50 protein-coding genes and 2 pseudogenes (1 of these 52 running past the window's edge) are annotated in these 57,020 nt (G+C 71.0%); 25 read left to right on the top strand and 27 right to left on the bottom strand.

Features of this window, described 5'->3' with window-relative positions:
• Positions 1–494: part of a histidinol-phosphatase coding region (locus L6E10_RS37715; RefSeq protein WP_236224946.1), annotated on the top strand (this coding region is incomplete at its 5' end). 876 nt of the annotated region lie to the left of the window's left edge; the window shows 494 of its 1,370 annotated nt.
• On the opposite strand, the pseudogene L6E10_RS37710 reads toward L6E10_RS37715, so the two are convergent.
• Positions 461–1,319: pseudogene (locus L6E10_RS37710) on the bottom strand (helix-turn-helix transcriptional regulator). The gene L6E10_RS37715 and the pseudogene L6E10_RS37710 overlap by 34 nt on opposite strands.
• 134 nt (positions 1,320–1,453) lie before the next feature.
• Between L6E10_RS37710 and L6E10_RS37705 the strand changes: the two are divergent.
• Positions 1,454–2,404 carry an SDR family oxidoreductase gene (locus L6E10_RS37705; protein ID WP_236224945.1) on the top strand — a complete coding sequence of 317 codons (951 nt, stop codon included), beginning with the start codon at positions 1,454–1,456 and terminating at the stop codon, positions 2,402–2,404.
• Here the strand turns inward: L6E10_RS37705 and L6E10_RS37700 are convergent.
• Both L6E10_RS37700 and L6E10_RS37695 read right to left on the bottom strand, forming a co-directional pair.
• Complete coding sequence (locus L6E10_RS37700) at positions 2,370–2,978, bottom strand: alpha-ketoglutarate-dependent dioxygenase AlkB (RefSeq protein ID WP_236224944.1); 609 nt, start codon at positions 2,976–2,978, stop codon at positions 2,370–2,372. The genes L6E10_RS37705 and L6E10_RS37700 overlap by 35 nt on opposite strands.
• A gap of 38 nt (positions 2,979–3,016) precedes the next feature.
• Positions 3,017–3,556, bottom strand: coding sequence for a TetR/AcrR family transcriptional regulator (locus L6E10_RS37695; RefSeq protein WP_236224943.1), 540 nt, complete (start codon positions 3,554–3,556; stop codon positions 3,017–3,019).
• Positions 3,557–3,607: 51 nt separating this feature from the next.
• Between L6E10_RS37695 and L6E10_RS37690 the strand changes: the two genes are divergently transcribed.
• Positions 3,608–5,206: a long-chain fatty acid--CoA ligase gene (locus L6E10_RS37690; RefSeq protein WP_236224942.1), complete on the top strand. Its 1,599-nt coding sequence runs from the start codon at positions 3,608–3,610 to the stop codon at positions 5,204–5,206.
• Between the two features lie 49 nt (positions 5,207–5,255).
• Here the strand turns inward: L6E10_RS37690 and L6E10_RS37685 are convergent, their stop codons facing one another.
• Together L6E10_RS37685 and L6E10_RS37680 are read right to left on the bottom strand one after the other, a co-directional pair.
• Positions 5,256–6,026 (bottom strand): DUF2382 domain-containing protein, encoded by a 771-nt coding sequence (locus L6E10_RS37685; protein WP_236224941.1) that lies wholly within the window; start codon positions 6,024–6,026, stop codon positions 5,256–5,258.
• Between the two features lie 132 nt (positions 6,027–6,158).
• On the bottom strand, positions 6,159–6,884 hold the full coding sequence (locus tag L6E10_RS37680) for an SDR family oxidoreductase (protein ID WP_236224940.1): 726 nt from the start codon (positions 6,882–6,884) through the stop codon (positions 6,159–6,161).
• 76 nt (positions 6,885–6,960) lie between these two features.
• On the opposite strand from L6E10_RS37680, the gene L6E10_RS37675 reads away from it, so the two are divergent.
• A complete protein-coding gene (locus L6E10_RS37675; protein ID WP_236224939.1) occupies positions 6,961–7,839 on the top strand; it encodes a LysR family transcriptional regulator in 879 nt (292 codons plus the stop codon).
• On the opposite strand, the gene ilvD is transcribed toward L6E10_RS37675, so the two are convergent.
• The 4 genes from ilvD to L6E10_RS37655 all read right to left on the bottom strand — a co-directional run bounded on the left by ilvD (position 7,816) and on the right by L6E10_RS37655 (position 13,825).
• Positions 7,816–9,504, bottom strand: a complete 1,689-nt coding sequence (ilvD, locus tag L6E10_RS37670; protein ID WP_236224938.1) for a dihydroxy-acid dehydratase — start codon at positions 9,502–9,504, stop codon at positions 7,816–7,818. The genes L6E10_RS37675 and ilvD overlap by 24 nt on opposite strands.
• 19 nt (positions 9,505–9,523) lie before the next feature.
• The gene (locus L6E10_RS37665) at positions 9,524–10,705 is read right to left on the bottom strand and encodes an alginate lyase family protein (protein WP_236224937.1); all 1,182 of its coding nucleotides are present in this window, start codon (positions 10,703–10,705) and stop codon (positions 9,524–9,526) included.
• A 652-nt stretch (positions 10,706–11,357) separates the two neighbouring features.
• On the bottom strand, positions 11,358–12,827 hold the full coding sequence (locus tag L6E10_RS37660; RefSeq protein ID WP_374237602.1) for a DUF1996 domain-containing protein: 1,470 nt from the start codon (positions 12,825–12,827) through the stop codon (positions 11,358–11,360).
• A 92-nt stretch (positions 12,828–12,919) separates the two neighbouring features.
• Positions 12,920–13,825, bottom strand: coding sequence for a DUF4142 domain-containing protein (locus L6E10_RS37655; RefSeq protein WP_236224936.1), 906 nt, complete (start codon positions 13,823–13,825; stop codon positions 12,920–12,922).
• 137 nt (positions 13,826–13,962) lie between these two features.
• Here L6E10_RS37655 and L6E10_RS37650 point away from each other — a divergent pair, with 137 nt between their 5' ends.
• From L6E10_RS37650 to L6E10_RS37640, 3 genes are all read left to right on the top strand, one after another.
• Positions 13,963–14,724, top strand: coding sequence for an SGNH/GDSL hydrolase family protein (locus tag L6E10_RS37650; RefSeq protein WP_236224935.1), 762 nt, complete (start codon positions 13,963–13,965; stop codon positions 14,722–14,724).
• Positions 14,725–15,152: 428 nt separating this feature from the next.
• Positions 15,153–16,493: a cellulose binding domain-containing protein gene (locus L6E10_RS37645; protein ID WP_236224934.1), complete on the top strand. Its 1,341-nt coding sequence runs from the start codon at positions 15,153–15,155 to the stop codon at positions 16,491–16,493.
• 147 nt (positions 16,494–16,640) lie between these two features.
• Positions 16,641–17,681, top strand: coding sequence for an MFS transporter (locus L6E10_RS37640; protein WP_308102973.1), 1,041 nt, complete (start codon positions 16,641–16,643; stop codon positions 17,679–17,681).
• Between the two features lie 63 nt (positions 17,682–17,744).
• Here L6E10_RS37640 and L6E10_RS37635 read toward each other — a convergent pair.
• Positions 17,745–18,188 (bottom strand): annotated as a pseudogene (locus L6E10_RS37635) (DUF1152 domain-containing protein); the annotation flags it as partial.
• Between the two features lie 251 nt (positions 18,189–18,439).
• The gene (locus tag L6E10_RS37630; protein ID WP_236224932.1) at positions 18,440–19,135 is read right to left on the bottom strand and encodes an LLM class flavin-dependent oxidoreductase; all 696 of its coding nucleotides are present in this window, start codon (positions 19,133–19,135) and stop codon (positions 18,440–18,442) included.
• A gap of 134 nt (positions 19,136–19,269) precedes the next feature.
• On the opposite strand from L6E10_RS37630, the gene L6E10_RS37625 reads away from it, so the two are divergent.
• The 3 genes from L6E10_RS37625 (at position 19,270) to L6E10_RS37615 (ending at position 22,438) form a co-directional block, all read left to right on the top strand.
• Positions 19,270–20,124 (top strand): bile acid:sodium symporter family protein, encoded by an 855-nt coding sequence (locus L6E10_RS37625; protein ID WP_236224931.1) that lies wholly within the window; start codon positions 19,270–19,272, stop codon positions 20,122–20,124.
• A gap of 33 nt (positions 20,125–20,157) precedes the next feature.
• Positions 20,158–21,564 (top strand): carboxylesterase/lipase family protein, encoded by a 1,407-nt coding sequence (locus L6E10_RS37620; protein WP_236224930.1) that lies wholly within the window; start codon positions 20,158–20,160, stop codon positions 21,562–21,564.
• Positions 21,565–21,682: 118 nt separating this feature from the next.
• On the top strand, positions 21,683–22,438 hold the full coding sequence (locus L6E10_RS37615; RefSeq protein ID WP_236224929.1) for a lipopolysaccharide kinase InaA family protein: 756 nt from the start codon (positions 21,683–21,685) through the stop codon (positions 22,436–22,438).
• Here L6E10_RS37615 and L6E10_RS37610 read toward each other — a convergent pair.
• A complete protein-coding gene (locus tag L6E10_RS37610; protein WP_236224928.1) occupies positions 22,355–23,143 on the bottom strand; it encodes an ABC transporter permease in 789 nt (262 codons plus the stop codon). The two genes, L6E10_RS37615 and L6E10_RS37610, sit on opposite strands and share 84 nt — an antisense overlap.
• Positions 23,140–24,078 (bottom strand): ATP-binding cassette domain-containing protein, encoded by a 939-nt coding sequence (locus tag L6E10_RS37605; RefSeq protein WP_236224927.1) that lies wholly within the window; start codon positions 24,076–24,078, stop codon positions 23,140–23,142. Before L6E10_RS37605 ends, L6E10_RS37610 begins: the two co-directional genes overlap by 4 nt.
• 98 nt (positions 24,079–24,176) lie before the next feature.
• Here L6E10_RS37605 and L6E10_RS37600 point away from each other — a divergent pair, with 98 nt between their 5' ends.
• Both L6E10_RS37600 and L6E10_RS37595 read left to right on the top strand, forming a co-directional pair.
• Positions 24,177–24,926 (top strand): TetR/AcrR family transcriptional regulator, encoded by a 750-nt coding sequence (locus tag L6E10_RS37600; RefSeq protein WP_236224926.1) that lies wholly within the window; start codon positions 24,177–24,179, stop codon positions 24,924–24,926.
• Between the two features lie 206 nt (positions 24,927–25,132).
• Entirely contained in the window at positions 25,133–25,888 is a 756-nt protein-coding gene (locus L6E10_RS37595) for an anti-sigma factor (RefSeq protein ID WP_236224925.1), read from the top strand.
• 67 nt (positions 25,889–25,955) lie between these two features.
• Here L6E10_RS37595 and L6E10_RS37590 read toward each other — a convergent pair whose 3' ends face one another.
• The 4 genes from L6E10_RS37590 to L6E10_RS37575 are packed head-to-tail and all read right to left on the bottom strand — an operon-like array spanning position 25,956 to position 31,427.
• Positions 25,956–27,353, bottom strand: coding sequence for a nickel/cobalt transporter (locus tag L6E10_RS37590; RefSeq protein WP_236224924.1), 1,398 nt, complete (start codon positions 27,351–27,353; stop codon positions 25,956–25,958).
• Positions 27,350–28,642, bottom strand: a complete 1,293-nt coding sequence (locus L6E10_RS37585) for a lipopolysaccharide assembly protein LapB (protein ID WP_236224923.1) — start codon at positions 28,640–28,642, stop codon at positions 27,350–27,352. The genes L6E10_RS37590 and L6E10_RS37585 overlap by 4 nt, the downstream gene beginning before the upstream one ends.
• Positions 28,639–30,237 (bottom strand): DUF4331 domain-containing protein, encoded by a 1,599-nt coding sequence (locus L6E10_RS37580; protein ID WP_236224922.1) that lies wholly within the window; start codon positions 30,235–30,237, stop codon positions 28,639–28,641. Before L6E10_RS37580 ends, L6E10_RS37585 begins: the two co-directional genes overlap by 4 nt.
• A 23-nt stretch (positions 30,238–30,260) precedes the next feature.
• On the bottom strand, positions 30,261–31,427 hold the full coding sequence (locus L6E10_RS37575) for a histidinol-phosphate transaminase (protein WP_236224921.1): 1,167 nt from the start codon (positions 31,425–31,427) through the stop codon (positions 30,261–30,263).
• Positions 31,428–31,989: 562 nt separating this feature from the next.
• On the opposite strand from L6E10_RS37575, the gene L6E10_RS37570 reads away from it, so the two are divergent.
• Both L6E10_RS37570 and L6E10_RS37565 read left to right on the top strand, forming a co-directional pair.
• Positions 31,990–35,496, top strand: coding sequence for an ATP-binding protein (locus L6E10_RS37570; RefSeq protein WP_236224920.1), 3,507 nt, complete (start codon positions 31,990–31,992; stop codon positions 35,494–35,496).
• A gap of 34 nt (positions 35,497–35,530) precedes the next feature.
• Positions 35,531–38,011, top strand: coding sequence for a DNA topoisomerase (ATP-hydrolyzing) subunit A (locus L6E10_RS37565; RefSeq protein WP_236224919.1), 2,481 nt, complete (start codon positions 35,531–35,533; stop codon positions 38,009–38,011).
• Between the two features lie 45 nt (positions 38,012–38,056).
• On the opposite strand, the gene L6E10_RS37560 is transcribed toward L6E10_RS37565, so the two are convergent.
• From L6E10_RS37560 to L6E10_RS37550, 3 genes are read right to left on the bottom strand one after another with little or no spacing between them, the layout of a single operon-like run.
• The gene (locus tag L6E10_RS37560; protein WP_236224918.1) at positions 38,057–39,166 is read right to left on the bottom strand and encodes an alanine racemase; all 1,110 of its coding nucleotides are present in this window, start codon (positions 39,164–39,166) and stop codon (positions 38,057–38,059) included.
• Positions 39,163–40,095: an ornithine cyclodeaminase family protein gene (locus tag L6E10_RS37555; RefSeq protein WP_236224917.1), complete on the bottom strand. Its 933-nt coding sequence runs from the start codon at positions 40,093–40,095 to the stop codon at positions 39,163–39,165. Before L6E10_RS37555 ends, L6E10_RS37560 begins: the two co-directional genes overlap by 4 nt.
• Positions 40,092–40,757, bottom strand: a complete 666-nt coding sequence (locus L6E10_RS37550) for a transcriptional regulator (RefSeq protein ID WP_236224916.1) — start codon at positions 40,755–40,757, stop codon at positions 40,092–40,094. Before L6E10_RS37550 ends, L6E10_RS37555 begins: the two co-directional genes overlap by 4 nt.
• A 163-nt stretch (positions 40,758–40,920) precedes the next feature.
• On the opposite strand from L6E10_RS37550, the gene L6E10_RS37545 reads away from it, so the two are divergent.
• On the top strand, positions 40,921–41,490 hold the full coding sequence (locus tag L6E10_RS37545; protein ID WP_236224915.1) for a TetR/AcrR family transcriptional regulator: 570 nt from the start codon (positions 40,921–40,923) through the stop codon (positions 41,488–41,490).
• A gap of 42 nt (positions 41,491–41,532) precedes the next feature.
• Here the strand turns inward: L6E10_RS37545 and trpA are convergent, their stop codons facing one another.
• Genes trpA through trpM form a run of 3 tightly spaced genes read right to left on the bottom strand, consistent with a single transcriptional unit; the run spans position 41,533 to position 43,784 of the window.
• On the bottom strand, positions 41,533–42,336 hold the full coding sequence (gene trpA / locus L6E10_RS37540) for a tryptophan synthase subunit alpha (protein ID WP_236224914.1): 804 nt from the start codon (positions 42,334–42,336) through the stop codon (positions 41,533–41,535).
• Positions 42,333–43,559: a tryptophan synthase subunit beta gene (gene trpB / locus L6E10_RS37535; protein ID WP_236224913.1), complete on the bottom strand. Its 1,227-nt coding sequence runs from the start codon at positions 43,557–43,559 to the stop codon at positions 42,333–42,335. Before trpB ends, trpA begins: the two co-directional genes overlap by 4 nt.
• A gap of 60 nt (positions 43,560–43,619) precedes the next feature.
• The gene (gene trpM / locus L6E10_RS41345) at positions 43,620–43,784 is read right to left on the bottom strand and encodes a tryptophan biosynthesis modulator TrpM (RefSeq protein WP_373305937.1); all 165 of its coding nucleotides are present in this window, start codon (positions 43,782–43,784) and stop codon (positions 43,620–43,622) included.
• Positions 43,785–43,980: 196 nt separating this feature from the next.
• On the opposite strand from trpM, the gene L6E10_RS37530 reads away from it, so the two are divergent.
• The gene (locus L6E10_RS37530; RefSeq protein ID WP_236224912.1) at positions 43,981–44,544 is read left to right on the top strand and encodes a DUF308 domain-containing protein; all 564 of its coding nucleotides are present in this window, start codon (positions 43,981–43,983) and stop codon (positions 44,542–44,544) included.
• Between the two features lie 59 nt (positions 44,545–44,603).
• On the top strand, positions 44,604–44,999 hold the full coding sequence (locus L6E10_RS37525; protein WP_308102961.1) for a MerR family transcriptional regulator: 396 nt from the start codon (positions 44,604–44,606) through the stop codon (positions 44,997–44,999).
• A gap of 7 nt (positions 45,000–45,006) precedes the next feature.
• Here the strand turns inward: L6E10_RS37525 and L6E10_RS37520 are convergent, their stop codons facing one another.
• Together L6E10_RS37520 and L6E10_RS37515 are read right to left on the bottom strand one after the other, a co-directional pair.
• Positions 45,007–45,924: an NADP-dependent oxidoreductase gene (locus L6E10_RS37520; RefSeq protein WP_236224911.1), complete on the bottom strand. Its 918-nt coding sequence runs from the start codon at positions 45,922–45,924 to the stop codon at positions 45,007–45,009.
• Positions 45,925–46,014: 90 nt separating this feature from the next.
• On the bottom strand, positions 46,015–46,452 hold the full coding sequence (locus tag L6E10_RS37515) for an Lrp/AsnC family transcriptional regulator (RefSeq protein WP_236224910.1): 438 nt from the start codon (positions 46,450–46,452) through the stop codon (positions 46,015–46,017).
• 160 nt (positions 46,453–46,612) lie between these two features.
• Here L6E10_RS37515 and pdhA point away from each other — a divergent pair, with 160 nt between their 5' ends.
• The 5 genes from pdhA to L6E10_RS37490 all read left to right on the top strand — a co-directional run bounded on the left by pdhA (position 46,613) and on the right by L6E10_RS37490 (position 51,576).
• Complete coding sequence (gene pdhA, locus L6E10_RS37510) at positions 46,613–47,689, top strand: pyruvate dehydrogenase (acetyl-transferring) E1 component subunit alpha (protein WP_236225085.1); 1,077 nt, start codon at positions 46,613–46,615, stop codon at positions 47,687–47,689.
• Entirely contained in the window at positions 47,689–48,678 is a 990-nt protein-coding gene (locus L6E10_RS37505) for an alpha-ketoacid dehydrogenase subunit beta (RefSeq protein WP_236224909.1), read from the top strand. Before pdhA ends, L6E10_RS37505 begins: the two co-directional genes overlap by 1 nt.
• On the top strand, positions 48,675–49,937 hold the full coding sequence (locus L6E10_RS37500; protein WP_236224908.1) for a dihydrolipoamide acetyltransferase family protein: 1,263 nt from the start codon (positions 48,675–48,677) through the stop codon (positions 49,935–49,937). Before L6E10_RS37505 ends, L6E10_RS37500 begins: the two co-directional genes overlap by 4 nt.
• Positions 49,938–50,029: 92 nt before the next feature.
• Complete coding sequence (paaK, locus tag L6E10_RS37495) at positions 50,030–51,328, top strand: phenylacetate--CoA ligase PaaK (RefSeq protein WP_236224907.1); 1,299 nt, start codon at positions 50,030–50,032, stop codon at positions 51,326–51,328.
• A 77-nt stretch (positions 51,329–51,405) separates the two neighbouring features.
• Positions 51,406–51,576 carry a hypothetical protein gene (locus tag L6E10_RS37490; protein ID WP_236224906.1) on the top strand — a complete coding sequence of 57 codons (171 nt, stop codon included), beginning with the start codon at positions 51,406–51,408 and terminating at the stop codon, positions 51,574–51,576.
• Between the two features lie 126 nt (positions 51,577–51,702).
• Here the strand turns inward: L6E10_RS37490 and paaZ are convergent, their stop codons facing one another.
• Entirely contained in the window at positions 51,703–53,730 is a 2,028-nt protein-coding gene (paaZ, locus tag L6E10_RS37485) for a phenylacetic acid degradation bifunctional protein PaaZ (RefSeq protein ID WP_236224905.1), read from the bottom strand.
• Between the two features lie 107 nt (positions 53,731–53,837).
• On the opposite strand from paaZ, the gene L6E10_RS37480 reads away from it, so the two are divergent.
• Entirely contained in the window at positions 53,838–54,452 is a 615-nt protein-coding gene (locus L6E10_RS37480; RefSeq protein ID WP_236224904.1) for a TetR/AcrR family transcriptional regulator, read from the top strand.
• On the opposite strand, the gene L6E10_RS37475 is transcribed toward L6E10_RS37480, so the two are convergent.
• Positions 54,432–55,310, bottom strand: coding sequence for a DMT family transporter (locus tag L6E10_RS37475; protein WP_236224903.1), 879 nt, complete (start codon positions 55,308–55,310; stop codon positions 54,432–54,434). The two genes, L6E10_RS37480 and L6E10_RS37475, sit on opposite strands and share 21 nt — an antisense overlap.
• A 64-nt stretch (positions 55,311–55,374) precedes the next feature.
• Between L6E10_RS37475 and L6E10_RS37470 the strand changes: the two genes are divergently transcribed.
• Positions 55,375–55,965: a TetR/AcrR family transcriptional regulator gene (locus L6E10_RS37470; protein ID WP_236224902.1), complete on the top strand. Its 591-nt coding sequence runs from the start codon at positions 55,375–55,377 to the stop codon at positions 55,963–55,965.
• Positions 55,966–56,375: 410 nt separating this feature from the next.
• A complete protein-coding gene (locus tag L6E10_RS40585) occupies positions 56,376–56,972 on the top strand; it encodes a transglycosylase family protein (protein WP_275677292.1) in 597 nt (198 codons plus the stop codon).
• Positions 56,973–57,020 lie beyond the last annotated feature (48 nt).

Here is a 57,020-nt window from a genome sequence, read left to right as displayed (position 1 = left end):
TGAGGGGCCTGCAGGCCGGCAAGGTGCTGACGGTGCACGGCCGCCTGGTCGACGGTCTGCGGTTGCGCGTGCGCTCCCGCGACGACCTGCGCGGCGTGACGCTGGGCGGGCGGACGTTCGTGCGCCGCGGCGGTGACGTCGAGGTGACGATCGAGATCGACCGCACGACCTCGCCGAACTGGTCGGGCTCCGTCCCCGTGCTCGCCAAGGTCGACCTGATCTCCGGCCCGGTCACCGGCCCCTGCGCCGACCGGGACGTGTTCACGGCGCCGGAGACGGAGGTCGCGAAGACGTTCGAGGTGCCGCGCAAGGGCAGGATCCGGTTCACCCACACCTTCTCCGGCGTCGAGCGCTCGTTCTACCTGCGGCTGCGGGGCAGCGACGGCAAGCGCCTGACCTCCGCCGGTGACCCGGTGGTCGACGAGATCGCGAACTCCGACCCGTGGGAGGACCTCTGGTTCTACGCCAACCCGGTGTTCGTCGACGTCATCTGAGTGCCGACGACCGACAGCAGCCGGAGCTTCTCGTAGCTCTCGCTGCCCGGCGTGGCCGTGTAGACGAGCAGGAAGTGGTGCTGGTCGGGGTCGAGCAACGTCTGGCAGTGCAGTTCGAGCGCGCCGACGCTCGGGTGGACGTACCGCTTGACCTCGTGCGGGCGCAGGCCGATCTCCTGCCGGTCCCAGACGGTCCGGAACTCGTCGCTGGCGGCCAGCAGGAGGTCGGCGTAGTGCGCGGCGCGGGAACGGGGACCGCGTCGCGCCACGGCCTCGCGCAGTCCCGAGGCGAACATGCGGCCCAGGAACTCGTGGTCGGCGGGCTCGTACAGCGCCCGCGAGGCCGGGTCGCTGAACCACCGGAAGCCGAGGCTGCGCTCCGGGCCGGTGTAGGCGGTCGAGTCCCCGGTGAGTGCGACGCCGAGCGGGGTCTGCCGGAGGGTTTCACCCAGTTCGGTGACGACCTCGGCCGGGGTGTCGTGCAGGCGGTCGAAGATCCGCGCCAGGCCGGGGCTCACGTGGTCGCTGATGCCGCCGCGGTCCGGCGGGGTGTGGCCCGCGAGGCGGAACAGGTGGTCGCGCTCGTCGAGGGACAGGTGCAGGCCCTGCGCGATCGCCGCGATCATCTGCTCGGACGGGTGCGGGCCGCGTCCCCGCTCCAGCCGCGCAGTAGTCCGCCGACATGGTGCACCGCGCCGCGACCTCTTCGCGCCGCAACCCGCTGGTCCGGCGCCGCGGCCCGCGCGGCAGGCCGATGTCCTCCGGCTGCAGCGCCTCCCTGCGGTGCCGCAGGAACGTGGCCAGCCCGGCCCTGTCGATCGCCATGTGCGGCTCCTCTCCCCGGTCCTTTCCAACGCCACCGGGCCGCCGCAGCCACGGATCGTCAGGTCCTGGATGAGTTTCCGGGTGGTCGGCCACCGTGGAGGAACACCACGGTCGACGAACACGGGAGTGCGCTCATGGCCAGCAAGAACTTCGACGTCGAGGTCCCGGACCTGACCGGGAGGCGGGCGGTCGTCACCGGCGCCAGCGACGGCGTCGGCCTGGGGATCGCCGCACGGTTGGCGGCCGCCGGTGCCGAGGTCGTCATGCCCGTCCGCAACGAGCGCAAGGGCGCGGCGGCTGTGGCGGAGATCCGCCGGCGCACGCCCGGTGCCAGGGTCTCGGTGCGCGCCCTGGACCTGTCGTCGTTGCGGTCGGTCGCCGAGCTGGGCGCCGTCCTGCTGCGGGAGGGGGCGCCGATCCACGTCCTCGTGAACAACGCCGGCGTGATGACCCCGCCCGAACGGCAGACGACCGCGGACGGGTTCGAGCTGCAGTGGGGGACGAACCACCTGGGGCACTTCGCCCTGGTGCGGCACCTGCTGCCGTTGCTGAAGGCCGGACGGGCTCGGGTGACCTCGCAGGTCAGCATCGCCGCGAACCAGAACTCGATCAACTGGGACGACCTGAACTGGGAGCGGTCCTACAGCGGCGGCAAGGCCTGCAGCCAGTCGAAGATCGCCTGCGGCCTGGTCGGGCTGGAGCTCGCGCGGCGCAGCGCGGCCGGCGGGTGGGGGATCACCAGCAACTTCTCCCACCCCGGGGTGGCTCCCACGAGTCTGCTGGCCGCCCGTCCCGAGATCGGGCGGTCCGCGGACACGCCGGGAGTGCGGCTGATCCGGGCGCTGTCCTCGCGGGGCATCGTCGTCGGCACCGTCGAGACCGCCGCGCTGCCGGCTCTGCTCGCCGCCACCTCGCCCGTGGCCGGGACGTTCTACGGGCCCAGCGGGTTCGGGCACCTCGGCGGGCCGCCCGCCGAGCAGGAGCTCTACAGCCGCCTGAGGAGCGCCGACGAGGCCCGGCGCGTCTGGGAGGTGTCCGAGGAGATGGTCGCTAGCGGACTCCGTGCGGGCGGAACTGGACGCTGATCCGCGGCCCCACGACCTTCGACGTCTTCGGCACGGCGTGCTCCCAGGTGCGCTGGCACGAACCGCCCATCACCAGGAGGTCGCCGTGGCCCAGCGCGTACCTGTGCGTCTCGCCGCCTCCGCGCGGCCGCAGCAGCAGGGCGCGCGGCGTGCCGACGCTCAGGATGGCGACCATCGTGTCCTCGGTCTGCCCGCGCCCGATCGTGTCGCCGTGCCACGCCACGCTGTCCCGGCCGTCGCGGTAGTAGCAGAGGCCGGCGGTGGTGAACGGCTCGTGCAGCTCGGGCCGGTAGTGGGCGCTCAGCGCGTCGCGGGCCGTGGTGAGGACGTCGAACGGCAGTGTGCCGCTGTAGAAGCAGAGCAGGCGTGGCACTTCGACCACGGTGTCGTACATCTGGCGGCGCTCGGCGCGCCACGGCACCTCGGTGACCAGCCGGTCGAACAGCGCGTCGGCGCCCGAGAGCCAGCCCGGCTGCACGTCGATCCACGCGCCGTGGCCCAGTTCGGTGCGGCGCGGGGCGAGCGGGGCCAGGGCCGGCTCCGCCTCCAGGTCGAACAGTGATCCCTGGCGCATGGACCGCAGCATAATCGAACACGTGTTCTACTGCGAGGTCAGGGTTTCATCACGGCCCACACGGCGTCCGCGATGATCTCGCGGGCTTCGGCCAGGTCGAACACGCCCAGCAGGAAGCGGCGCACCGACTCGTGGGCCGGGCCCATCGCCACCGGCTCCAGCGCCCACGGGGGCACGGCGCGCAGCTCGCCGGACGCCGTGCGGTCGGCGAACCACGCCAGGACCGGCGCGAACTCCGCCATCTTCGCCGCCGGGTCGGCGTGGTCGGGAGCGGCGTAGAGGAAGCGGGCGCGGCTCGGGTTCGCGATGACCCAGTCGAGGTAGCTCAGCGCCAGCCCGCGCACGGCCGCCTCGGTGCCCGGCGCGTCCAGGGCGGGCAGCATCGAGGCCACGCAGCGCGCGTAGCTGTCGGCGTAGAGCTGCGCGAACACGCCCGCGCGGCTGCCGAAGTGGTGGTAGATGCTGCCGTTCGACATACCGGAGCGCTCGGTCAGCGCGGCGATCGTCACGGCCTCCAGGCCGCCTTCCTCGACGAGCTTCAGCGCTGAGTCGAGGAGAGACTGTCGTCGGTCGGCCACGAGGGTTAGAGTACCGCTCTGGAGCGACGCTCTAGACGAAGGTGGAAAGCAATGGCGCTGTCGATTCCCGGCCTGCTGCGCGAGCGTGTCGCGCGCACGCCCGACGCCGAGGCGATGCGGTACCGCGACGGCGGTGGCTGGGTCTCGCTGAGCTGGGCCGAGCTGCAGCACCGCGTCGCCGCGGAGGCGTTCGGCCTGGTGGACCGGGGACTGCGCAGAGGTGACCGCGTCGCGCTCATGGGCGGGACCAGCGTCGAGTGGATCGTCACCGACCTCGCCGTGCTGGCCGCGGGGGGCGCCACGACCACGATCTACCCGAACAGCACCGCGGAGGAGGTCGCGCACATCGTCGGCGACTCCGGCAGCCGGATCGTCGTCGTGGAGACCGACGAGCACGCCGCGTCGATGCCCGGCGGCGTCGAGGTGCTGCGGTTCGGCGCGATCCCGCGCGGTGAGGGCGACTACGACGCGTTGGTCGACGGGCTGTCGAAGGACGACCTGGCGACGTTGATCTACACCTCCGGCACGACCGGCACGCCCAAGGGCGTCGAGCTCACGCACGAGAACTGGCTGACGACCGCGGAAGCCATCGCGTCCCTGGGGATCCTCGAGGAATCCGACCTGCACTTCCTGTGGCTGCCGCTGTCGCACGCGTTCGGCAAGGTGCTGACGATGGCGATGATCGCCGCGGGCGTGCCGACGGCGGTCGACGGCAGCGTGGAGCGGATCGTCGACAACCTCGGGGAGCTGCGGCCGTCCATCGTGGCCGCCGCGCCGCGCATCTTCGAGAAGATCCACGGCCGGATCGTCGCGGGCGCGCGGGAGAAGGGCGGGCTCACCGAGAGGATCTTCCGGTGGGCCGACCGCGAGCACGGCCCGGTGACGCGCCGGCTCGCGGACCGGCTGGTGTACCGCAAGCTGCGCGACCGGGTCGGCGGGCGGATCCGCTACTTCGTGTCGGGCTCGGCCCCGCTCGCGCCCGAGATCGCGGGGTTCTTCGCCCGCGCCGGTATCACGATCCTGGAGGGCTACGGGCTCACCGAGTCGTCCGCGGCCACGTTCTTCAACCGGCCGGGCATGATCGCGATCGGCACGGTCGGGCCGCCGATCCCCGGCATGGAGGTCAAGATCGCCGAGGACGGCGAGGTCCTGCTGCGGGGCCCCGGCGTCATGCGCGGCTACCACAACCGGCCGGACGCGACCGCCGAGGCGCTGGTCGACGGCTGGCTGCACACCGGGGACATCGGCGAGCTCGACGACGCGGGGCGGTTGACGATCACCGACCGCAAGAAGGAGCTCATCAAGACCTCCAGCGGCAAGTACGTGGCGCCTGCCCGGATCGAGAGCATGATCAACGCTGCCTCGCCGTACATCAGCAACGTCGTCGTGCACGGCGATCGGCGCAAGTACTGCGTGGCGCTCGTGACGCTCGACCCGGACACCGCGAAGGGCCTCGCGAACGCCGAGGAAGAGGTCGGCGGCGCGATCGAGACCGTCAACGCCCAGCTCGCGCGGCACGAGACGATCAAGCGGTTCGCGGTGCTGGACAACGACTTCAGCGTCGAGGAGGGGTTGCTGACCGCCTCGCTGAAGCCTCGCCGCCGGGAGATCGAGAAGCGCTACCGGGACGTCCTCGACAGCCTGTACTAGCGAACCGCCCACCGGCGGAAGTGGTGGGCGGTTCGCTGGAGTGCTCCGGTCAGCGGCGGCCGCGCGACTCGTCGTCGCGCTCGACCTCGACGCGCTCCTTGCGGACCTCGCCCTTCACGTCCTTCTGCTCGGTGACGGCGTTCTTCTCCAGCCGGACCCGTTCGGTGGCCTCGGTGCGCTTCTGCACCACCGGCTCTTCGCGGTGCAGCGTCACCTCGGCCTGCTCGTCGGCGAACGCCCTGCCCGTGCCGCCCTGCGCCGGCTCGCGGACGACCCGGACCTCCTCGTGCGTCACCGGCACCGTCACGTTGCGCTCCTCGGTGACCGTGTGCTTGACCAGCCGCACCCGGCCCGACTCGACCCTGCGGGTGCCGACGTCGAGCTTCTCCTCCGACAGCGTGACCTCGGCCGCGTCACCGGTCCTGTCCCCGGCGGCGTGCCGCCCGTCGCGCCGGCCGGTGGCCCGGCGGTCGTCGAGCCGGTCGTGCTCGCCGGTCTTGGCCTGCGGGATCATCCCGTAGTGCCGGTAGAGCGCCTCCTGCTCCTCGTCGGACATGTGGTCCTCCGAGGTGTGCAGGCTGGGAGCGTCCTTCACCTGCTCCTTGCTGACGGGGACGGTGATCGCGCCGCCCGCGACGGTGCCCTGCTGGATCGGCACGAAGCTCTCCTTCATGCCGAACAGCCCGGTCTGGACCTCGGCCCACATGGGCTTGCCGGTGCCGTCCTCGAGCCACACCCGCTTGACCGAACCGATCTTCTCGCCCCTGTTGTCGATCACGTCGCAGTCGTACAGAGCCTCAACGTGCGTCTGATCGATCATCGCGTCGTCCCTCCAAGTTGGCTTTTCGGCTTGTGAACGCGAAGTACCCCGCTCGAACGTGCCGGCCGCGGGTGCCGTCCGACCGGGTGACCGCACGAGCGTGGCGTTTCAACCGGCCGGGGGACACCCCCCTCACCAGGGGACGACGCCCTCGTCGTCGAAGAAGCCGCCGCGCGGCCCGTCGTCGGGGAGGGTGGCGAGCCGGACCGCGACCGCCGCGCCCAGCTCGGGCGTGCGGTCGGGGAGGAAGCCGGTGAAGTCCGTGGCGACGTAACCGGGACAGCAGGCGTTGATGATGACGTTCGTGTCGGCCAGAACCCGCGCGTACTGGGCCGTGATGCTGTTCAGCATCGACTTCGACGGCGCGTACGCGGCCATGACCGGACCGGTCCGCAGCGTCAGCGAGCCCATGTTGCTCGACACGTTCACGATGCGGGGCGAGGTGGCCCGGCGGAGCAGGGGGAGCACCGCGTTGGTCACCCGCACGACGCCGAACACGTTCGTGTCGAGGACCGCGCGGACGACGTCGAGGTCGAGCGTCGCCGGGTCCTGCGCCCCGGCGTCCACCCGCCCGGCGATGCCCGCGTTGTTGACCAGCACGTCGAGCCGTCCGGTCGTCCGCTCGACGGTCCTCGCCGCAGCGGCGGCGCTCTCGTCGGAGGTGACGTCGAGCGCGACCCCGAACGCGTCGGCTCCGGCAGCCCGCAGGCGGTCGACGGCCTCCTCGCGCCTCACGTCGTCGCGGGCGCCCACGGCGACCGTGAAACCGGCCGCTCCGAGGCCCTGGGCGATGGCGAAACCGATTCCCTTGTTCGCGCCGGTGACCAGCGCGGTCTTCTTGTGGTTCACGGGATCCATGCTCGGCGGGCCGCGCACCGCTGTCCAAGATCGATTCAGTAAGGCCTGATACCCGCCGGGTATTAGGCTCGGGAGCGTGGACGACCTCGAGACCCGCGAGCTCCGGTACTTCGTCGCCGTCGCGGAGGAGCTCCACTTCGGACGCGCCGCCGAACGCCTCGGGATCGCGCAGCCGCCTCTCTCGCGGGCGATCGTGCGGCTGGAACGGCGGCTCGGCGTCCGGCTGCTCGACCGGGACCGCCGCGGCGCCGCGCTCACCGAGGCGGGCCACGTGCTGCTGCGCGAGGCGAGGACGGCCCTCGACGCCGTCTCCGCCGCCGTGCGCCGGACGCGGCGGGCCGCGGACCCGGACCGGCCGCTCGTCCTCGTGACGAAGGCCGGAGCGTCCCACGAGCTGCTGCGGGCGCTGCTGGACGCGGTGGCGGCCGATCCCGGAGGGCCGCGGGTCGAGGTGCTGCTGTGCGAGGTGGGGGAGCAGGCGCGGCGGCTGCGCGACGGGCAGGCGGACGTGGCGATCATGCACCACCCGTACGACGACCTCGCGGGGTTCGACACCGTGGACGTGCACGTGGAGAGCCAGGTCGCGATCGTCCCCGCCACCCACCCGCTCGCGGACCGCGAGAGCGTGACGCTGGCCGAGGTCAGCGCCGTGCCGGACCTGCCGATCGCGCGCTGGCCGCGGCTCGACGGCACCTACCCGGACGGCCCGGGACCCGAGGTGCGCACCCAGTCGCAGCTCGCCCAGCTCGTGGCGCTCGGCAGGACCCTGCTCGTCATCCCCGCCTCCAGCCGCGCCTGGCAGTGGCCGGAGCACGTCGCGGTGCCCGTCACCGACGCGCCGGAGGTCACCACGCTCCTCGCCTGGCCGCCGCACGGTCACTCGCCGGCGGTCGCCGCGCTCGTGCGTTCGGCGGCCAGGCTGCGCGGAGGGTCAGTCGCAAACCGCTCCGCGTGAGGCCGAGCCGACGAGCTTCGCGTACTTGGCGAGCACGCCGCGTTCGTAGCGCGGGGGCAGCGGGGCCCAGCCGTCGCGGCGGCTGTCCAGGTCGGCCTCGACGTCGAGCGTGCCCTCGGCGACGTTCAGCGTGATGCGGTCACCGTCCTGCACGAACGCGATGGGCCCGCCGTCGACCGCCTCCGGGGCGACGTGGCCGACGCACAGCCCCGTGGTGCCACCGGAGAACCGGCCGTCGGTGAGCAGCAGGACGTCCTTGCCGAGACCGGCGCCCTTGATCGCCGCGGTGATGGCGAGCATCTCCCGCATCCCCGGCCCGCCCTTCGGGCCCTCGTAGCGGATCACCACGACGTCGCCCGCCGTGATCGTGCCGTCCTCCAGTGCGTCCATCGCGGCGCGCTCGCGGTCGAACACGCGGGCGGTGCCGGTGAAGACGTCCGAGTCGAAGCCCGCGGACTTCACGACGGCGCCCTCCGGCGCGAGCGAGCCCTTGAGGATCGTGATGCCGCCGGTGCGGTGGATGGGCTTGTCGAGCGCCCGCAGCACCAGGCCGTCCGGATCGGGCGGGGCGATGTCGGCGAGGTTCTCGGCGACCGTGCGGCCGGTGACGGTGAGGCAGTCGCCGTGCAGCAGGCCGGCGTCCAGCAGCGCCTTCATCACCACGGGCACGCCGCCGATGCGGTCGACGTCGGTCATCACGTGCCGCCCGAACGGCTTCACGTCCGCCAGGTGCGGCACGTTCGCGCCGATGCGGCTGAAGTCGTCCAGGCTCAGCTCGACGCCGGCCTCGTGCGCGATGGCGAGCAGGTGCAGCACGGCGTTGGTGGAGCCGCCGAACGCCATCACGACGGCGATGGCGTTCTCGAACGCCTCGCGGGTCATGATCTGCCGCGCGGTGATCCCCTTGCGGAGCATCTCCACCACGGCCTGGCCGGACCGGCGCGCGAACCCGTCGCGGCGGCGGTCGGTGGCCGGGGGAGCGGCGCTGCCGGGCAGCGACATGCCGAGGGCCTCGGCCGCGCTCGCCATGGTGTTCGCCGTGTACATGCCCCCGCAGGCGCCCTCACCGGGGCAGATCGCGCGTTCGATCCGGTCGACGTCCTCGCGGCTCATCAAACCGCGGGAGCACGCGCCGACGGCCTCGAACGCGTCGATGATCGTGACCTCCTTCTCCGTGCCGTCGGAGAGGGTGACGCGACCCGGCAGGATCGACCCGGCGTAGAGGAACACGCTCGCGAGGTCGAGCCGCGCCGCCGCCATCAGCATGCCGGGCAACGACTTGTCGCAGCCCGCGAGCAGCACCGAGCCGTCCAGGCGCTCGGCCTGCATCACCGTCTCGACGCTGTCCGCGATCACCTCCCGCGACACCAGCGAGAAGTGCATGCCCTCGTGACCCATGGAGATGCCGTCCGACACCGAGATCGTGCCGAACTCGAGCGGGTACCCGCCCGCCGCGTGCACCCCGTCCTTCGAGGCCTTCGCGAGGCGGTCGAGCGACAGGTTGCACGGCGTGATCTCGTTCCAGGACGAGGCGACGCCGACCTGCGGCTTCTCCCAGTCCTCGTCCCCCATGCCGACGGCCCGGAGCATGCCGCGCGCGGCGGTGCGCTCCAGGCCGTCGGTCACGTCGCGGCTGCGTGGCTTCACGTCCGGTGTCTCGGTCATGAGCGCACGCTAGTACGACTCAGGAGGGGTTGGCCGCGTGAGTCAGCGTCTCCCAGGCGATGAACAGGTTGTCCGTCCCCTGTGGACGCTGGGCCTCGGTGTAGCGCCGGGTGTTCGTCATGCCGATGCCCAGCCGGGTGTTCAGGGCGTTGAAGCTCACCTCGGAGGTCGGCCCGAGCTCGCGGGAGTAGCTGCCGCCGCACAGCCACGACGGCACCGGCTCGCCGTTCTCGTACCTCGTGTGCAGGCCCCACGCGTGGCGCATCCGATCCTTGATCTCGCCCCAGATGTCCTGGCCCTGGTGCCGCGCCGTCTCGGCGAAGTGCGAGGCCGCGCTGAGCCCGTAGGCGGTGTGCGCGAAGTCCCGGCACGTCTCCTGGGTGAGCCCGTCGACGAAGGTGGACTGGCCGTGCCAGTACGAGATGATCTCGTCCCGCGTGTCGATGCCACTGCCCGGCGGCGTCTTCGGCAGGGCGCCGTCGCCGGTGAGGTAGATGAACGCCTGGATGCGCGTCCGGAAGATGCCGACGGCCTTGTCGTAGGCCGCCCGGTCCTCCAGGAACACCGCGATGCCGAGGCTCGCCTCCATCATGCTGAGCTCCCAGTTGCCGTTGGTGTTCGCACGGCCGTTCTGGATCTCGGGCAGGTAGACCTCGCGCAGCATCGTGCCGAACCTCGCGCTGTTCGGCCAGTTGCCGTGCACGTGCTTGATGATCTCCGCCGCCTTCGGCCAGCTGCTCGCCGACCACGCCGTCTGCAGCGGGGCGTTGGAGTTGGTGTGGTCGCGGATCGTGGCGGACCAGGCGTCCATGATCTGGATCGCCTTGGCCGCGTACCGGTTGTCGCGCGTCACGTACCAGATGAGGGACAGGGTGTAGGCGGCGATGGCGTCTTCGCGCTCGTCGGTGCAGCCGAGGTTGGGGTTGGAGTAGGAGCCGCACTCGACGACGGCGCGGGGCTTCGGCGTGCGGGTGAGGTCGGCGTACTTCGAGGCGAGCATGCGGTCGTAGGCGAGCTTCCAGGGTTGTGCGCCCGCCAGGACCTTGGTGCGCATGAAGTCCAGCTGTGGCCGGGATACGACGACTCCCGGGTGGACGAACGTCGCGGGCGCAGCCTGGGCTGAGCCGGTGACCGGGGCCAGCAGGGAGGCCAGCAGGGAGGCCAGCAGGGGGATCAGTACCGCGCAGGAACGGGTGACCATGCGCCTCAGTGTTGGTGGTCCATACCTTTGCGGTCAATCATTCCGGAACAAGGTTCACGGTGGTGAATTCGGGTGGGTCTTCCCGGGTGATTGGTGTGCGGGTGCGGGTGCGGGTGCGGCTTTGGCTGGTCGGTGCCGGTTCCAGCGGGGTGGTTGCGTTTTGTCGGTCGGGTTGCGTTGCGAGGGTGGTCCTGCGGGTCGGGACGAAGCGCCGGGGTGGCGATTGGGGCTTGACCTCGAGCCTCTGGCGGGATGCTGGGACGGCCGGAAAAGCCGGGGCGAAAAGAGCCCCGGCCGTGCCCTCGAGGGGAGCATCCCGCCCCCTCGAGGTCAAGCCCCAATCGCCTTCGCCGGTGCCGACCGCTACCCGGCGGCGTCAGGTTCATCTGGCTCGCTGCGCATCGCCACGCCAGGCTGCGTGCGTGGCCGGGTTGGGTTGTCGGCTGTCCGGTTGGGTGCGCGCGCCTGGCCTGGACGCGTGGTTGGTTTGCGTTGGCGGGTGCGGTTGGGTGCGCGCGCCTGGCCTGGGCGCGTGTCGGCTTGCGTTGGCGAGTGGATTGGTGCCCGCACCTGTTGTGGCGCACGAGAAGTCCCCCGGTGCGCGGGAGGTGCACCGGGGGACTTCGTCTGGGTGAACTGCGTGGTCAGGGCGTCACTCGCGGCACTTCTTGCCCGAGTTCACGCAGTTGACCAGGCGGTTCATGATCTTCTGCGACATCACGTTCGCGAAGTCGTCGTGGTCGGTGAGCGGGTTGTGCTCCTCCTCCGGGAAGGAGTCGACCAGGTAGCGGCCGTCCTTCTGGACGTCCAGCGGGATGTTGTAGGTCAGCGAGATGCGCAGCTGCGGCACGGCCTTGAAGCCCTGCTTGCACTTGCCGTTCTGGTCGGGGAACACGATGTGGTCGCGGTGGTTCGCGGAGTCGATGTTCTTGCCGTCCCAGCAGCTCGGGAAGTCGTGCACGCGCTTGACCTTCGAGCCCTGCGGGCAGATCGGGTACTTGTCCATCAGGACCTTGTCCTCGAAGCCCGTGCAGGTCCAGGACGCCTTGGCGTTCTTCGGGCCGTTCTGGCCGGCCTTGGCGTCGCCGTAGAGGACGCGGAGGAACTTGGGCATCGCGACGACCTTGCCGGTCGGGCTGCCGCGGAAGGTGAGGTCGACGACGGCCGGGCGCTGGATCTCGCCCTCGTTGCCCTCGAGCTCGTTGTCGCCGTTCTCCTCGGCGTTGTTCTGGTTCTTCTTGTCCTCGGTGCCCTCGGCCTGGGCGTCGTCGCTGTTCTCGCCGCCGTTGTCGAGGCCCTGTTCGCCCTGGGCGGGGTCCTCGACGGCGCAGGCGGCGGCCGGGTTCAGGTCGGGGGCCTGCTGGCCCTGGCGGCTGAACGCCAGCATCATGCGGTTCAGGATGGCGGCGCGCTTCTCCCGCGTCGGGCCGACGATCACGTTGTCGCGGTCCTGGGCCTTGGTCGAGGCGACCTTCTTCTCGGCTTCCGCGGTCACCTTCTCGATGTTCTCGAGCTCGCGGTCGATCTCGGCCTGGGCCGCGTCCGGCACGTTCTCGGAGAGCAGCGAGGCGACGTCCGGGCACTCGAGCCGCGGCGCGTCCTTGGCGGCCTTGTCCTTGTCCTGCTGGGCCTTGTCGTCCTTCTTCGGCGGTGCCTGCTCCGCGGGCGGCGCGGCCTCGTCCGGCTCCTCGTCGATGATGCGCACGACAGGCCAGAAGTAGGCGGACTTGTCACCGTTCTTGCAGGTCGTGCCCGCCGCCTGGAGTGAGGCGTTGTTGGAGTCCGCGTTCGTGGACAGGTTGCCGACGTAGTCGTGCAGGTGCTGGGCGCCGTTGCGGACGCCGGGCTGCGCGATGAAGTTGTCGGGGTTGAAGTGGCCGTTCTCGTTGCGGCCGCAGTCGACCGTGAACGTGCCTGTGGTGGCATCGTTCTCCGGTTTGGGTTTCTTGACGTTCGGCTTCACCTTGGTGATGTCGACGAACAAGCTCTTGTCCGCCCCGTCGGCGAGCGCGGAGCCATCAGAAGAACTGATGGCCACCACCGCGGCACTGCCCGCGACCACGGCCATCGCCGCAGCGGCGGCGGTGAGCCAGATCGTGGATTTCCTCCGGTGAATAGCCATGTGCCACCTCGTGGTAGTCCGATGAACGGCATGCTGAAGCTGACGGCGGTAGGGGCCGCCATCTTCGTGAAGAACCTGGGTGTGCTGTTTTCCTAGAACGAACGGGATTTCCGCCGGGATTTCTTGGAACGCGAGATGAACCGCATCCCCACCAGGGCGAGCGCGAGCACCGCTATCGCTCCGAAGAAGACGCCGTTGTTCTCACCGAAAACGCCCTGCTCGGCGGTGCGGGTGAACCTGGTGCCCTCGGGCACGGTGGGGATCACGCCGTCGGTGGGGTTCGCGGTCGCGTCCGCCGCCTGGTCGCCCGTCGCGTCCGGTGCCGCGGAGCTGTCCGCGGGCGGAGGAGGCGCGAGCGGCTGCGGCGACTCGAGGCCCGCGAAGTCCACGCGACCGGTGTCCTCGAGCACCTTGATGTGGTCGAAGACGGTGATCATGGCCTGGGTGGAGAGGATGCGGATGAGCTCGTTCTTGGTGCCCGCCCGGATTTGGGCCGCGTAGGCGTACACCTTGCCGTGCGCCGCGCGGAGGCGGTTGGCGAAGACGGCGTCGAACTCGTCGCCGCTCGCCGCGTCCATCTCGGCGAGCCAGCCCTTCTGCTCGTCGGAGGCCTCGGTGGGCAACGTGTGGCCGAGCAGGACGCCCGCCCTGTTCACCACGTTGTCGAGGAGCGTGTGCCCCTCGATGAGGTGCTTGCAGGCCTCCAGGATCTTGGGCTGGTCGGGCCGCTTGGCCCTGCCCTTGTCGCCCGCCGGTTTCTCCCACAGCCCGGCCTGCTTGACGCGGTTCATGAAGTCCCGGTCGGCGGGTCCGAGCGGTCCCCACTGCGTCTGCACGACCTCGTCGCCCGTGCCGGCACTGCCGGGTGGCGGGGTGGAGATGGGGGTGGAGGGCGTCGTCGTGGCGGGCTGTCCGAGTGCGCTCCCGGTGTCGAGCAGCACGGCCAGCGCACAGCCGGCCAGCGCGACCACCAGTCGCGCCGGCCTTGCCAAGTCCATGGGGAGTCGCACGAACGGGGATACGGCCGGGAATGGTCCGGCGCCTCAGTTCGAGACCCCGCCGTTATCGAAACGTTATCCACGGCCTCGCAACCCCGGGAGAAGTCGCAGGAAAAGCGCGACATAGGGTCCTGAGCATGAGCAAGCGTTTTGTGGCGTTGGGGGACTCGTTCACCGAAGGTGTGGGCGATGACGACGCCAGTCGTCCGAACGGCGTGCGCGGCTGGGCTGACCGCGTCGCCGACGTCCTGGGGGCCGTCGACCCCGAGTTCGCCTACGCCAACCTGGCCGTGCGCGGCCGGCTGCTGCCGCAGGTGCTGGGGGAGCAGCTCGAGCGCGCCCTCGACATGAAGCCCGACCTCGTCTCGCTCTACGCGGGCGGCAACGACCTCATGCGTCCCAAGGTGGACATCGACGGCCTGATGCGCCGCTACCGGGCGGCTGTGGCGCGCCTCGTGTCCGCGGGCGCGCGCGTGATCCTCTTCACCGGCGTGGACGGTGCCGACGACCCGGTGTTCCGCAGGATGCGCGGCCGTGTGGCCATCTACAACGAACACGTGCGCTCGATCGCCGCCGAGCACGCGTGCGTCCTCGTCGACATGTGGAACATGCGCCAGCTGCGCGACCGTCGCATGTGGTCGGCCGACCGCCTGCACCTCAACTCGCTCGGGCACACCGAGGTCGCCATCTCGGTCCTGGAGGGGCTCGGCGTGCCGCACGCGCTGGAGCGGACCCTGCTCGGCGTGGCCCCGCTCGTCGACCGCCGAGTCCGGCGCGCGGAGGACTGGAAGTGGGCCCGAGAGCACGTCGTGCCGTGGGTGGTGCGCCGGGTGCGTGGTGAGTCCTCCGGGGACGTCATCCGCCCGCGCCGCCCCGACCTGCTGCCGCCGTCACGGTAGGACGTGTTCCTCGAAGACGTCGTCTGGCGAGCTCGAACGCGGAGCGGGCCCGGTCTCGCGGGCGCGATGCCGATGGCCGCGGGCATCGCCGCGATCCTCTTCGCGCAGTGAGCACCGGGTGCGCGTCCGAGCAGGGCCCGTACGTCGTTCCGGGCGGAATCCCCGCGGGAACGGGAACGGGCTGTCGAGAAGGCTGTGGAGCGCACCGGCGTCGCGTGAGGCGCGGCGGCCCCGGTACCGGTTCCGCCACGTCATCGGGCTCCGTCGGCGGTCATCCGGCGGACCATGTCGAGTGGACCGATCGTGAGAGCGTTCTCATAACCCGCCGCGATGTGGTGGGATGATGTCCGCTTCCTCCTCTTGAACGAGTGGTTTAGACCAGTTAACGTGCCTGCCATCACGTACCCCCTGCACGTGAATGGAGCACCATGAAGAAGTTCCGCCGGCAAATCCTGACCGCCGGTCTGGCGATAGCCACTGTCATCGGTGGCCTCCTCGCCGCGCCCGCGAGTGGCGCGACGGGCGTGACCGCGGCGTTCACCAAGACGTCGGACTGGGGCAGCGGCTACGAGGCCAAGTACACGATCTCCAACAGCGGCGGAGCCGCGCTCTCGTCGTGGACCGTCGAGTTCACGCTGCCGAGCGGGCAGTCCATCGCGTCGCTGTGGGACGGCAGTTACGCCGCCAACGGCCAGAACATCACCGTGCGCAACACCTGGAACGGCAACGTCCCGGTCGGTGGAAGCGTCAGCTTCGGCTTCACCGTGAAGGGTTCCGGCGCGAACCCCTCCAACTGCAAGATCAACGGCGGTTCGTGCGACGGCGGCTCGCAGCCGACCACCACCACGACCACCACCACCACCACCACCACGACCACGTCGACCCCGCCGGTGCCCGGCACCGGGCGCGGCGCTCCCTACCTGTACCTGGGCTGGGGCAACCCGCAGAGCGCGACGCAGGTCATGAGCGCGACCGGCGTCAAGTGGTTCACGCTCGCGTTCGTGCTCTCCGGCGGCGGCTGCACCCCCTCGTGGGACAGCTCGCGTCCGCTGATCGGTGGCGTCGAGCAGCAGACGATCAACGCCATCCGCTCCGCCGGTGGTGACATCGTGCCGTCGTTCGGTGGCTGGAGCGGCAACAAGCTCGGCCCGAACTGCGCGACCGCCGAGGCGCTGGCCGGCGCGTACCAGCAGGTCATCAACGCCTACAACCTCAAGGCGATCGACATCGACATCGAGAACTCCGACGAGTTCGAGAACACGACGGTCCAGGACCGGATCCTGACCGCGCTGAAGATCGTCAAGCAGAACAACCCCGGCATCCAGACGATCGTCACGTTCGGCACCGGCACCACCGGCCCGAACTTCTACGGCGCTCGCCTGATCGACCAGGCCAAGGCCCTGAACGCGAACATCGACGTGTTCACGATCATGCCGTTCGACTTCAACAGCTCCAACATCCGCAACGACACGATCGGCGCGGCCACGGGGCTGAAGAACAAGCTCAAGTCGACCTTCGGCTGGAGCGACGCCGAGGCGTTCAGGCACGTCGGCATCTCGGGCATGAACGGCCTGTCCGACCACCGCGAGCTGACCACCGTCGACGACTGGACCGCGATCCGCGACTGGTCGAAGGCGAACGGCCTCGGGCGACTGGCCTTCTGGTCGGTCAACCGCGACCGCGGTGGCTGCGACGGTCAGATCGCCGCCCACTGCTCCGGCATCCAGCAGGCCGACCTGGCGTTCACGAAGATCACCGCCGGGTTCTGACCACACGCGGTTCCCGGACGACCACGAGCCGTCAGCGCCATTTATCCGGTGGCGCTGACGGCTTATCCTTGTGCCATGCGTCGACGACATTGATCTTCAACCGATCTCTCCCGAACCGCGACGGCGTGGGCGTGGTGCTCGCACCTCATCCCGATCTACGCGCTGTACGCGCTGCTCTTCGCCGACAGCGGGCTGTCGGACGCCCAGATCTCGGTGCTGCTCGCCGTCTGGTCGCTCACCGCGGTGGTCTTCGAGGTGCCCTCCGGTGCCGTCGCGGACCGGTTCTCGCGGCGCAGTTCCCTCGTGGCCTCCGGTGTGCTGCAGGCCCTCGGGTACGCGGCCTGGGTGGTGTTCCCGTCGTTCTGGGGCTTCGCCGCCGGCTTCGTGCTGTGGGGGCTGGGCGGCACGCTGCAGTCGGGCGCGTTCGAGGCCCTGCTGTACGACGGGCTGGCGGCCAACGGTGACGAGGAGCAGTACGGGCGGCTCAACGCCCGTGTCGACACCATCGAGCTGATCGCCCAGGTGCCGGTCGCCGTCGTGGCCACCGCGCTGTTCTCCCTCGGCGGTTACCAGCTGGCCGGGTGGATCTCGGTCGCGATGTGCCTCGCCTCGTCGGTGATCGCGTTGCGGTTCCCCGAACCCGAACGCGGCTCGGAGGACGACGAGCCCGGCTACTTCGCGACCTTGATGACCGGGCTCCGCGCGTCCGTGCCGATCAAGCGCGCTGTCATCGCGGTGGCGCTGGTGTACGCCATCGACGCGTTCGAGGAGTACTTCACGCTGCTGGCCCAGGACTGGCACGTGCCGACGGTGTGGGTGCCGATGGCGACGATCGGCGTGCCGTTGACGGGCGCGGCCGGTGCCCACCTGGCGGGGCGGCTGCCGTTGCGCGGCTGGGTCCTGTTCGCCTCGGGCGTGCTGCTGGTCGTGGCGGCCTGGCTGGCCGTGCCGCTCGCGATCATCCTGTTGGGACTGTTCTACGGGCTGTACCGGTTCGTGCTGGTGCACGTGGAAACCGAGCTGCAGCACCGCATCGAGTCCGACGCCCGCGCGACCGTGACGTCCGTGGCCGCGATCGGCTCGGAGTTCGTGGCGTTCGCGGTCTACGGCATGTGGGTGCTCGGCACGGCCTTCGCCGTCGGGGTGCTGATCCTCGTCATCGCGGTGGTGGTGGTGCGGCGTCAATGAGGAAGTGCGCGTATTCTCCAGCAACGGCAGGTAGTGCACGCCGCGGGCCAACGCGTCGAGGTCGACGCTGAAGTACACGCCCATCAACGGGTTCACGAACAGCTCGCTGCCCTCGGTGCGGGTGGTGAACCGCACGTCGCCGAACTCGCCCCGCAGGGAGGCCGCGATCTGGCCGTTGACGATGCTCGGTGACAACGGCGTCGCGTCCTGCGCCTGCTGCACGGCGGTCGTGTACGCGCGGGCCTCGTGGCTGTCCGGCGGGATGGACAGGGCGCCGAGGTAGGCGCCCTGCCTGTCGAGTGCGGCCAGGTTCTCCAGCACATGCGCGTGGCACACGCCGTGGTGCGCGTCGATACCGAACCCGAGGCTGGTCATGTCCTCCGTGGGCGTGCCGAGGTGCTGTTCGTCGCCGCGCAGGAGGATGTCCGTGCCGCCGTCGACGAGCACGATCGCGTCGATGGAATGCTTCTTCACGAGAGTGCGGTACGCCCTGCGCAACGGCCGCACACCCGTGCGCGGGAACGCGTACACGGTGTCGTTGGGGAACCGGGCGAGCTCGCGTTCGGGGAAGTAGGCGTCCTCGCCCGAGGTCTCCGGCTCGACGGCGGCGAGCCCGCGCTCCAGCCAGGCGTCGAGGTCGAGGCGTTCGAGGTCGCTGAAGCTCAGGCTGGCGTGGTGGACGGTCTCGCCCTGGTCGCGCAGCGCGACGCCGAGCGGGATCCCGGCGAACACGTCGAACCCGCCGCCCGCTCCGGCGATCAGGACGGTGCGTGCCGCGCGGAGCCGTGCGAGGAGCGGCGGTGTGGCAAGGCTGAACACACGTCCGACGCCAGCTCTTCCACGTCCGCGGGACCGCTGACTTCGACCAGCAGGCGGTCCGGGGCGTGGGCGAGGCCGTCGTCGAGGTGCTTCGCCAGCACGCCGATCCTGGGGTGGGCGGCTTGGTCGCGGTACCGGGTGACGTGCTCGGTCCGGCCGGCGAACACGAACAGGCCGTCGTCGTTCTCCGCGGCCAGGTCGGCGATCTCGGGCGAACGCGTGCAGGCGTGCCAGACGTACGTGCCGCGCCACAGGGCTTTGAACGCCGCGTAGTGCTCGATCGTCAGCGGCAGGCCGTACTCGATCTCCTTGCCGAACCAGCCGAACACCTTGGCCGTGTTGCCCCGTCCGAGCACCAGGTCCGTGCGGTCCGGGGCGAGGAGGGCGAGGGTGGCGTACTCGGCGGCGAGGCGTGCCGGGTCGTTCGTCGTGATCAGCGTGGTCGCCGTGGACAGCCGCAAGGTCGTCTTCGCCGCGATGTGGGCGAGCAGGACCGTGGGGGAGGACGACGTGTACGGCGGGTTGTGGTGCTCGCCCACCGCGAAGACGTCGAAGCCGGCCTCGTCGGCCGCGATCGCCAGGGCGACGATCTCCGGCGGTGGGAGGTCACCCGCGGTGAACACGCCGATCTGCACGGCGTCCAGTGTCCTCCACGAACACCGCGGAACAGGCCCGGTGCCGCCACCTGGCCTATTCCATCGGCGCGGGCGTAACGCCAGGATCGTCCGAACAGATCGAACTGCACAAGCCGGACATCGCGGAGGCCGCCGTGCCAGTCGTACAGATCTTCCTGCCACTGGCGCTGGGCCTGGTCATGTTCGGCCTCGGCCTCACGCTCACCACCGAAGACTTCGCGAGGGTCGCCAAGTACCCCAAGGCCGCCGTCATCGCGCTCGTCTGCCAGGTCGTGGTGCTGCCCGCGATCTGCCTCGGCCTTGTGCTCGCGTTCGGGCTCAAGGGCGTGCTCGCGGTCGGCATGATGCTGCTCGTCGCCTCGCCGGGTGGCACGTCGGCGAACCTCTTCAGCCACCTCGCGGGCGGCGACGTCGCGCTCAACATCACGCTGACGGCGATCAACTCGGTGCTGGCGGTGTTCACGCTGCCGCTGGTGGTCGGGCTGAGCATGGCGCACTTCATGGCGGACAACGCCGAGGTCGGGTTGCAGCCGGCGAAGTTCGTGCAGGTCTTCGCGATCGTGCTGGTGCCGGTGGCGATCGGCATGCTGGTGCGCCGCAGGTTCGAGGCGTGGTCGCTGAGGATGAACGACCCGGTGCGCATCGCGTCCGTCGTGGTGCTGGTGCTCGTCATCATCGCCGCGATCGCGCAGGCGTACCGGCAACTGATCGACAACATCGCGACGCTCGGGCCGGTGGCGTTGCTGCTGAGCGTCTTCAGCCTGCTGATCGGGTACTACGTGCCGAAGGCGTTCCGCGTCGACCGCAAGCAGGCCATCGCGAGCGCCATGGAGATCGGCATCCACAACGCCACGATCGCGATCACGCTGGCGCTCACGGTGCTCGACGACGAGACGATGGCGATCCCGCCCGCGGTCTACGGCGTGCTCATGTACCTGCCCGCGGCGGTGGCGGCGCGGTTGTTGTCCCGCACCAGGGCGACCGTCTAAAACGGTTGCGGCCGTGGCTAGGTTGGGCGTGACATGCGTTCAACCACAACCACATTGCTGGCGGCCGTACTCCTGGCCGCAACCGCTGTTCCCGCCCACGCCGCGGGAACCGTCCGCACCGACACCGGATTCGTGTCGGGAACGACCACCGACGCCCGGCGTTCGTTCCAGGGCATCCCGTACGCCGCGCCGCCCGTCGGCGAGAACCGCTGGCGCGATCCGCAGCCGCCACGGTCGTGGCAGGGCGTTCTGAAGGCGGAGAAGCCCGGTCCCCGGTGCGACCAGGCCGAGGACTGCCTGTACCTCAACGTCACCACGCCGCGGAAAGCCGTGAACCGGCCGGTGCTGGTCTGGATCCACGGCGGCGGGTTCACCAGCGGCGCCGGGGCCGACTACGGCGTGGACCGGCTGGTGGACGGCGGCTCCGTCGTCGTCACGATCAACTACCGCCTCGGCGCCCCCGGGTACTTCGGCTTCCCCGGGCTCGACGGGTCCGGGGCGTTCGGCCTGCGCGACCAGCAGGCCGCGCTCGAGTGGGTCCAGCGCAACGTCCGGCGCTTCGGCGGCGACCCGCGCACCGTCACGCTGTTCGGGGCGTCGGCGGGTGGGCTGTCGACCTGCGCGCACCTGACCTCGCCCAGGACGCGCGGGCTGTTCCACCGGGCGATCATCCAAAGCGGACCGTGCTCGTTCGGCACCCCGGCGGGGGAGGGACGGGTCCAGCACCCGTGGGCAGACCGCGAGGACGTCGAACGGGCAGGGGCCCGGGCGACGGGTTGCCCGGACGTGGCCTGCCTGCGCGGCCTCACGTTCGAGCAGGTGCAGGCGTTGACGCCGCAGTTCTCGTCACCCGCCTACGGAACGGAGACGTTGCCGGAGAACCCGGTCACGGCGCTGCGGGAGGGTCGCTTCCACCGCGTCCCGGTGCTGGCCGGCACCGCTCGCGACGAGTTCTCGGTGTTCGCCGCGATGTTCTACGCCCCGCTGGACGCCGCCGGCTACGAGCAGGCGCTGACCGAGGGGTTCGGTGCCGCCGGGGCGAAGCGGGTCCTCGCCGCCTACCCGCCCCGCGGTGGTGACGAACGGGTGGCGCTCTCCGCGGCGCTCTCGGACATGACCTCGGCCTGCCCGACCGCCGAGCTGCGCGCGCAGACGCACGCGTTCGGCTACGAGTTCGCCGAACCGGACCCGCCGATGATCTTCCCGGGCATGCCGGAGTTCCCCTACGGCGCCTACCACGGCTCGGAGCTGCCGTTCCTGTTCGAGTACGGCGGCGTCGAGCTCACCGCCGGGCAGCGGGAGCTGGCGGACGAAGTGGTGGACGCCTGGACGCGGTTCGCGCGCACCGGGCGTCCCGGCTGGGCACGCCAGGACGTCCGGATCTTCGCGACCGGACAGGTCGCACCGGTCGACCACCGGTGCGACGTCTGGACCGGCTGAGCGACCCGAGCGGCGCGCGCCCGTGCGGCCCGCGGGCGCGCGCACGCCGTTCACCGGGACCTGGTATCCAGGACGCCGTCGAGGGTGACGGAGCACCGCTGCTGCCGGAGGTGGGTGTTTGTTCCGCTTGCTGGAGACCGCCGTCCGCGTCGAACCCCTGCAGGGCGAGGGGCTCACCAACGTCCTGCACCTGGTGACGCTCGCCGACGGCCGCAAAGCCGTGCTGCGGCAACCGAAGGTCGCCCGCGACCTGCCGAAGTTCGTCGTGCCCGGCGCACCGGAGGTCCTCGCGCACAACGGCCGCGGCGACGTCCTGGTCGAGTACGTCGAGGGGCGGACGCTCGCGGACGCGTTGCCGGTGCCCGCCGAGGTCTGGCACAGCATCGGCCTGGCGTTCCGCAGGATCCACCGCGTCGGCCTGCTGCACAACGACGTGAACCTGCACAACATCATCGTGGGCGGCGGGAAGGCCACGCTGATCGACTGGGACAACCCGGGGCAGGGCAACCCGCTCGACGAGCTCGCGGCGTTCGAGGAACACCTCTACCTGCACGGAACCGAACTGCCGCAGGCGTTCTGGACCGGTTACGGCCACCAGCCCGACCCGGAGTTGCTGCGGGCGCACCGGATCGCGGGCTGCATCGGCTGGCTCGCGAGCGACGACTGGCGGCGGTGGGAGCACGACAGGGCTCTCAGTCCCGAGCAGCTGGCCAGGGTCCGGAACTGGCGGCGGCTCCTCGCGAGGTGGCTCGCCGGCCAGTTCCGGACGGCCTGGCTGCAAAGCGACCGCCTAGCGGCTGAGGTTGCGGTACTTCAGCACCGACAGCGGCCAGAAGATCGCCACGAACACCGCCGGCCACAGCACGGCCAGTAGCAGCGAGTGCTGCGCGGCCCACGAGTCGCCGCCCACGCCGGGGTTGCCGAAGAGCTCCCGCGCCGCCGCGACCGTGGACGACAGCGGGTTCCACTCCGCGACCACCCGCAGCCAGCCCGGCATCAGCTCCGGCGAGACGAACGTGTTCGCGAACATCGTCAGCGGGAACAGGAACATCCACGACGCCTGGGCCGCCTCCGGCTTCACCAGCAGGCCGAGGTAGATGCCGATCCACACCAGCGCGAACCGCAGCCACAGCAGCAGTGCGAACGCCAGCAGCGCGTTGAGCAGCCCGTCGTGGAACGACCAGCCGATCACCAGGCCGCACAGGGCGAGCACGAGCAGCTCCAGCGACGAGTTCACGAGGTCGGCGATGCTGCGCCCGGCCACCACGCCGGTCTGCGACATCGGCGACGCGCGGAACCGGTCCGTGACACCGCGGTCGGCGTCCATCGACACCATCATCAGCGTGGTGCCGACACCGAACGCGACGGTCTGCCCGAACATGCCCGGCAGCAGGAACTCGATGTAGTCACCGCCGCCGAAGACGTTCATCGCGCTGCCGAACACCAGGCCGAAGATCAGCACCGAGATGACGGGGTAGGCGAGGTTCGCGAACACCCTGACCGGCTCGCGCACCCAGTGGATCAGGTCCCTCCTGGCGACGACCCACGAGTCGACCGCCGCGAACTTGACCGCGTTCACGCCCGTGCCTCCGCCCTGTGCCCGGTGATCGCCAGGAAGACCTCGTCGAGGGTGGGCCGCCGCAGCGCGATGTCCTCGGCCTCCACGCCCTTCGCGGCCAGGGTCGACGCCACCCGCGTCAGCGCCGCGACCCGGTCGGCCACCGCCGCGCTCACCCGGAACGCGTCCGGGTCCACCTCGGCGTCCGGCCCGAGCACGTCCGCCACCAGCGGCAGCTCGTCGGCGTCGCGGACCACGACCTCGATCCGGTCGCCGCCGAGCTTCGACTTCAGCTCGTCCGGCGTGCCCTGCGCGGCCACGCGGCCGGTGTCGAGCACCACGACCTGGTCGGCGAGCTGGTCGGCCTCGTCGAGGTACTGGGTGGTGAGCAGGACCGTCGTCCCCTCCGCGACGACCCGCTTCACCTCCCGCCACACCTCGCCGCGGTTGCGCGGGTCGAGGCCGGTCGTCGGCTCGTCGAGGAACAGCACCGACGGCCGCATGATGAAGCTCGACGCCAGGTCCAGGCGCCGCCGCATGCCGCCCGAGTAGTGCTTGGCCCGCTTGTCCGCCGCGTCGGTGAGCCCGAACTGCTCCAGCAGCTCGCCGGCCCTGGCCTCGGCCTGGCGCCGGGTGAGGTGGTAGAGCCGTCCCCACATGACCAGGTTCTCCCTGCCGGTCAGCACGTCGTCGACCGTCGACTGCTGGCCGTTCAGCGCCACCTGGCGGCGCACGGCGGGCGCCTCCCGTGCCACGTCGTGCCCGGCGACCTCCGCGCGGCCGCCGTCCAGGCGCAGCAGCGTCGCCAGGATGCGCACCGCCGTCGTCTTCCCGGCGCCGTTCGGGCCTAGAAGCCCGCACACCGTCCCCGCCGGAACGGCGAGGTCGAACCCGTCGAGCGCCCATTTCCCGCCGAACCTCTTGCGCAGGTCTTCCGCGACCACCGCGTGCCCCACGACTTCACCCCCGTGACTTGACTGCTTACGTTGTACGCAGAGTGTACGTTGTACACGGTTTTAGGATTCACAGGCAAGGGCCGGGTGAAGGGGGCTGGGTGAAGAGCGATCGTGACCGGAGCGTGCGGCTGCTGTGGGAGCCGCCGGCGGAGGCGACGAGAGGGCCGAAGGCCGCGCTGAGCCAGTCGCGGGTGGTCGAGGCGGCCATCAAGGTCGCCGACGCCGAGGGCGTGGACGCGCTCACGATGCGGCGGGTCGCCGAGACGCTCGGCAACACCGCGATGTCGCTCTACCGGCACGTGCCCGGCAAGTCGGAGCTGCTCGACCTGATGGTCGACGCGGTCTGGGGCGAGACCGAGCACACGCCGAAGGGGCCGTGGCGGGAAGGCCTCGAGTTCTTCGCCCGTCAGGTGTGGGCGATGTACCGCGCACACCCGTGGATGCTGCAGCTGACGACCTCGCGCCGCACGCCGGGCCCGCAGGCCATGACCCGCCAGGACGCGGCCTACGCCGTCGTGTCGGAGCTGGGCCTCGCGTCCGAGGAGGTCGTGGCGGTCGTGACGGCCGTGGCGCACTTCGTCGACGGCGTCGGCCGCGCGATGGCGGACCGCGTCCAGGCCGAACGCGAGACCGGCGTGTCCGAGGAGGACTGGTGGAACGGCAGGGAGGCGCTCTGGGAGCACTTCACGCCCGACCGCCTGCCGATGATGACGCACATCTGGAACTCCGGCGGCTTCGAACGGCCGCTCGACGAGTTCGAGTTCGGTCTCGCGCGCGTCCTCGACGGCCTCGCGGTGTTCATCGAGTCGCCGGAGCGACCGGCAGTTCGTCCATCTACGTGCCTGTAGTCAATCGAGACTCCTTGAGTCGTCCGATCGAGTGAAAAGCGCAGCTCAGACCTGGCCGGAACCGTAGTTGCGCGGTCACGTAATGCCATTGTTATGCGATATCGGAATGAACTCGTTCGCGAGCTGAACCGACCACTCCTATCTGCCCGTTTTCCTTGTGACACCGTTTCGCCGCGGGGGTCGAATCGGGACGACGAGGAGGTCGTATGACAGCTGGCGCGCACGACGCGGTCACCCTTGGCTGCTACGCGCTCGGCGTTCTGGACGCGCACGAGAGTTTCGGCGTGGAGCAGCACCTGAGGGGTTGTCCGCCCTGCCGTGCGCAGGTCGCCGACTTCCACCGGATCCGCACAGCGCTCGACGACGTGCCTCGCGAGGCGTTTCTGCACGAGCTCGAGGACGACCTGCCCCAGCCTTCGGACCTGGTGCTGCAACGCACGTTGCGGCAGATCAGGCAGGAGTCGGCCATTCCCTCGCCGAGGGCGGCCGACCCGCGCCCGAGAGCCAGTCCGATGCCGGTGGAGGAGCTTCCCGAACCGCAGCACGCCAAGGCCCGGCGCTGGCCGGGATATCTCGCCGCCGCGGCAGTCGCCGCGGTGGTCGCGTTCGGGGGTGCCGCCGTGTTCGTGCAGAACCAGGCGCCGGGCACCGGCATCGCCTCCACCCGCACGGGCGAGGGGACGGCGGGCGGGGTCAGGCTGGTGGCGGAGATCGCGCCGTCATCGCAGGACCGGTACCTGGTGACGGCGGACGTGGACGGCCTGCCGGCCGCCCAGAAGTGCAAGCTCGTCGTCATCGGCACGGACGGCACGAAGACCGAGGCGTTCGCGTGGACCACGACCGAGAAACAACGGGTCGAGGGTTCCACTGTGCGGGGCATGGTCAGCGTGTCGCCCGACAAGGTGAAGTCGATCTCGATCGAGAACACCGAGGGCAAGGCGTTCGTGGTGGCGAACCTGTAAGGGGCGGAAACAGTCGAAGGGCCCGGATTCAGACCGAATCCGGGCCCTTCGACTTACCAGCGGGCAATTAAAGCGCCTGCAAAGTGAGCCAACCGCCGACCACGATCACCATCACGGCTGTGCCGACGGGTGCGTAATGGGAGAGAGCGCGGGTGGCACGACCGTCCAGGACTTTCTCGACGCGTTCCCGCGCTTTCACGAGCAGCAGGCCGACCGCGGTGAGCGTGGCCGCCATGCCGACCCCGTAGCTGGCGACGAGCAGCACGCCGAACCAGGTCCGGCCGAGCGCCATCGCCCCCAGCAGGACGACGAGCGCGGACGGGGAGGGGACCAGGCCGTTGGCCGCGCCCATGCCGATCAGGCTCGCGCGGCTGTACCCGTGCCCGTGGCCATGTCCGTGCCCGTGGCCGTGCCCATGTCCATGTCCATGTCCGTGTCCCGTCAGGGCGCCGGAGAGCGCGGGTTCGCGGGTCGTGGACAGGGCCGAGCGCAGCAGCACCACGCCGATCAACGCGATCAGCACGCCGCTGACGAGCCCGAGCCGGCGCAGGACCTGCTCGCCGGCCAGCGCGCTGGACGCGCTGATGACGAGCCCGAGGACCAGCACGCCGCCGGTGTGCGTCGCCGTGACCGACGCGCCGACGACGAAAGCGTCCTTCGGCGTGCCTTGGCGTCCGGCGAGGTAGGCGGCGATGAGCGTCTTGCCGTGACCGGGCAACGCGGCGTGCGAGGCGCCCAGGACCAGGGAGAGCAGCACGGCCAGGAACCCGAGCCACGGGGTGAGGTCGTCGCTGCCCAGGATGTCGTTGAGGCGGGCCGCCGTGGCGCTGAACGACCCCACGGGGGAGCCGGTGGCCCTCTTCGGCTCGGACCCGGCGCCGGGTTCGGCGGTGAACGCGACCGAACGCACGTCCACCGGGTCGCTGAGCAGGTCTTCCGGGTAGGTGCGCAACTCGCCGCTGATGCTCTCGGTGGGCACGTCCGAGCCCGCGAGCCGGACGCCGGTGCCGGCGGCGGTGATCTCGCGCCAGCCGACCCGGTCGGCGTTCGACTCGTCGCGGAACTCGAGCCTGGCCGGGCGGGCGAGGTCGACCCGGGCGGTGAACTCGCACACCAGCCGCGTCGTGGGCAGGTCGGCCTGGCCCGCCGGGTGGTCCTTGGTGGAGCTCGACAGCGTCCAGCTGATCCGCCGTCCGTCCACCGTGGACACAGCGGTCCGGGAGACCTCCTCGCACCACCGCCGGGCGTCGCGGGTCTTCAGGTTCTCCTGCAGCGTCGGGATCTCCGCGACGTCGACCACGGACCGGAGGTCGACGCGGTCCGGGTGCAGGTGCAGGCCGTGGTAGTGGTTGACGCTGAAGTTGCCGAGCGGGTGGGCCGACGCCTCGCCGGTGATGAGGAAGATCCCGGCGAGCAGCAGGGCGACCACCAGCACCGGTCGCACCACCCAGCTCGACAGGCTCACCTGCCGCCCCGGAGCTCCGCGAGCTTGCGGCCCGCCTTCAGAGCCTGCAACGGGGAGAAGTTCGGGTTCAGCGTCAGCGCCCGCACCAGTGCCTCCTGGGCCTCGGCCACCCGGCCGAGCGCGGCGAGGATCATGCCGCGGTGGTAGGAGAACGTGGCGTTCTGCCAGCCCTGGGCGACGGCGCGGTCGGAGTAGCTCAACGCCTCCGCGTCCCGGCCGTTCACGTGCAACGCCCAGGCCATCGCGTCGGCCACGAAGACGCTCTGCCGGCGGCCCCACTCCGCTTCCGCACGGCGCAACGCCTGCACGCCGTCACCGCGGTCGGCGGCGACGAGGGCAGCGGCCAGGTCGTCGGAAGCACCCTGCGACTCCATCAGCCGTTGTTGCTCGGTCAGCACGACGTACTGCCTGGCGGCCTCGTCGGTCTTCCCGGCGGCCTCCAGCAGCTCCGCGTACTCCTGCAGGTACTGGGGCAGGGGCGCGCGGGCCACCAGCCTGCGGTAGTCCTCGAGCGCCACCGGGACGTCACCCCGCGCCACCGCCACCTTGGCCATGCCTTGGGTGAGAGTCATGTCGTCTCCTCTCGCCGCCAGTCCCTGCTCGTAGTGCTGCGCGGCTTCGTCGAGCCGGTTGTGGTCGAACGCGAGTTCGCCCAGCCGGTAACGGCAGAACGCGATCTCCTCGGGCGTCGAGGCGGCCTTCAGCGCGCGGTGCATCGCGGCGCGGGCACCCTCGGCGTCGCCGTGGAGCTCGAGGTGGAAGGAAGCACGGGCGAACGACGCGGTGTTCGGCTTGAGGTCGAGCATCCTCTGCACCGCGGCCTGCGCGCCCGCGTCGTCGCCGAGCTGCGTCAACGCGTCCGCGAGCACGCCGTGCGCCTCCGCGGAGGACGGCAGCGCGGTGATGGCCCTGAGGGCCCAGTCGCGGGCCGCGTGGAAGTCGTGGCGGGCGTTGGCGAGCGTGCCCATGCCGATGGCGGCGGGACCCGTGTCGCCCGCCTTCTTCAACGCGCCCTCGGCCTTCGCGTAGTACGAGGGGTCGGCCGTGACGCGCGCCAGCTCCACATAGGACGATCCCAGCCGCGCCCAGGAAGCCTGGTCCTGCGGAAGCGCGTGCAGCCGCTGCTGCAGCTGGTGCACCACCCGGTGCATCTGGTTCTGCCGCGCCACGGCCGGAACGGGAGGCTCGCCCCCGGCCCTGCTGTCGGCAGGACCGGAGGCGGCGAGGTGGGCAAGCGCCGCGGTGACCAGGAGACCCACCGCGACGGCCTGCCGCCGCTGGTACCTCACTTCGAGTGCGACCCGTACTTGCGGATCGACTGCTGGCGCTTGCGCCAGAGGAAGAAACCGGCGCCGAACACGGCCGCCGAACCCACCGCGGTGGTCATCGCCATCGGGTCGATCGTGCCGATCTTGCCGACCGGGTTCACCGCGACCTCGGCGGTGGTGCCCGAGGCGTTGACCGCGGTGCCGTTGCGGGGCAGGCCCACGTACGGGAAGGCCGCCTCGAACGGCTGGTCGTTCGCGTCGACCTTGTCGCCCGCGGCGAGCGCCTCGACGATCTTGCCCGACGCCGCGGCGCCCTCCATCGCCTGCACGGCGATGTCCACCACGTCGTCGGTCAGCCGCCGGCCGTTCGGGAAGCCCTGCGTGTCCCCGGCCAGCAGGCCCAGGCGGTTCGGGTTCGCGTTCGGCTCGATCATCATGTTCAGCCGCAGCATCTCGCTGGGGCGGAAGCGGTTCTTGTCGGCGTCGGCGTTGTCGACCTGCGAGTTCAGGTCGGCGTTGATCTGCCCGCCGAGCTTCTTCGTGATGCCCGTCAGGAAGATCTCCGCCAGGTCGTCGCGCTGGCCCCGCGGCGCCGGGATCTTGTAGATCTGCTCGACCAGCTTCGGCAGCTCCGGGTTCACGACCCGGTCGACGAGCTCCTTCACGCCGGCGTCCTGCTCGGGGCGCAGACCGTTGAACGCGTCCTTGAGGCCCGCGGGCGCCACGACCTCGTTCACCAGCGGGTTGCCCAGCCGCGAGACCTGCACGAAGTCGCCGACCGCCTCGGCCTTGCCGGGCGAGAGCTTCATCGTGCGGCGCTGCGTGGTGCTCCACACGCCGATGTTCGGGTTGCGGTGCATGTCGTTCTTCAGCGCCAGCGCGTTCCTGGGCAGCTGGACCGCGATCGTGTTGACGTTGTAGCCGCGCAGCGTGTCCTGGCCGACCTCGCTCAGGTTGCCGCCGTAGAGCAGGTCGAACACCCGCAGGTCGGCGAAGAACGCGTCCTCGGACGGGCCCACGTAGACCTTGCCGCCACCGGGGATCTGCACGACGGCCTGGTCGCGCAGCTTCTTGAAGTCCGGCATCGACGCGGGGCCGTTCGGCGACGGCGCGACCGGGGCGTTGGTGACCAGCTTGACCTTCTGGCCGCTCTCGTAGATCGCCTCGAGGTCGTAGCGCTGCCGGAACAGCAGGTTCTCGTCGTCGAGCGAGTCCACGACACCGTTGGTGTAGAGGAACGTGTTGTTCTTGCGCCGGTCGTCGTCGCGGAACTGCCAGCGCAGCGTGATGTCCGGCTTCGCGTCACCGTCGTTGTCGATGTTGAAGTCGTACTGCGCGTCCTCGGCCCACGGGAAGAAGTTCGGGCCGCCGTTGGGTTCCTGGAACCCGGACCAGTTGCCGACCAGCGTGACGGTGTCCTTGTGGTCAGGACTGACGAACGCGTACAGGTCCGTGTTGTCGACGGCCGGGTCACCCGCGATCAGCGGAGCCTCGCGGTGCGACGACGCCGTGGCGTTCGTGCCGCCGAACAGGGCCGCGTTGAGCAGTGTGGCGCCCACCAGCGCGGCCGCAGCCACCTGGCCGCGCCGACCGCTGAGGACGTGCGGTGATGACATCTCTGGTCTGCCTTTCAAGGGGTTCAGGCGCTGTGCATGAGGAGCGACGGTTCGCTCGAACGGCTTGCGTGGTCTGTCGTCCACCTCGATCGCGTGAAGTCGCGGATGCCCTCGACGAGCCGGTCGACGTCGTGCTCCGGCCGCACCACCAGGCGCGCGAACCGGCTGCTCATGCCGAGCTTGTCGCCGCACTCGCGGATGAAGACCTGGTGGCGGGACAGCAGGTGGTCGCGCAGCTCGCGGCCGTCCACCCCGCCGCCGAGCTTGACCAGCAGGAAGTTGGCCTGCGAGGAGTAGACGGTGAGGTCGGGGACGCGCGAGAGCTCCACGCCCATCCGGTACCTGTCGCGCGACAGCAGGCGCAGGCTCTCGGCGTACTCCGCCTCGTGCTCGGCCAGCATGAACACGACGGTCTCCGCCAGGGAGTTGACGTTCCACTTCGGCAGGGTCCGGCGCATCTTCCCGGCCAACCCGGGATTCGCGACCAGGTAGCCGAACCGGACGCCGTGCAGGCCGAAGTTCTTGCCGAGGCTCTTCAGCACGACCACGTTGGGCCGGATGGACGCCTCGGCGGCGACCGACGGGTTGCGCTCGACCTCGACGAAGTCGACGAACGACTCGTCGACCACGACCAGGTCCAGGTCGGCGAGCTCGTCCATCAACCGGACGATCTCCCGGCGCGGCAGGTAGCCGCCGTCGGGGTTGTTCGGGTTGCAGATCACGGCGGCCCTGCTGCCGCGGGCCCTGATGAACTCGACGTACTCGTCGACGTCCAGCTCGAAGTTGTCGCTCTCCCGCAGCGGGAACATGCCGACGCGCTTGTCGCTCTCCATCGGCTGGTCGGTCCAGCGGCCGAACGTCGGGATCGGGACGGCGACGCTCTCGCGGATCCACAGGTGGTCCATCCACGTGATGAGCTCGGTGCTGCCGTTCGACATCGCGATCGTGGCCGGGTTGAGACCGAGGACGGTGCAGAGTTGCTGCGCGATCTTCGACGCGTCGCTCGGGTAGAACTTGAGGACCGCCTCGAGGTTCTTCGACAGCTCCTCGAACATCTGCGGCGTCGGGAAGTACGGGTTGCACGGGATGCAGAAGTCCACGAGCTCGCCCGCACCCGTTCGCGACAGCTCGAAGTAGGACGGGCTGTGCGCGGTCTGCTGGAAGAGACCCGAGTCCACACCGTGCCGCACGCGATCACTCCGTCCCTCGGTCCGTCTCCGACACCGGGGCATACGTGCCGTTGCCGATCCCGGTTCACGGCTCCGTCTCGGGAAGGTCTCGGAACGGTCTCGCGCGCAACCCGGCCCCGTCCGGGGTCCCGGGGGCTTCGCCCGGCTCTGCCGGCACCGCGAACGGCTCGCCTCCAGTCCGGTGTGGACAGACGACTCGGCGGGCCTTCCGGGGGTCGAACGGGCCCGTCCGACCTTTGCCGGGGTTTCGTGGGCCGAGGTGCTCGGCCACGCTCGGTCACCGGTCGTGACGCCGCGAGGCGCTCACCACGGGCGTGACCTGCGCCGACCCCGCCGCTGAACGGCCTCGGGCCGCCGCTCACCGATGCGAGGCTCCCGCCGGGCGGTAGGGCTCTGAAATGCGGGTACTCCGCAGCTGCGCCTGATGCGAAGACCGTGGTCACGGCGTTGTGACGCAGCACCCGCCACTCGTTTCATGGTCATCACTGGCGTCGAGCAATAAATTGTCGGGGGGTCCGGATACCCTGCTGGCAGTCCGCACACGATCCAGGGAGCAGTACCCGTGACCGCAGAGACCCTGTACGGGGCCGACGACCTGACGCACCTCGAAGGACTCGAGGCCGTCCGCAAGCGGCCCGGCATGTACATCGGGTCGACCGACAGCCGGGGCATCAACCACCTCTTCAGCGAGATCGTCGACAACTCGACGGACGAGGGCGTGGCGGGCCACGCGTCGAAGATCGTGGTCACGCTGCACGCCGACGGCAGCGTCCAGGTCGACGACGACGGCCGCGGCATCCCCACCGACGTGCACGCCAAGTCCGGGCTGTCCGGTGTGGAGCTCGTGCTGACCAAGCTGCACGCCGGCGGCAAGTTCGGCGGCTCCGGCTACAAGACCTCCGGCGGCCTGCACGGCGTCGGCGCCTCGGCCGTCAACGCCCTCTCGCACCGCTTCGACGTGACGGTCCGCCGCGGCGGCAAGGTCCACGAGATGTCGTTCGCCCACGGCGTTCCCGGCGTCTTCGACGGCCCCGGCCCCAAGGCGAAGTTCACCCGCCAGAACGGCCTGAACGTCGTCGGCAAGATGAAGCGCACCGAGTCGACCGGCACCTCCATCCGCTACTGGTACGACGCCCGCTACTTCGAGAACGGCGCCTCGCTCGACGTGGACACCGTCCGCATGAAGCTCCGCAACACGGCGTTCCTCGTGCCCGGCGTGACCTACGTGCTGCGGTCGGCACTGGAAGACGCGATCTCCGAAGAGGTCTTCCACTACCCGAACGGCCTGACCGACATGGTCGAGTTCCTGGCCCCCACCGGCGACCGCGCGGTCTCCGGCACCCTGGTGATCACCGGCACCGGCACCTACTTCGAGAACGCCGCCGACGAGAACGGCGTGATGCGGTCCAAAGTGGAGCGTCAAGCCGAGGTCGAGGTCGCCCTGCGCTGGGGCACCGGCTACGAACGCACCGTCGAGTGCTTCACCAACACCATCCGCAACGTGCACGGCGGCACCCACCGCCGCGGCTTCGACCGAGCGGTGCTCAAGTCGGTCCAGGACGCCATTTCCAAGACCCGCGGCCTCCTCAAGCCCAAGGAGGAGATGCCCACCCTGGACGACGTGCTGGAGGGCATGACCGCCGTCGTCCACGTCCGCATCCCCGAGCCGCAGTTCACCTCGCAGACCAAGGACGAGCTCTCCACCGCCGGCATCACCAAGGTGCTGCAGGGCATCGTCGACGCCCAGGTCCGCGCGTGGACCGAGGACCGCAAGACCAAGGTCGAGGCCAAGACCGTGCTGCAGAAGGTCGTCGACGCCTCGCGCGTGCGGCTCACGCAGAAGCAGCAGAAGGACGCGGCCCGGCGGAAGACGGCGCTCGAGGGCGCGGCGATGCCCGCCAAGCTCGTCGACTGCCGGACGACCGGGGTGTCCCGCTCGGAGCTGTTCCTCGTGGAGGGCGACAGCGCCCTCGGGTGTTTCACGAAGGAGACGCGCGTCGCGCTCGCGTCCGGTAGGTCGCTGTCCTTCGGAGAGCTCGTCGAGGACTGGGAACGAGGCGTCACGCACTTCGGGTACGCCACGAACAAGGCCGGCCGAGTCGTCGTCGTCCCGCTGGTCGAGCCGCGGCTGACGAAGGAGGACGCCCCGCTGGTCCGCGTCACCCTGGACAACGGTGAGTCCGTGCGCTGCACGCCGGACCACCTGTTCCGCCTGCGTGACGGCTCCTACCGGCGCGCGGACGCGCTGCAGGCCGGTGACTCGCTCATGCCGCTGTACCGGTCGGTGTCGTCCAAGGCGCAGGGGCACAACCTCGACGGCTACGAGCGCGTGTGGATGAACGACCGGCAGGAATGGGTCTACACCCACTACCTGGCCGACGCGTACAACCTGCGTCACGGCCTCGACACCGCCGAGGACGGGAACGTCCGCCACCACGTCGACGTCGACAAGCGGAACAACGATCCACGCAACCTCAAGCGCATGACGTGGGAAGACCACGCAGCGTTGCACGCCGCGATGATGGGCGAGCACGTGCACGAGGGCTACCGCGCGTGGCTCGCGGCGGGGGGCACCGAGATCAAGTCCGCGATGCTGTCCGGCCAGTGGAAGTCCCCCGAGTTCCGCGCCTCCTGCCTCGCCCGGCTCGCCGAGCGCAACCGGGACCCGGAGTTCCGCGCCCGCGTCGAGCGGGCCTTCCAGGACTGGTACTCGGCGCTGAGCGACGAGGAGAAGACGGCCTACGCCGAGCGCATGCGCGCGTTGCAGGCCGAGTACTGGAGCAAGCCCGAACACCGCGCCGCGGCCGCCGAGCGGGTGCGTGCCTTCTTCGCACAGCCCGGCAAGCGCGAGGAGTGGCGCGAGCGCTCGCTGGCGCAGTGGCAGGACGACGAGCTGCTCGCCTGGCGCTCCAGGACCACGATCGACCAGTTCTCCGACCCGGCGGAGCGTCAGCGGCAGCGCGACGCGGTCATCGCCTGGCACGAGAACAACCCGGAGTTCGGCCGGGAGCACTCGGCGCGGATGAAGCAGCGCATGGCGGACGCCTCGACCGGTCACCTCGAGAGCGTCCAGGCGGGTCGTCGCCGGTACGTGGAGTCGACCCCGCGCGCCGAGCGGGTCGCCAAGCAGGTGGAGGGCCGCCGGCTCGCCGCCCTGAAGCGGATGGCGCCGCTGCTCGGCACGCCGTCGGACTTCGAACTGGCCCTGGCCTACGAGCTCGACCGCAGGGAGAACGCGAAGACCGGCCTGAAGTTCCTGAACGTGCTGGCGCACTACGACAACGACTTCACGCGCCTGCGCGAAGCGGCGTCGATGGTGAACCACTCGGTCGCGTCCGTGGAGGCGTTGCCCGAGCGGGAGGACGTCTACGACCTGACCGTCGACGGCTACCACAACTTCGCCCTCGAAGCCGGCGTGTTCGTCCACAACAGCGCCCGCATGGCGCGCGTCTCCGAGTACCAGGCGCTCCTCCCGTTGCGCGGCAAGATCCTCAACGTCCAGAAGGCCTCCTTGGCCGACACGCTGCGCAACGCCGAGATCGCCTCGATCGTCCAGGTCCTCGGCGCGGGCACCGGCCGCACGTTCGACCTCTCCCAGATGCGCTACGGCCGCGTGATCCTGATGGCCGACGCGGACGTCGACGGCAGCCACATCCGCACGCTGCTGATCACGTTGTTCGCCAAGTACATGCGCCCGGTGATCGAGGACGGCCGCCTGTACGCCGCCATGCCGCCGTTGCACAAGGTGATGACGCGCGGCCGCAACCCCGAAACGCACTTCACCTTCACCCAGCGGCAGATGGAGCAGACGGTCGCGCGGCTGGAGAAGGCGGGCAAGCAGGTCGTCACGCCGGTGCCGCGGTTCAAGGGCCTGGGCGAGATGGACGCGGACGAGCTGTGGGAGACCACGATGAACCCGGCCAGCCGCTCCGTCCGCCGCATCACCATGGACGACGCCGAGGCCGCCGAGGAAGCCCTCGAGCTGCTGATGGGCGAGAAGGTCGAGCCGCGCCGCAACTGGCTCGTCGAGTCCGCCGCCAGGGTCGACCAGTCGGCCATCGACCTCTAAGCCTTCTTCAAGACACAGACGGAGTTACGAAGTCATGGCACGCCGCAAGGGACCCACGACCAAGGTCGACCCCGCCGCGTTCGACCGGGCCGGTGCGAAGGTTCTCGACAACTCGCTGAAGACCGAGATCGAGGACTCGTACCTCGAGTACGCGTACTCGGTCATCCACTCGCGGGCTCTGCCGGACGCGCGGGACGGGTTGAAGCCGGTGCACCGCCGCATCCTGTTCTCGATGCACGAGGCGGGATACCGCCCGACGCACGCGTACGTGAAGTCGTCCCGCGTCGTAGGCGACACAATGGGCAAGTTCCATCCTCACGGTGACACGGCGATCTACGACGCGTTGGTCCGCCTCGCCCAGGACTTCAGCCTCAACGAGCCGTTGATCGACGGACATGGCAATTTCGGCAGTCCAGACGACGGTCCGGCTGCGAGCCGCTATACAGAGTGCCGCATGTCCCCGGTCGCCATGCAGCTGGTCGGCGAGCTGAACGAGGAGACGGTCGACTTCCGGCCCAACTACGACGGCTCGCTCGAAGAGCCGAGCGTCCTGCCGGCGGCGTTCCCGAACCTGCTGGTCAACGGGACGTCCGGCATCGCGGTCGGCATGGCCACGAACATGATCCCGCACAACCTGCGCGAGGTGGTCGGGGCGGCGCGGTGGCTGATCACGCACCCGAACGCCGACCTCGACAAGCTCATGGAGTTCGTGCCGGGGCCGGACCTGCCGACCGGCGGCATCCTGCTGGGCCTCGACGAGGTGCGGAAGGCCTACGAGACCGGTCGCGGTGTCGTCCGCATGCGCGCCAAGGTGGAGATCGGTCCGCTGGAGGGTTCGCGGGGCAGGCAGGCGATCACGGTCACCGAGCTGCCGTACGGCGTCGGGTCGGAGCGGATCGTCGAGAAGATCACCGACGAGGTGAACAAGTCCAAGCGGCTCACGGGCATCGCGGACGTCAAGGACCTGACCGACCGCGAGAACGGCATCCGGCTCGTCATCGAGTGCAAGGTGGGCGTGAACCCGCAGGCGCTGCTCGCGGACCTGTACCGGCTGACGCCGATGGAGCAGTCGTTCGGCATCAACAACCTGGTGCTGGTCGACGGGCAGCCGCAGACGCTCGGCCTCAAGCAGCTGCTGGAGGTGTTCCTGGGGCACCGCTACGAGGTCGTCACGCGGCGCACGAAGTTCCGGCGCCGCAAGCGCGAGGAGCGGTTGCACCTGGTCGAGGGTCTGCTGAAGGCCCTGCTCGACATCGACAAGGTCATCAAGCTGATCCGGGGCAGCGAGAACGCCGCCGCCGCGAAGGACGGCCTGATGAAGCAGTTCAAGCTGTCGGAGATCCAGGCCTCCTACATCCTCGACACGCCGCTGCGCCGCCTCACCAGGTACGACAAGATCGAGCTCGAGAGCGAGCAGGACAAGCTCTCCAAGGAGATCGCCGAGCTGTCGGCGATCCTCGACGACGAGTCCGTGCTGAAGAAGCTCGTGTCGTCGGAGCTGGCGGCCGTGGCCAAGGAGCTGGGCGGCGAGCGGCGGACGAGCCTCATCGACGGTGACCTCAAGGAGGTGCTGGCGGCGTCGAAGCCCGCCGGGCCGCTGGAGGTCGCGGACGACCCGTGCCAGGTCATCCTCAGCGCCACCGGGCTGGTCGCGCGGACCGCGGCGGAGTCGGAGGAGGCGTCGGAGGGCAAGCGGCGGGCGGGCCGGGTGAAGCACGACGCGGTGCTCGCGGTCGTGCACTCGACGGCTCGCGGGCAGGTCGTGCTGATCACGAACAAGGGTCGCGCGTTCAAGACCGACGTGCTGCCGCTGCCGGTGCTGCCCGAGCAGAGCGGGACGGTGAGCCTTCGCGGCGGTATGGCGGCGAGTGAGCTGGTGCCGCTGGAGAAGGGCGAGAAGGTCGTCGGCATCGCGCCGCTCGACCCGAAGGACTCGCCCGGTCTCGCGCTCGGCACCCGGCAGGGCACGGTGAAGGTGTGCGTGCCGGAGTGGCCGGTGCGGTCGGACGAGTTCGAGGTCATCACGCTCAAGGACGGTGACGAGGTCGTCGGCTGCACGTGGCTCACGGACGGCAGCGAGACGCTTGCGTTCGTCAGCTCCGATTCGTCGTTGCTGCGCTACGACGCGAAGCTGGTGCGGCCGCAGGGGCTCAAGGGTGGCGGTATGGCCGGCATCAACCTCAGCGGTGACGCCCGCGTGGTGTTCTTCGGGGCGATCCGCACGGACGACGACGAGCACGGCGAGCCGATGGTCGTCACGTCGTCGGGGCAGAGCGTCAAGGTCACGCCGTTCGGCGAGTACCCGGCCAAGGGGCGCGCGACGGGGGGTGTGCGGTCGCAGCGGTTCCTCAAGGGCGAGACGCACCTGGTGCTGGCCTGGATCGGCAGCAGGCCCGCCGGCGCGGACGAGAAGGGCTCACCGGTCGAGCTGCCGGACGTCGACCCACGGCGTGACGGTTCCGGTCACGCGCATCCCGGTCCGGCCGTGGTCGGGCACCTCGTCGAGAGGGACTAGCCGCATCCGGCGAGGCGGCTGGTGGCCGCCTCGCCGGCCGGGTGGTCACCAGCCGCGCAGGCGGGACCAGGTCGCTTCGACGGTCGTGCCGCGGACGACGTGGTAGCGGTCGTGCTGCGCGGCGGTGGCGCAGGCGTGGTTGGGCAGGATCCGCAGGCGGGTGCCGATCGGCAGGTCGGGCACCGGCTGGCCGTCGCGCGTGCCGAGGACGCCGTGTTCCTGGCTCGCCCCGGTCATGAGCAGGCCGGGGACGAGGGTGCCGTGCACATCGGTGACGAGGCCGTAGCCCTGGTCGACGGCTTGGGCCTGGGTGCCGCGGTCCCGTGAGGTGGCCATCCAGCCGCCGTCGGTGAGGATCCAGTTCTTGTCCTTCCGGTGGCCGATGACGGTCACGACGACGGAGAGGGCGAGGTCGTCGGTGGTGCAGACGCCGATGCCGGCCATGACGAGGTCGAAGAAGACGTAGTTGCCCGCGCGGACCTCGGTGACGCCGGTCAGGTCCGTCGCCGCGTGCGCGGTGGGGGTCGAGCCGACGCTGACGATCGGGCACGGCAGGCCCGCGGCGCGCAGGATGTCGGCCGCGGTGACGGCGACGTCCCGTTCGTGCTGAGCTGCGTCATGCAGAGCCTGTGGCGTGTGGGCGAAGTACGACTCGCCCGCGTGGGTGAGCACGCCGGCGAGGTTGTCGCCGAGGACGCGGCCGATCTCCACGAGTGCCGGATCGGTGGGGGCGACACCGCCGCGGTGGCCGTCGCAGTCGACCTCGACCAGCGCCGGGACGCGGAGGCCTTCGTCGCGTGCGAACCGGGTCACCGCCTCGGCCTGGGCGAGCGAGTCGAGCAGGACGGTGAGGGTCGTGCCGCGGCGGAGCAGAGCGGCGGCGCGGGGCAGTTTGTGCGGGTCGATGCCGACGGCGTAGAGGATGTCGCGGTAGCCCGCGCCGGCGAAGTGCTCGGCTTCGGCGAGAGTGGAGACCGTGATCGGTCCGCCCGCGTGGACCCGGTCGGCGACCTCGACGGACTTGGCGGTCTTGACGTGCAGGCGCAGCGGCACGCCCAGCGCGTGGAGGTGCTCGCGCAGTCGCAGGGCATTGCGGTCCAGGCGGTCGGCGTCGACCGCGGCGAACGGCGTGCCCGGGGTGTCCACAGTGGTCATTCGGTGTCTCCTGCGAGGGCGGCGCGGTGCAGCAGCGCGGCGGCGAGGGTGAGGTCTTGGAGGGCGAAGCCGGAACTGTCGAACACCGTGGTGTCCTCAGGTGAGGTCCGGCCTTCGGAGGCGCCGGTCAGCACCGCGCCGAGTGCCACCGGTACAGCCCCGGAAGCGTGCTGGAATTCACCGATCGCACGGGACTGCTCCGGCAGGTCGCAGAAGAGCTTGGCGGAGCCGAAGATCTCGGCGGGGAGCTCCTGCTTGCCCGGCCCGTCGGCGCCCATGGCGGAGATGTGCGTGCCCGGCCTGACCCAGGTGGCGTCGAACAGGGGCTCGCGGGCGGTCGTGGCGGTGACGAGCACGTTCGCGGCGGTCACGCCGGTCCGGGTGTCGGCGGGGGCCGCGGGCAGGCCGGTCACGGCGGTCACCCGCGCGGCGAACGCCTCTGCCGCGTCGGCACGCCGGCCGACGACGAGGACCCGGTCGATCGGCCGCACCCGGCTGACCGCGCGGACCTCGTGCAGGGCCTGGTGTCCTGTGCCGATCACGGTCAGCGTGCGCGCGTCGGTGCGGGCGAGCGTGGCGACGGCGAGCGCGTCGGCGGCGGCCGTGCGGTAGGCGTTGGCGGCCGCCGCCTCGACCACGGCGCGCAGCCTGCCGGTGGCGGGGTCGAGCAGGACGATCGTGGAGCTGTGGCGGGGGAGTGCGGTGTTGTCCGGCCAGAAGCTGCCGATCTTGACGCCGACGAGGTCGCCCGCGGACCCGGACTTGAGCGTGAACCTGGTGTGCGGCAGGGAGGAATGCCCGATCACGACGGGGAACGTCGAGCCGTCCGCGGCGGCCAGGAACGCCTCCCGGGCGGCGGCCAGTGCAAGGTCGTCGTCGACGAGCGCGGCCGACTCGGACTCGCTGAGGAAGACGGGGCTGTCGGTCACGGCGTGTCCTTCTTCAGTTCGGCGAGGTCGTTGTAGAGGCCGGTGCGGGAGATGCCGAGGCGTGCGGCGACGCGTCCGGGCGCACCGCGCAGCGCGAACACGCCGGCTTCGTTCAGCGAGCGGACGAGCGCCAGTCGCTCTTCCCGTCCCAGCGCCGACACGGGCACCGCGTGCGCGCGCTCGGCGCGTTCGACGAGCGACTCCACGACCTGGTCCAGGTCGCCGGAGAAGTTCGTCGACGTGGCGGGGACCTGCTCCCGCAGCGCGGACAGGCCGAGCAGGTCGGAGAGCACGCCGGTGGCGCGGTTGATGGCCGAGACGTCGATGTTCACGCACAGCGCGCCGATCAGCGTCCCGTCGACGTCGCGCAGCGGCAGCGTCGTGCACTTGAGCACCCGGCCGTCCTGCGCGCGGGTGAGGTAGCCGACCTCGTTGCGGGCGGCGTCCCCGGCGGCGAGGACGCGCAGGCCGATCTCGCTCATCGCGTCGCCGGCCACCCGGCCGGTCACGGAGCCCGCGACCGCGACGACCGACCGCTCCCGGTCTCGGTAGTCGTGCAGCACCACCTCGCAGCTGCGTCCGAAGGTGGCCGCGATGCCCTCGACCACGGGGGTAAGCGCGGCGAACACCGCGTCCGCGGTGCTGGAAGGGACGTCTGGCACGCCCGGCTCCTCCCGTTGTGAACAAAGTGTCATCTGATGGACAAAGTGTCACACGCGAATGAGCCGCCGTGTCTGTGGTGCTCGCCACGGGAGCGAAAAGCGAGACCCGTCGGGGGAGTCCGGCAAGGCGAGACTGACCGTTCTGTCCAGTACCATCGGCCCAATGGTGCACAACGGTCAGGTCTCCGAAGCACGGTCGCGCCTGCTCGCCACGGCGTCGAGGATCTTCTACTCGGAGGGCCTGCACTCCGTCGGGATCGACCGGATCGTCGCGGAGTCGAAGGTGACCAGGGCGACGCTGTACCGGCACTTCGCGAGCAAGGACGACCTCGTCGTCGCGTATCTGCGGAGCGTCGCGCAGATGGAGCGCGACCAGGTCGAGGAGGCGGCCGGCAGCGGCGGCACCGCGGACGAGGCGCTGCGGGCCGTGGCGCGGGCCATCGCCGCGGGGATCGAGTCGGCCGGGTTCCGCGGGTGCGCCTTCCTCAACGCCGCGGCGGAGTTCCCGGACCCCGCGCACCCCGTGCTCCGGACCGTCCTCGAGCACCGCGAGTGGTTCCTGCGCACCATCACCGGCCTGTTCGAGCGGAGCGACGCCAAGTCGCCCGCGGCCGCGGCCCGGCACTTCGTCCTGCTCCGCGACGGGGCCATGGCGGCGGGGTGCCTGACCGACGCCGCCGAGGTCGGCGCGACCTTCCTCGCCGGGGTCGACGGGTTGCTGCGCTTCAAGTAGGGCCGCGGCGCCGGGCCCGCGGTGCGAGCCCGGCGCCGTGCCTCAGCCCGCGCGCACCCCGGCCGCCAGCTCCGCGGTGAGCTCCGCGAGCGCGGCCTCGCCCCCGCCCGCGTCCAGGAGCGTCGCCACCAGAGCGGATCCGACGATCACGCCGTCGGCGAATCCGGCGACATGGGCGGCCTGCGCGGCGTCCGAGACCCCCATGCCGACGCACAACGGCAGGTCGGTGATCGCACGCAGCCTGCGGACCAGGACCGCCGCGGCCTCGTCCACCGCGCCGCGGGCTCCGGTGACGCCCATCAGCGCGGACGCGTAGACGAACCCGGTTCCGGCCGCGACCGTCTCGGCCAGCTGGGCGTCGGTGCTGCTCGGCGCGACCACGAACACCGTGGCGAGGCCGTGCTCCGCGGCGTGGTGCCGCCACTGCGCCGACTCGGCCACCGGCAGGTCCGGCAGCACGCAGCCCGCGCCGCCCGCCGCGGCCAGTTCGCGTGCGAACCGCTCCACGCCGTAGCGCGACACCGGGTTCCAGTACGACATCACCAGGACCGGTTTGCCCGTGGCGGTGTGGGCCTCCCGCACCGTGCGCAGGACGTCCGCGATCCGCACCCCGCCGCGCAGCGCGATGTCGTCCGCCGTCTGGATGACCGGCCCGTCCAGCACCGGATCGCTGTGCGGCAGGCCGACCTCGACGACGTCCGCGCCGGCGTCGAGCGTCGCGAGGACCGAGGCGATCCCCTCGTCGACCGTCGGGAAGCCCGCCGGCAGGTAGGAGATGAGCGCGGCGCGGCCTTCCCGCTCCGCCCTCGCGAGCGCGTCCGTGAGGAGCTGGAGGTGTCCGCTCATCGCGCACCCGCCAGCCCGAAGTGGGCGGAGGCCGTGTCGAGGTCCTTGTCGCCGCGGCCGGACAGGTTCACGAGCACCAGGCCGTCCGGGCCGAGTTCGGCGCCGACCTGGAGGGCGCCGGCCAGTGCGTGCGCGCTCTCGATCGCCGGGACGATGCCCTCGGTCGTGGCGAGCAGCCGGAACGCGTGCATCGCCTCGTCGTCGGTCACCGGACGGTACTCGGCCCGGCCGCAGGAGTGCAGGTGCGCGTGCTCCGGACCGACGCCGGGGTAGTCGAGCCCGGCCGAGATCGACCAGGCCTCGGCGATCTGGCCCTCGTCGTCCTGCAGCACGTAGGAACGGGAGCCGTGCAGGACGCCCGGTTCGCCGGCTGTCAGGGACGCGGCGTGTTCACCGCTCTGCACACCGTGCCCGGCGGCCTCGCACCCGACCAGGCGGACGGGGTCGTCGAGGAACGCGTGGAACAGGCCGATCGCGTTGGAACCGCCGCCCACGCAGGCGATCGCGGCGTCGGGCAGCCGCCCGGTCCGTTCGAGGAGCTGGCGGCGGGCCTCGACGCCGATGACGCGCTGGAAGTCGCGGATCATGGCGGGGAACGGGTGCGGCCCGGCGACCGTGCCGAAGAGGTAGTGGGTGTCGTGCGTGCGGGCGACCCAGTCCCGGAACGTCTCGTTGATCGCGTCCTTGAGCGTGCGCGACCCCGACGTCACCGGGACGACCTCGGCGCCCAGCAGCTCCATCCGCGCCACGTTGACCGCCTGGCGCCGCATGTCGGTCTCTCCCATGTAGACGGTGCAGGAGAGGCCGGTCAGCGCGCACGCGGTCGCGGTCGCCACGCCGTGCGCCCCGGCACCGGTCTCGGCGATGACGCGGGTCTTGCCCATCCGCCGCGCCAGAAGCGCTTGGCCGAGCGCGTTGTTCACCTTGTGCGAGCCGGTGTGGTTGAGGTCCTCGCGCTTGAGGAAGACCCGTGCGCCGCCCGCGTGCGCGGCGAAGCGCGGCACCTCGGTGAGCGCGCTCGGCCTGCCGACGTAGTGGGCGAGGAGTTCCTCGAACGCCGCGATGAACGCGGGGTCGGCCTTCGCCCGTTCGTACTCCTCGGCGACCTGGTCGACGGCCGCGACGAGGGCCTGGGGGACGAACCGGCCGCCGAACGCGCCGAAGTACCCGTCGGCGCCGGGAAGGCTTCCGGGCGCGGCGGGGAAGAAGAAGTCGTGCTCCATGGCGATGTGCTCCTGACCCGGGACGTCCGGTCCCGGGTGGTGTCGTGAGTGGTCTGGGAGTCAGCGATCCCGCGCGATGCGCGGCGCACGGCGCCATCGCATCCCGTTGACCTGGCCCGCCTCGGAGCCGATCACGTACCGCACCCTGCGTCCCAGCACGCGCCGGGCGGGCGCGCGGCAGCCACGCGGCCGACGGCCACGGGCGAGACGGACGGTGAGGGGCACGGTCCCAGGTCTACCCGCGGTCACGGGGTTTCGGCAAGCGGGTTGGTCGTGGCTCACTCGAAGTAGGTAGAACGTTCGGTCTTGACATTGGCGCGGCGCCGCCCTCAGGATGGAACAAGATAGAACGTTCGGTCTCGTGCCGTCGGCAACGACGGGTCACGGGGTCCGCCGTCCACGCCGAACCGAAGGAAGTCCTGTGACCAGCACCAGTTCCGCCGCGTCGTCCCTGCGGCGGCTGTACTTCGCCCGCGCCGCGTTCGCCCTCGTCTGGGCCGTCCTGGTGGCTCTGACCGGGGCCGGGCTCGGGCCGGTCGTCCTCGCGCTCGTCGTGCTCTACCCGCTGTTCGACGTGGCCGCCGCGATCGTCGACGCGCGTGCTTCCAGGCGGTCGGAGAACGTGCTGGGCCTGTACGTGAACATCGCCGTCAGCCTGCTGGCGGCCGGGGGCGTCGCGGTCGCCGGTGCCACCTCCGGCACCCCCGGCATCCTCCGGGTGTGGGGTGCCTGGGCGATCGTCTCGGGCGTCGTGCAGCTGGTCGTCGGCGTTCGCCGGCGCCGCATGGGCGGTCAGTGGCCCATGATCCTCAGCGGTGGTCTGTCCGTGGGCGCCGGCACGTCGTTCATCCTGATGGCCTCGCAGCCCGGCGCCGCGCTCACCTCCGTGGCGGGCTACGCCGCGGTCGGCGGGATCTTCTTCCTGGTGTCGGCGATCCGGCTCGGTCCGGCGGCGAGGAAGGCCCCCGCGACGGCAGCGGCCTGAGTCGGGCCCGCGCGGCCGGAGTCGCATGTGGACGGTGACGGCGGGGTTACGCTGGACCCGTGACCACGACGTCTCCCGCCCCGACGATGAAGATCGGCGAGCTGGCCCGGCTGACGGGCGTCAGCGCCCGCTCCCTGCGGTACTACGAGCAGCAGGGGCTGATGCACAGCACGCGGTCCGTCGGCGGTCAGCGGCACTACGCGGCGACGGAGGTGGCCCGCGTCGAGGTCATCCGCCGGCTGTTCGACGCGGGACTGGGCAGCAAGGTGATCGCCCGGTTGCTGCCGTGCGTGGACAGCGACGACAGGGGGATCGCCGAGGACGCGTTCACCGCCATGGTCGGCGAACGCGACAGGCTGACCGCCGACATCACCCGGCTCGTCGAGGCCAGGGCCGCGCTCGACGCGCTGATCGAGGGCAACACCCGCTACCGGCGAGGGGCCGACGCCGGCTGAGCCCCGGTCAGAGGCCCATGTCGATGACCACCTTGCCCCGGGCGTGCAGCGACTCGACCAGCGCCAGCGCCTCGTTCGCCCGTGCCAGCGGGTACGTCCCGGTGATGTGCGGGTCGAGCTTCCCGGCGACCATCAGCTCCGCGACGCGTTCGAGACCCGCCCGGTCGACCCGGCGCTCGACCGCCACCCCGCCGACCTCGGTGACGGACGGGTCGCCGACGGAGATGACCGTCCTGCCCAGAGGGGCGATCAGGCGCAGCGAGTCACCGCCGACGTTGTCGACCACGGCGTCGAAACCGTCCGGGGCCTGCGCGCGCAACCGTTGCACCACATCGCCTTCGGTGTAGTCGACGAAGGTCGCACCGGTCGCCTCGACGAGGTCGCGCTTCGCCGTGCCGGCCGTGCCCGTGACCACCAGGCCGCGGTCGCGCGCGAGCTGGGCCAGCGCGATGCCGACGCCGCCACCGATCCCGTTCACGAGCAACGACGCCCCGGCGGGCAGGCCGAGCTGGTCGAGCACGTCCAGCGCGGTGGTGCCGGCGACGGGGATGGTGGCCGCCCAGGTGGCGGGCAGCGCGTCGGGGATGCGGGCCGTGGAGGTGCCGAGCAGCAGCGTCGTCTCCGCGTAGGTGCCGGCACCGGTCAGCGCGAAGCCGGTGACCCGGTCGCCGACGGCCAGGCCCGTCACGTCCTCGCCGACCGCGAGCACGGTCCCGGCGGCCTCCATGCCGAGCACCTGGGGGAACGGCAGGTGGCCGTTCAGGGCGGCGACGTGGCCCGCCCGCAGCTTGTGGTCGAGCGGGTTGACCCCGGCGGCCTCGACGCGCACGAGCACCTCGGCCGGGCCGGGCACGGGGTCCGGCCGATCGAAGAACTCCTGCACGCTCGCGTCGCCGAAAGCCTTGTACCCCAACGCCTTGTTCATCGCGGATCACTCCTGCGCCGTCGAATCGTGGACGCTTTCGACGCTATTCGTTGACACCGGTGTCAACTTCCACCCGATGTGACGCGAAGCTCAGTTCTCGGCGTCCTCGAAGATGAGGAACGTCTTGGTGGACAGCACTCCGGGGATCGTCTGCAGCTCCTCCAGGACCACGCGCCGCAACGCGTTGTTGTCCTGCGCCCTGACCAGCAGCATCACGTCGAACTCGCCGCCCATGAGCGCCATGTGCCGCACCTCGGGGATGGCCCGCAACCGGACCTGCAGATCCCGCCAGTTGTTCTGCCGCACCGTCATCGCCACGTACGCCGACGTGGTCAGCCCGACCTTCACCGGGTCGACCCGCGCGGTGAAGCCGGTGATCACCCCGTCCGCGACGAGGCGTTCGAACCGGGCGTAGGCGTTGGCGCGCGAGATCGTCACCCGTTCGGCCAGCGCGCGACCGGACAACCGGCCGTCCGCCTCCAGCTCGTCGAGGATCCGGCGGTCGATCTCGTCCAGTTCCGCATCCACGTGTCCCACTCCCGAGGTGCTAAGCGTCGTCAAACGGTCCAAGTGGACCGGCTGAATCGACGCACGAAGTCAATCGTCTCGCACTGTCGCGCGGATGTAGCCGATTGGCCACCGATCTTGTCAGCATTCGGGCCTGGTGGAACTGCTCGCGGAGGTGCGGATGAGTGCCGGTCAGCTCAAGGCGGCCATCACCCCGGCCCGGTTGCTCGACGAGACCGGCCGGCTGGTCAGGGGAGCGCCGAAGCCGGACGCCGGGGCGCTGGCCGAGGGGTACCGCAAGCTCGTGTTCGCCCGTCGCCTGAACGAGCAGTGCGGCGCGCTGGTCCGGCAGGGACGGCTGGCGGTGTACCCGTCCTCGCGGGGGCAGGAGGCCTGCCAGGTCGCGTGCGCGTCGGTGCTCTCCGACGGCGACTGGCTGTTCCCGACCTACCGCGACACGGCCGCCATCGCCGCCCGCGGTGTGGACCCGGTCGAGGTGCTCACGTTGCTGAGCGGCGACTGGCACTGCGGCTACGACCCGAACGAGCACAAGGTGGCGCCCCAGACCACGCCGCTCGCCACGCAGCTGCTGCACGCCGTCGGAGTCGGGCACGCGGCACGGCTCAAGGGCGAGGACACGGTCGTGATGGCGCTGTGCGGTGACGGCGCCACGAGCGAGGGCGACTTCCACGAGGCCTGCAACTTCGCCGCCGTGTTCCGCGCACCGGTCGTCTTCTTCGTGCAGAACAACAAGTACGCGATCTCCGTGCCGCTCGCACGCCAGTCCGTCGCGCCGTCGCTCGCCGCCAAGGCGATCGGGTACGGCATGCCCGGTGTGCGCGTGGACGGCAACGACCTGCCCGCGCTCGAGAAGGTGCTCGGCGAGGCCGTCGCCCGTGCCCGCGCGGGGGAGGGGCCGACGCTCGTCGAGGCGGACACCTACCGCGTCGACTCGCACACCAACGCCGACGACGCCAGCCGTTACCGCACCGACGACGAGGTCAGCGAGTGGCTCCCGCGCGACCCGCTGCTGCGGGTGAAGACCTACCTGACGGCGGTCGGCGCGCTCGACGACGCACGCGACCGGGAGATCCACGCCGCGGCCGAGGAGATGGCGGCGGCGGTCCGCGCCGGAGTCGGCGCCGGGTCGCCCGCCGACCCCGAGGAGCTCTTCGCCCACGTCTACTCCACCCCCACCCCCCAGCTGGCGCGGCAGCGCGCGGCTCTGCGGGCCGAGCTCGACGCCGAGGAGGCCTGATGAGCGCCGGGAAGCTCACGATGGCGCAGGCGATCAACGCCGCGTTGCGTGACGCACTCGCCGAGGACAGCTCCGTCGTCGTGTTCGGCGAGGACGTGGCCCAGCTGGGCGGCGTCTTCCGCGTGACCGACGGGCTGCACCGCGAGTTCGGCGAGAGCCGGGTCTTCGACACCCCGCTGGCCGAGTCCGGGATCGTCGGCATGGCGGTCGGCATGGCCATGAACGGCCTGCGCCCGGTCGTCGAGATGCAGTTCGACGCCTTCGCGTACCCCGCGTTCGAGCAGATCGTCAGCCACGTCGCGAAGCTCGGCAACCGCACGCGCGGCAAGGTGCGGCTGCCGATCGTCATCCGGATCCCCTACGCGGGCGGAATCGGGGGCGTGGAGCACCACTGCGACTCCTCCGAGGCCTACTACGCCCACACCCCGGGCCTCACCGTCGTCGCCCCGGCCACCAACGCCGACGCCTACGGCCTGCTGCGCGCGGCCATCGCGGGCTCCGACCCCGTGATCTTCCTGGAGCCCAAGAAGCACTACTTCTCCAAGGAGGAGGTCGACGTCGCGGCCCCGGTGCCGCCCATCGGCCGCGCCGTCGTCCGGCGCCGCGGGAAGGACGCCACGCTGATCGCCTACGGTCCCTCCGTGCCGGTGGCGCTGGCCGCCGCCGCGCAGGCCGCGACCGAGGGCCGCGACCTGGGCGTGGTCGACCTGCGCTCGATCGTGCCGTTCGACGACGAGACCGTCTGCGCCGAGGTCCGCCGGACCGGCCGCGCGGTCGTCGTCGCCGAAGCACCCGGTTTCGCCTCGGTGGCCTCGGAGATCGCGGCACGGGTGGGGGAGCAGTGCTTCCACCACCTCGAAGCGCCCGTTCGCCGGGTCACCGGGTTCGACGTCCCCTACCCCCCGCCGAAGCTGGAGCACCACTTCCTGCCCGGCGTGGACCGGATCCTCGACGCCGTCGACACGCTGCAGTGGGAGGACGTCGCATGAGCACGCAGGTGTTCGACCTGCCCGACCTCGGCGAGGGGCTGACCGAGGCCGTGCTGGTCCGGTGGCTCGTCGGGACCGGTGACCCGATCGCCGTGGACGAGCCCGTGGCCGAGGTCGAGACGGCCAAGGCGGTGGTCGAGGTGCCGTCGCCGTTCGGCGGCGTCGTCGCGCGGCTGCACGGCGAGGAGGGCGCCACCCTGCGAGTCGGATCGCCCCTGATCTCGGTCGACGCCCGGCAGTCCGCCGCCGGGACCTACGTCGAGGAGGAACGCGCCGGGTCCGGCAACGTCCTGATCGGCTACGGGACCTCGCAGGGCGGCACCTCGCGGCGCCGCGGGAGGAAGGCGGCGCCGGCGGACCGGCCCGCCGCGCCCGCGCGCGACGGGGAACGCCCCGCCGTGCAGTCGCCGATCGTGCGCCGCCTCGCCCGGGACAACGGCGTCGACCTCGGCACGCTGACCGGCACCGGCCCCGGCGGGCTCATCACCCGGCGCGACGTCCAGGCCGCGCTCGAACCCGTGGCGGCCGTGAGGGAGCCGGTCGATGACGTCGACCGGCGCACCGGTCTGCCGATCCGCACCCGCGTGCCGATCACGGGTGTGCGCAAGGCCGTCACCACCACGTTGTCCCGCAGCCGCACCGAGATCCCCGAGGCGACGACCTGGGTGGACGTCGACGCGACCGCGTTGGTCGAACTCCGCGACGAGCTGAAGGCAACCGGTGCGGCACCGGGGATCCTCGCGATGGTCGCCCGGTTCGTCGTGGCCGGACTCGCCCGCTTCCCCGAGCTCAACTCCCGCGTGGACACCGACCGCGACGAGATCACCCACCTCGACGGCGTCAACCTCGGTCTCGCCGCGCAGACCGACCGCGGCCTCGTCGTCCCGGCGGTCCGGGACGCGCACCGCCTGAGCATGCGCGGCCTCGACGCCGAGATCCGCAGGCTCACCGCCGCCGCCCGCGCGGGCACCGCCACGGCCGCCGAGCTCAGCTCCGGCTCGTTCACCCTGAACAACTACGGGGTGCTCGGCGTCGACGGCAGCGCCGCGATCATCAACCACCCGGAGGTCGCGATCCTCGGCATGGGCCGGATCCTGCCCCGGCCGTGGGTGGTCGACGGGGAGATCGCCGTGCGGCACGTCGTGCAGCTGTCGCTCGTGTTCGACCACCGGGTCTGCGACGGCGGCACGGCGGGCGGGTTCCTCCGGTTCGTCGCGGACTGCCTGGAGAACCCGAAGTCGGCGATGGCGGACCTGTAGCGGCGAGGTGGCGCATCGCCTGGAAGCGCTCGGCATCGGCGCACAGTTCGTCGACTATCCTGCCGTCGCCGGCGGCACCCGAGGAGGACGCGATGCTGGACCTGAGCCCCCGGCCGGGGGACCTGGAGCCGATCGAGACCGCGTCGGTGGACGAGCTCCGGGCGTTGCAGCTCGAACGGCTGAGGTGGTCCGTCCGGCACGCGTACGACAACGTGCCGCACTACCGCTCCGCCTTCGCCGCGGCGGGCGTGCACCCCGACGACGTGAAGACGCTGGCAGACCTCGCGAAGCTGCCGTTCACCACGAAGGCCGACCTGCGCGACAACTACCCGTTCGGCATGTTCGCGGTGCCGCGCGAGGAAGTCGTGCGCGTGCACGCCTCCTCGGGCACCACCGGCAGGCCCACCGTCGTCGGCTACACCCGCGACGACCTCGACACGTGGGCCACCGTGATGGCGCGCAGCATCCGTGCCGCCGGAGGACGCCGGGGCCACGTCCTGCACAACGCCTACGGCTACGGCCTCTTCACCGGTGGTCTCGGCGCGCACGCGGGCGCGGAGAAGCTCGGGTGCACCGTCGTGCCGGTGTCCGGCGGCATGACCGAACGCCAGGTCCAGCTGATCCGCGACTTCGAGCCCGACATCATCATGGTCACGCCGTCCTACATGCTCTCGATCATCGACGAGATGGAGCGCCAGGGCGTCGACCCGCGCTCGACGTCGCTGAAGGTCGGCATCTTCGGCGCCGAGCCGTGGACCAACGACATGCGCGCCGAGATGGAGCGGCGCCTCGACATGCACGCCGTGGACATCTACGGCCTGTCCGAGGTGATCGGGCCGGGTGTGGCGAGCGAGTGCGTCGAGACCAAGGACGGCCTGCACGTCTGGGAGGACCACTTCTACCCGGAGATCATCGACCCGGTCACCGGCGAGGTGCTGCCCGACGGCGAGGAGGGCGAACTCGTGTTCACCTCCTTGACCAAGCAGGCGATGCCGGTCATCCGCTACCGCACCCGGGACCTGACCCGGCTGCTGCCCGGCACCGCGCGGTCGACGCGCCGGATCGAGAAGATCACCGGCCGCACCGACGACATGATCATCCTGCGCGGCGTGAACCTCTTCCCGACGCAGATCGAGGAGCTGATCCTCAAGGTCCCCGCGCTGTCCCCGCACTTCCAGTGTGTGCTGAGCCGCACCGGCACCCTCGACGACCTGACGGTCGTGGTCGAGCACCGCGAGGACGCCGTCGCGGGTGACACGGCGGCGCAGCTCGAAAAGCTCGTGAAGAACTCCATCGGCGTCACGATCGCCGTGGACGTGGTCGCGCCGGGCGGGATCGAGCGGTCGGTCGGCAAGATGAAACGGATTGTGGACCGTCGCCCACCCAGGTGAATCCGAATGTCACCCCATCCAGCGATTTAGGCTGTTTGTGACGTGTTCCGTTATCTCGTCTGATCACCATGCACTGCATGAGCGGAACACCGATCTTCGACGAGCTCTACGCCGAGTACGTGGGTGGCGTGTCCGCGGCGCACGCGGCGGCGCCGCCGGTCCCCGTGACCGCCCCCCGCGAGCCGAGGTACGACCAGTTCGTGCCGCAGTACGCGGCCACCGCCGAGATGCCGGAGTGGCCCAGCTGAGCTGCCGGGCGGTCGTGCGCGCGCCGGGGAGTGAAGTCCGTTGTGGACGGACGACCGCGCGGCGCCGGGACCACCCGTCGTGCCGGTGCCGGGGAGGGAGCCGCTTTCCGCGGCTCCCTCCGGCGTTCAGCTCTTGGCCACCAGCGTCAGCACGTCGTAGGTGGCGACCGGCTCGGAGTCCTGGTTGGACACCACGGCGTCCCACCGCACCTCGCCGTACTCGGCGTTGGTGCGCGGCGTGATCTGCTTGACCGTCAACGTGACCGCGATCGTGTCACCCGCCTTGACCGGCGTGAGGAACCGCAGGTTGTCCACGCCGAAGTTGGCGAGCACCGGGCCGGGGTTCGGTTCGACGAACAGTCCCGCCGCGAGCGACACCACCAGGTAGCCGTGCGCCACGATGCCGCCGAACAACGGGTTCGCCGCGGCCGCCTCGGGGTCGGTGTGGGCGTAGAAGGTGTCGCCGGTGAACTCGGCGAAGTGGTCGATGTCGGCGAGCGTCACCTGCCGCGTCCCGGTCTCGACCGTGTCACCGATCTTCAGCTCCGCCAGCGACTTGCGGAACGGGTGCACCTCGTCGGCGACGCGCTTCGACCCGGTCGTCCAGCGGCCGGTGATCGCCGTGAGCATGTCCGGTGACGCCTGCACGGCGGTGCGCTGCATGTGGTGCAGCACGCCGCGAACGCCACCGAGCTCCTCACCGCCACCCGCGCGGCCGGGACCGCCGTGCACGAGCATCGGCAGCGGGCTGCCGTGCCCCGTCGACTCCTTGGCGTCGTCGCGGTCGAGCACCAGGATCCGGCCGTGCCACGGCGCCACACCGAGCACGACCTGCCGGGCCACGGCGGGGTCGTGCGTGACGACCGACCCGACGAGGCTGCCCCTGCCGCGTGCGGCGAGCTCGACGGCCTCCGCGGTGGTGCGGTAGGTGATCACCGTGCTGACCGGGCCGAACGGCTCGACGTCGTGGGGTTCGGAGGCATCGGCGCGCGCCCGCAGCAGGACGGGGGAGAGGAACGCCCCCCGTTCGGCGTCCGCGCCGACGACGTCCACCCGGTCCGGGTCGCCGAAGACGATCTCCGCCGAGTTCCGCAGCGACTCGACGGCCTTGCGCACCTCGTCCCGCTGCCCGAGCGACGCCAGCGCGCCCATCCGCACGTTCTCGTCGGCCGGGTCGCCCACGGTGATCTTCGCCAGCCGTGCGGCGATCGCCTCCGTCACCTCGCCGGCGATCTGCTCCGGCACGATCGCGCGCCGGATCGCCGTGCACTTCTGGCCGGCCTTCACGGTCATCTCGGTGACGACGCCCTTGACGAAGAGGTCGAACTCGGGGTCGCCGGGCCGCACGTCGGGGCCGAGGATCGAGCAGTTCAGCGAGTCCGCCTCGACCTGCAGGCGCACGCCGCCGTGCTGGACGTTCGGGTGGTTGCGCAGGATTCCCGCCGTGTGCGCGGATCCGGTGAACGCCACCGAGTCCTGCTCGTCGAGCACGTCGAGCAGGCCGCGCGGGCTGCCGGACAGCAGCTGCAGCGACCCCTCCGGGAGGATGCCGGACTCGATGATCCGGCGGACCACGGCCTCGGTGAGGTAGGCCGTCTGGGACGCGGGCTTCACGATGCTCGGCAGACCGGCGAGGAACGCCGGGGCGAGCTTTTCGAGCATGCCCCAGACGGGGAAGTTGAAGGCGTTGATCTGCACCGCCACCCCGGGGCGCGAGGTGTAGATGTGCTGGCCCAGGAACGTTCCCTCGCGGCCGAGTCGTTCGAGACCGCCGTCCAGCACGACGATGTCGTTGGGGAGCTCGCGCACGCCCTTGCCGGCGAAGCTGAACAGCGTGCCGAAGCCGCCGTCGACGTCGACGAGCGAGTCGCGCTTCGTCGCACCCGTGCGGTACGACAGCTCGTACAGCGAGTCCTTCTCGGCGCTGAGGTGCTTGGCCAGCTCCTTGATGAGCAGCGCGCGCTGGTGGAACGTCAGCTCGCGGATCGCCGGGCCGCCGACGCGCCTGGCGTGCTCGGTCATCTGGCGCAGGTCCAGGCCCTCGCTCGACAGCCGCGCGACCTCCTCGCCGGTCACCGCGTCGAGCAGCGGCTCTCCCGCGGCGGCGGCGCGGAACCAGCGGCCCGCGGCGTAGCTCTCCAGCAGTGCAGTCACAGTGCGGGTTCCCTTCGCAGACCGTTGCCCTTCACGGCTCTCCGTGCCACGGTATAACAGAACGTTCGGTCAGTAAATCGGTCGGAAGGTGGGGGAGACTGGGCGGCATGACCACGACGGAGAACGGCGGGACGAGGCGCCGCGGCCGCCCGGGCTACGACCTGGAGACGCTGCTCGAGGCCGCCGCGGAGCTGTTCTACGAGCGCGGCTACGACAGCACCAGCATCCAGGACCTCGCGCACCGCCTGGGAGTCACGAAGTCCGCCCTCTACCACCACGTCCCCGGCAAGGAGGCGCTGCTGCGGCTGGCGGTCGACCGCGCGCTGGACGGCCTGTTCGCCGAGGTGGCGAAGCTCGACGCCGTGGGTGGCCGCGCGGTCGACCGCCTGGAGCACCTCGTCCGCGGCAGCGTCGCGGTCCTGGTCGAGCGGCTGCCGTTCGTGACGCTCCTGCTGCGGGTGCGGGGGAACAGCGAGACCGAACGCGACGCCCTGGCCCGCCGCCGCGAGTTCGACCAGGTCGTCACCGCGCTGGTGGCCGACGCGGCGGCCGAAGGCGACCTGCGGGCGGACGTCGACCCCGCGACGACGACCAGGCTGCTGTTCGGCATGGTCAACTCGGTCATCGAGTGGTACCGGCCGCAGGGAGGGCTCGGTGCCGCCGAGCTCGCGGACGCGGTGGTGCGCGTGGCGTTCGACGGCCTACGTGTGCGTGGGAGCTGACGACCGGTCGCGCTGCACGACGACGACCGCCGCGAGCCCGAGCGCGAGACCGAAAGCGGTGTGCGGGCCGAAGGGTTCGCCGAACATCAGGGCGCCCCACGCGGCCGTGACCGGAGCCATGAGGAACATCAGGGTGTTCACCTTCGTGATCCCCGAGCGCCTCAGGATGACCCAGTAGAGCCCGTACCCGCCGAAGGTGGGCAGGACCACGAGCCACGCGATCGCGCCCCAGAACGCGGGGTCCGCGGGCGGGGCCGCGGTGCCGGTGCCCAGGGCGAGCGCGGTGAACACGACGGCGCTCGTGAGGCAGTGGGTGGTCATGGCCACCGCGGGCGCCACCTCCGTGCGTGACCGGCCTTCGAGCAGCGTGGCCGCCACCAGCGAGAGCATGCCGAGGAACGGGACGAGGTAGGCCCACCGGTCCACGCCGGTGCCGGCCGCCGCGTCGGCCCCGGTGACGACCACGACGCCGCCCACGCCCAGGCACAGGCCGAGCCACTGCCCGCGCGAGACGTGCTGGTGCAGCAGCGGCCCCGCCAGCGCTCCGGCGACGAGCGGCTGCACGCCGTCGATCAAAGCCGTCGTGCCGCTGGAGACCCCGAGCTCGATCGCGTGGTAGACCGTCAGCAGGTACCCGCTCTGCGACAGGACGCCGATCATCGCCTGCCGGCCCACGTCCCGCGCGGTGAGGCCCCGCCACCACCTCCTGGCGACCGCCACCGCGAGGAGGAGGACGGCGAGCGGCAGGAAACGCCACAGCAGCACCGTGACGGCGGACGCACTCCCCGCCCCGAGCTTCGCCCCGATGAACCCGGAGCTCCAGCAGAGCACGAAAGCGGCCGAGAGCAGGAAGTTCACCCACCACACCTCCCTATACCGATCTGTATACCCATCGACTATACAGATCGGTATACTCGACGTCGTGGAGAAGCCGCGACGGATCACCCTGACCCCGGCCGCCCAGCGCGCCCTGGAAGCTGCCGGGAGGTTGTTCTACGAGCGCGGGATCCACGCCGTGGGCGTCGACCTGATCGCCGCCGAGGCCGGCGTCACGAAGAAGACGCTCTACGACCGGTTCGGCTCGAAGGAGCAGATCGTCGTCGAGTACCTGGCCGGCCGCGACGAGCGCTGGCGCGCCTTCCTGGACCGGTACCTGGAGTCCGCGGGACCGGACGCCGCGGCGCGCGTCCTCGCCGTCTTCGACGCGTCCCGCGACTGGTCGGCCGAGCACAGCCGCAAGGGGTGCGCCATGGTCAACGCCCACGCGGAGATCAGCGACCCCGCGCACCCCGCGCACCCGATCGTCGTGGGGCAGAAGGAGTGGATGCTCGCCCTGTTCACCGGCCTGGTCCGGGAGATCGCCCCGCAGCGGGCGGACGCGCTCGGCCGGACGCTCCTGCTGCTGCACGAGGGCGCGCTCGTCGCCCACGGCTTCGGCACGTTCCCCGATGCCGTCGACCTGGCTCGCGACCAGGCGGCGGAACTGCTCCGGAACGCCCGGTCGCACAGCTAGGGCGTGTCCCGTGGGACTCGTCCGCGACAGTCGCGGCCGAGGGCCCGGGAGACGGCACCGCCACAGCGCCCGAACACGCCCGGTACGAGGGCGTCGCGGCCGGGGTCTCGCGCCCGTTCATGCAGCCAGGACAGCTTTCGCACCGGCATGTGGACGTGTCCCGCACGGTCGGAGGCCCGCGAAACCCCGTTGCCCGCCATCATCACCTATTGAGTGATCTTGCCTGCGTACGGCGCTGCGAACTCGGCGAACCGTTCTTACGTTCGCTGCCAGCGACCGCGAGGTCGCGGCACCACCAGGGCAAGCCGGCCGCTCACCTGTCCACCGGCTCACCCTGTCCCACACGCAGGACAAATCCCCGCCGGACAGGCGCTGCTGCAGGCGAGAGCGAGGCGGGGTTCGAAAGAGCCATGCGCCATCTCCGTGGTACCACCACCGCTCGCGCCCTGTTCGTCGCCGTCTCGGCGGCGGCTCTCGTCACGACGGGCGCGGCGATCGCCGCCGCCTCCCCGTCGGTCGACTGGGACCGGATCGCGCAGTGCGAGAGCGGCAACAACTGGTCGACCAACACAGGCAACGGCTACTACGGCGGACTGCAGTTCAGCCAGTCCACCTGGCAGTCGCACGGCGGCACCGGCAGCGCGCACCAGGCGTCGCGCGAGGAGCAGATCCGCGTGGCCGAACGGGTTCTGCGCACCCAGGGACTGGGAGCGTGGGGCGTGTGCGGGCGGCGCGGCGGGACAGCCGTGAAGCAACAGCCCACCCGCCAAGGCCAGCGTTCGGCCGTCGGCAGGACCGTGCCGCGCGCGGTGCCCGTGGTTCGGGCGGCCGCGCCGTCGACCAGCAACCCGGACGGTGACTACGAGATCAAGGCGGGCGACACCCTCAGCGGGATCGCCGAGGCGCTGCGCATCGAGGGCGGGTGGCAGGCGCTGGTCGCCAAGAACAGCCGCTTCCTGACCAACCCCGACCTGATCAAGCCGGGGGACAAGATCGCCACGAAGTGACGCCGGACGGCAGCGTCGTCCGGAGGTGAGCGCGGGACCCGCATGCCG

It is taken from the genome of Lentzea sp. CC55 (assembly GCF_021056325.1).
Taxonomy (GTDB): Bacteria; Actinomycetota; Actinomycetes; order Mycobacteriales; family Pseudonocardiaceae; genus Lentzea; species Lentzea jiangxiensis.
Note: the sequence above shows the minus strand (reverse complement) of the source record. Positions and strands in the feature narration are given on the sequence as shown.

Coding starts and splice junctions, on each gene's coding strand:
- L6E10_RS37665 (WP_236224937.1), bottom strand. CDS start 10,705: ATGGTCACCCGTTCCTGCGCGGTACTGATCCCCCTGCTGGCCTCCCTG.
- L6E10_RS37580 (WP_236224922.1), bottom strand. CDS start 30,237: ATGTCATCACCGCACGTCCTCAGCGGTCGGCGCGGCCAGGTGGCTGCG.
- ilvD (WP_236224938.1), bottom strand. CDS start 9,504: ATGACCGAGACACCGGACGTGAAGCCACGCAGCCGCGACGTGACCGAC.
- L6E10_RS37655 (WP_236224936.1), bottom strand. CDS start 13,825: ATGGACTTGGCAAGGCCGGCGCGACTGGTGGTCGCGCTGGCCGGCTGT.
- L6E10_RS37545 (WP_236224915.1), top strand. CDS start 40,921: ATGGTGCACAACGGTCAGGTCTCCGAAGCACGGTCGCGCCTGCTCGCC.
- L6E10_RS37565 (WP_236224919.1), top strand. CDS start 35,531: ATGGCACGCCGCAAGGGACCCACGACCAAGGTCGACCCCGCCGCGTTC.
- L6E10_RS37645 (WP_236224934.1), top strand. CDS start 15,153: ATGAAGAAGTTCCGCCGGCAAATCCTGACCGCCGGTCTGGCGATAGCC.
- L6E10_RS37500 (WP_236224908.1), top strand. CDS start 48,675: ATGAGCACGCAGGTGTTCGACCTGCCCGACCTCGGCGAGGGGCTGACC.
- L6E10_RS40585 (WP_275677292.1), top strand. CDS start 56,376: ATGCGCCATCTCCGTGGTACCACCACCGCTCGCGCCCTGTTCGTCGCC.
- trpB (WP_236224913.1), bottom strand. CDS start 43,559: ATGGAGCACGACTTCTTCTTCCCCGCCGCGCCCGGAAGCCTTCCCGGC.
- L6E10_RS37520 (WP_236224911.1), bottom strand. CDS start 45,924: ATGAACAAGGCGTTGGGGTACAAGGCTTTCGGCGACGCGAGCGTGCAG.
- L6E10_RS37595 (WP_236224925.1), top strand. CDS start 25,133: ATGACAGCTGGCGCGCACGACGCGGTCACCCTTGGCTGCTACGCGCTC.
- L6E10_RS37490 (WP_236224906.1), top strand. CDS start 51,406: ATGAGCGGAACACCGATCTTCGACGAGCTCTACGCCGAGTACGTGGGT.
- L6E10_RS37480 (WP_236224904.1), top strand. CDS start 53,838: ATGACCACGACGGAGAACGGCGGGACGAGGCGCCGCGGCCGCCCGGGC.
- pdhA (WP_236225085.1), top strand. CDS start 46,613: ATGAGTGCCGGTCAGCTCAAGGCGGCCATCACCCCGGCCCGGTTGCTC.
- L6E10_RS37685 (WP_236224941.1), bottom strand. CDS start 6,026: ATGATCGATCAGACGCACGTTGAGGCTCTGTACGACTGCGACGTGATC.
- L6E10_RS37690 (WP_236224942.1), top strand. CDS start 3,608: ATGGCGCTGTCGATTCCCGGCCTGCTGCGCGAGCGTGTCGCGCGCACG.
- L6E10_RS37700 (WP_236224944.1), bottom strand. CDS start 2,978: ATGCGCCAGGGATCACTGTTCGACCTGGAGGCGGAGCCGGCCCTGGCC.
- L6E10_RS37620 (WP_236224930.1), top strand. CDS start 20,158: ATGCGTTCAACCACAACCACATTGCTGGCGGCCGTACTCCTGGCCGCA.
- L6E10_RS37705 (WP_236224945.1), top strand. CDS start 1,454: ATGGCCAGCAAGAACTTCGACGTCGAGGTCCCGGACCTGACCGGGAGG.
- paaK (WP_236224907.1), top strand. CDS start 50,030: ATGCTGGACCTGAGCCCCCGGCCGGGGGACCTGGAGCCGATCGAGACC.
- L6E10_RS37650 (WP_236224935.1), top strand. CDS start 13,963: ATGAGCAAGCGTTTTGTGGCGTTGGGGGACTCGTTCACCGAAGGTGTG.
- L6E10_RS37505 (WP_236224909.1), top strand. CDS start 47,689: ATGAGCGCCGGGAAGCTCACGATGGCGCAGGCGATCAACGCCGCGTTG.
- L6E10_RS37660 (WP_374237602.1), bottom strand. CDS start 12,827: ATGGCTATTCACCGGAGGAAATCCACGATCTGGCTCACCGCCGCCGCT.
- trpA (WP_236224914.1), bottom strand. CDS start 42,336: ATGAGCGGACACCTCCAGCTCCTCACGGACGCGCTCGCGAGGGCGGAG.
- L6E10_RS37560 (WP_236224918.1), bottom strand. CDS start 39,166: ATGACCACTGTGGACACCCCGGGCACGCCGTTCGCCGCGGTCGACGCC.
- L6E10_RS37680 (WP_236224940.1), bottom strand. CDS start 6,884: ATGGATCCCGTGAACCACAAGAAGACCGCGCTGGTCACCGGCGCGAAC.